The 51,077-nt window shown below is 69.8% G+C and carries 43 protein-coding genes, 2 tRNA genes and 1 other RNA gene (1 of these 46 running past the window's edge); 30 read left to right on the forward strand and 16 right to left on the reverse strand.

Annotated elements, in window-relative coordinates; translation table 11 throughout:
* Positions 1 to 571, forward strand: the 3' end of a protein-coding gene (locus NCG93_RS19060) for a M1 family metallopeptidase (RefSeq protein ID WP_194413295.1). The gene continues 734 nt to the left of window position 1, outside the view; 571 of the gene's 1,305 nt are visible here — the last part of the coding sequence; its start codon lies beyond the left edge, outside the window; it ends in the stop codon at positions 569 to 571.
* Here the strand turns inward: NCG93_RS19060 and NCG93_RS19065 are convergent.
* Both NCG93_RS19065 and NCG93_RS19070 read right to left on the reverse strand, forming a co-directional pair.
* Positions 525 to 1,145 carry a 4'-phosphopantetheinyl transferase family protein gene (locus tag NCG93_RS19065; protein ID WP_206687319.1) on the reverse strand — a complete coding sequence of 207 codons (621 nt, stop codon included), beginning with the start codon at positions 1,143 to 1,145 and terminating at the stop codon, positions 525 to 527. The genes NCG93_RS19060 and NCG93_RS19065 overlap by 47 nt on opposite strands.
* Positions 1,146 to 1,231: 86 nt before the next feature.
* Positions 1,232 to 1,384, reverse strand: coding sequence for a hypothetical protein (locus NCG93_RS19070; protein ID WP_194413296.1), 153 nt, complete (start codon positions 1,382 to 1,384; stop codon positions 1,232 to 1,234).
* Positions 1,385 to 1,543: 159 nt separating this feature from the next.
* Between NCG93_RS19070 and NCG93_RS19075 the strand changes: the two genes are divergently transcribed.
* Positions 1,544 to 1,759, forward strand: coding sequence for a three-helix bundle dimerization domain-containing protein (locus NCG93_RS19075; protein ID WP_194413297.1), 216 nt, complete (start codon positions 1,544 to 1,546; stop codon positions 1,757 to 1,759).
* Between the two features lie 251 nt (positions 1,760 to 2,010).
* On the opposite strand, the gene NCG93_RS19080 is transcribed toward NCG93_RS19075, so the two are convergent.
* Positions 2,011 to 3,303: a DUF1254 domain-containing protein gene (locus tag NCG93_RS19080; protein WP_194413298.1), complete on the reverse strand. Its 1,293-nt coding sequence runs from the start codon at positions 3,301 to 3,303 to the stop codon at positions 2,011 to 2,013.
* Positions 3,304 to 3,441: 138 nt separating this feature from the next.
* On the opposite strand from NCG93_RS19080, the gene bsh reads away from it, so the two are divergent.
* Positions 3,442 to 4,473: a choloylglycine hydrolase gene (bsh, locus tag NCG93_RS19085; protein ID WP_284444969.1), complete on the forward strand. Its 1,032-nt coding sequence runs from the start codon at positions 3,442 to 3,444 to the stop codon at positions 4,471 to 4,473.
* Positions 4,474 to 4,874: 401 nt separating this feature from the next.
* On the opposite strand, the gene NCG93_RS19090 is transcribed toward bsh, so the two are convergent.
* From NCG93_RS19090 to NCG93_RS19105, 4 genes are all read right to left on the reverse strand, one after another.
* A tRNA-Ser gene (locus tag NCG93_RS19090) sits at positions 4,875 to 4,962 on the reverse strand.
* A gap of 41 nt (positions 4,963 to 5,003) precedes the next feature.
* The gene (locus NCG93_RS19095; protein ID WP_194413299.1) at positions 5,004 to 7,286 is read right to left on the reverse strand and encodes a transglutaminase TgpA family protein; all 2,283 of its coding nucleotides are present in this window, start codon (positions 7,284 to 7,286) and stop codon (positions 5,004 to 5,006) included.
* Positions 7,273 to 8,532, reverse strand: coding sequence for a DUF58 domain-containing protein (locus tag NCG93_RS19100; protein WP_194413300.1), 1,260 nt, complete (start codon positions 8,530 to 8,532; stop codon positions 7,273 to 7,275). Before NCG93_RS19100 ends, NCG93_RS19095 begins: the two co-directional genes overlap by 14 nt.
* A gap of 7 nt (positions 8,533 to 8,539) precedes the next feature.
* Positions 8,540 to 9,562: an AAA family ATPase gene (locus tag NCG93_RS19105; protein WP_194413301.1), complete on the reverse strand. Its 1,023-nt coding sequence runs from the start codon at positions 9,560 to 9,562 to the stop codon at positions 8,540 to 8,542.
* A gap of 209 nt (positions 9,563 to 9,771) precedes the next feature.
* On the opposite strand from NCG93_RS19105, the gene ffs reads away from it, so the two are divergent.
* Positions 9,772 to 9,868: signal recognition particle sRNA small type (gene ffs / locus NCG93_RS19110), an RNA gene on the forward strand.
* A gap of 110 nt (positions 9,869 to 9,978) precedes the next feature.
* Here the strand turns inward: ffs and NCG93_RS19115 are convergent.
* Positions 9,979 to 10,650 carry an NUDIX domain-containing protein gene (locus tag NCG93_RS19115; protein WP_194413302.1) on the reverse strand — a complete coding sequence of 224 codons (672 nt, stop codon included), beginning with the start codon at positions 10,648 to 10,650 and terminating at the stop codon, positions 9,979 to 9,981.
* Between the two features lie 79 nt (positions 10,651 to 10,729).
* Between NCG93_RS19115 and pta the strand changes: the two genes are divergently transcribed.
* The 7 genes from pta to NCG93_RS19150 all read left to right on the forward strand — a co-directional run bounded on the left by pta (position 10,730) and on the right by NCG93_RS19150 (position 21,628).
* Positions 10,730 to 12,874 carry a phosphate acetyltransferase gene (pta, locus tag NCG93_RS19120; RefSeq protein WP_194413303.1) on the forward strand — a complete coding sequence of 715 codons (2,145 nt, stop codon included), beginning with the start codon at positions 10,730 to 10,732 and terminating at the stop codon, positions 12,872 to 12,874.
* A gap of 115 nt (positions 12,875 to 12,989) precedes the next feature.
* A complete protein-coding gene (locus NCG93_RS19125) occupies positions 12,990 to 14,225 on the forward strand; it encodes an acetate/propionate family kinase (RefSeq protein ID WP_194413797.1) in 1,236 nt (411 codons plus the stop codon).
* Positions 14,226 to 14,364: 139 nt separating this feature from the next.
* A complete protein-coding gene (locus tag NCG93_RS19130) occupies positions 14,365 to 15,096 on the forward strand; it encodes an HAD family hydrolase (protein ID WP_194413304.1) in 732 nt (243 codons plus the stop codon).
* Entirely contained in the window at positions 15,093 to 17,618 is a 2,526-nt protein-coding gene (locus NCG93_RS19135; RefSeq protein ID WP_194413305.1) for a glycoside hydrolase family 65 protein, read from the forward strand. Before NCG93_RS19130 ends, NCG93_RS19135 begins: the two co-directional genes overlap by 4 nt.
* Positions 17,619 to 17,673: 55 nt before the next feature.
* Positions 17,674 to 19,968 (forward strand): DNA polymerase III subunit gamma and tau, encoded by a 2,295-nt coding sequence (locus tag NCG93_RS19140; protein WP_194413306.1) that lies wholly within the window; start codon positions 17,674 to 17,676, stop codon positions 19,966 to 19,968.
* A gap of 3 nt (positions 19,969 to 19,971) precedes the next feature.
* Positions 19,972 to 20,565 carry a recombination mediator RecR gene (recR, locus tag NCG93_RS19145; protein ID WP_194413307.1) on the forward strand — a complete coding sequence of 198 codons (594 nt, stop codon included), beginning with the start codon at positions 19,972 to 19,974 and terminating at the stop codon, positions 20,563 to 20,565.
* Between the two features lie 133 nt (positions 20,566 to 20,698).
* Entirely contained in the window at positions 20,699 to 21,628 is a 930-nt protein-coding gene (locus NCG93_RS19150) for a DMT family transporter (RefSeq protein ID WP_194413308.1), read from the forward strand.
* Between the two features lie 74 nt (positions 21,629 to 21,702).
* On the opposite strand, the gene NCG93_RS19155 is transcribed toward NCG93_RS19150, so the two are convergent.
* Positions 21,703 to 22,191 (reverse strand): hypothetical protein, encoded by a 489-nt coding sequence (locus tag NCG93_RS19155; protein WP_194413309.1) that lies wholly within the window; start codon positions 22,189 to 22,191, stop codon positions 21,703 to 21,705.
* 131 nt (positions 22,192 to 22,322) lie between these two features.
* Between NCG93_RS19155 and NCG93_RS19160 the strand changes: the two genes are divergently transcribed.
* From NCG93_RS19160 to NCG93_RS19185, 6 genes are all read left to right on the forward strand, one after another.
* Positions 22,323 to 23,609 (forward strand): aspartate kinase, encoded by a 1,287-nt coding sequence (locus NCG93_RS19160; protein WP_194413310.1) that lies wholly within the window; start codon positions 22,323 to 22,325, stop codon positions 23,607 to 23,609.
* A gap of 5 nt (positions 23,610 to 23,614) precedes the next feature.
* Positions 23,615 to 24,130, forward strand: a complete 516-nt coding sequence (locus tag NCG93_RS19165) for a GNAT family N-acetyltransferase (protein ID WP_194413311.1) — start codon at positions 23,615 to 23,617, stop codon at positions 24,128 to 24,130.
* 166 nt (positions 24,131 to 24,296) lie between these two features.
* Positions 24,297 to 25,385, forward strand: a complete 1,089-nt coding sequence (locus tag NCG93_RS19170) for an aspartate-semialdehyde dehydrogenase (protein ID WP_194413312.1) — start codon at positions 24,297 to 24,299, stop codon at positions 25,383 to 25,385.
* A gap of 166 nt (positions 25,386 to 25,551) precedes the next feature.
* Positions 25,552 to 27,051 carry a malate:quinone oxidoreductase gene (locus NCG93_RS19175; protein WP_206687536.1) on the forward strand — a complete coding sequence of 500 codons (1,500 nt, stop codon included), beginning with the start codon at positions 25,552 to 25,554 and terminating at the stop codon, positions 27,049 to 27,051.
* A gap of 6 nt (positions 27,052 to 27,057) precedes the next feature.
* Complete coding sequence (locus NCG93_RS19180) at positions 27,058 to 27,495, forward strand: pyrimidine dimer DNA glycosylase/endonuclease V (protein WP_194413314.1); 438 nt, start codon at positions 27,058 to 27,060, stop codon at positions 27,493 to 27,495.
* Positions 27,496 to 27,565: 70 nt separating this feature from the next.
* Positions 27,566 to 28,213, forward strand: coding sequence for a thymidine kinase (locus NCG93_RS19185; protein WP_194413315.1), 648 nt, complete (start codon positions 27,566 to 27,568; stop codon positions 28,211 to 28,213).
* Positions 28,214 to 28,231: 18 nt separating this feature from the next.
* Here NCG93_RS19185 and NCG93_RS19190 read toward each other — a convergent pair whose 3' ends face one another.
* Positions 28,232 to 29,062: a DUF1295 domain-containing protein gene (locus NCG93_RS19190; protein WP_194413316.1), complete on the reverse strand. Its 831-nt coding sequence runs from the start codon at positions 29,060 to 29,062 to the stop codon at positions 28,232 to 28,234.
* A gap of 139 nt (positions 29,063 to 29,201) precedes the next feature.
* Between NCG93_RS19190 and NCG93_RS19195 the strand changes: the two genes are divergently transcribed.
* Together NCG93_RS19195 and NCG93_RS19200 are read left to right on the forward strand one after the other, a co-directional pair.
* Positions 29,202 to 29,978 (forward strand): FadR/GntR family transcriptional regulator, encoded by a 777-nt coding sequence (locus NCG93_RS19195; RefSeq protein ID WP_194413317.1) that lies wholly within the window; start codon positions 29,202 to 29,204, stop codon positions 29,976 to 29,978.
* A gap of 11 nt (positions 29,979 to 29,989) precedes the next feature.
* Positions 29,990 to 31,387 carry an alpha-hydroxy acid oxidase gene (locus NCG93_RS19200; RefSeq protein ID WP_194413318.1) on the forward strand — a complete coding sequence of 466 codons (1,398 nt, stop codon included), beginning with the start codon at positions 29,990 to 29,992 and terminating at the stop codon, positions 31,385 to 31,387.
* Between the two features lie 79 nt (positions 31,388 to 31,466).
* On the opposite strand, the gene NCG93_RS19205 is transcribed toward NCG93_RS19200, so the two are convergent.
* From NCG93_RS19205 to NCG93_RS19225, 5 genes are all read right to left on the reverse strand, one after another.
* The gene (locus NCG93_RS19205) at positions 31,467 to 32,243 is read right to left on the reverse strand and encodes an HAD-IIB family hydrolase (RefSeq protein WP_194413319.1); all 777 of its coding nucleotides are present in this window, start codon (positions 32,241 to 32,243) and stop codon (positions 31,467 to 31,469) included.
* A 54-nt stretch (positions 32,244 to 32,297) separates the two neighbouring features.
* Positions 32,298 to 32,371: transfer RNA gene (locus tag NCG93_RS19210), tRNA-Pro, on the reverse strand.
* Between the two features lie 17 nt (positions 32,372 to 32,388).
* On the reverse strand, positions 32,389 to 33,984 hold the full coding sequence (locus tag NCG93_RS19215) for a hypothetical protein (protein WP_194413320.1): 1,596 nt from the start codon (positions 33,982 to 33,984) through the stop codon (positions 32,389 to 32,391).
* A gap of 95 nt (positions 33,985 to 34,079) precedes the next feature.
* The gene (locus NCG93_RS19220) at positions 34,080 to 35,012 is read right to left on the reverse strand and encodes a metallophosphoesterase (protein ID WP_194413321.1); all 933 of its coding nucleotides are present in this window, start codon (positions 35,010 to 35,012) and stop codon (positions 34,080 to 34,082) included.
* Positions 35,012 to 37,810 carry a transglycosylase domain-containing protein gene (locus NCG93_RS19225; RefSeq protein WP_194413322.1) on the reverse strand — a complete coding sequence of 933 codons (2,799 nt, stop codon included), beginning with the start codon at positions 37,808 to 37,810 and terminating at the stop codon, positions 35,012 to 35,014. The genes NCG93_RS19220 and NCG93_RS19225 overlap by 1 nt, the downstream gene beginning before the upstream one ends.
* A gap of 109 nt (positions 37,811 to 37,919) precedes the next feature.
* Between NCG93_RS19225 and sp36 the strand changes: the two genes are divergently transcribed.
* Together sp36 and NCG93_RS19235 are read left to right on the forward strand one after the other, a co-directional pair.
* The gene (sp36, locus tag NCG93_RS19230) at positions 37,920 to 38,135 is read left to right on the forward strand and encodes a Sp36 family protein (RefSeq protein WP_194413323.1); all 216 of its coding nucleotides are present in this window, start codon (positions 37,920 to 37,922) and stop codon (positions 38,133 to 38,135) included.
* 2 nt (positions 38,136 to 38,137) lie between these two features.
* Positions 38,138 to 38,605, forward strand: a complete 468-nt coding sequence (locus tag NCG93_RS19235; protein ID WP_194413324.1) for a RidA family protein — start codon at positions 38,138 to 38,140, stop codon at positions 38,603 to 38,605.
* 69 nt (positions 38,606 to 38,674) lie between these two features.
* Here NCG93_RS19235 and acs read toward each other — a convergent pair whose 3' ends face one another.
* On the reverse strand, positions 38,675 to 40,669 hold the full coding sequence (gene acs / locus NCG93_RS19240) for an acetate--CoA ligase (protein ID WP_194413325.1): 1,995 nt from the start codon (positions 40,667 to 40,669) through the stop codon (positions 38,675 to 38,677).
* 420 nt (positions 40,670 to 41,089) lie between these two features.
* On the opposite strand from acs, the gene NCG93_RS19245 reads away from it, so the two are divergent.
* The 9 genes from NCG93_RS19245 (at position 41,090) to NCG93_RS19285 (ending at position 51,054) form a co-directional block, all read left to right on the forward strand.
* Positions 41,090 to 42,538 carry a TadA family conjugal transfer-associated ATPase gene (locus NCG93_RS19245; RefSeq protein ID WP_308212200.1) on the forward strand — a complete coding sequence of 483 codons (1,449 nt, stop codon included), beginning with the start codon at positions 41,090 to 41,092 and terminating at the stop codon, positions 42,536 to 42,538.
* A gap of 80 nt (positions 42,539 to 42,618) precedes the next feature.
* Positions 42,619 to 43,587 (forward strand): type II secretion system F family protein, encoded by a 969-nt coding sequence (locus NCG93_RS19250; protein WP_194413798.1) that lies wholly within the window; start codon positions 42,619 to 42,621, stop codon positions 43,585 to 43,587.
* Between the two features lie 111 nt (positions 43,588 to 43,698).
* Positions 43,699 to 43,941 (forward strand): DUF4244 domain-containing protein, encoded by a 243-nt coding sequence (locus NCG93_RS19255; protein WP_241741604.1) that lies wholly within the window; start codon positions 43,699 to 43,701, stop codon positions 43,939 to 43,941.
* Complete coding sequence (locus tag NCG93_RS19260; RefSeq protein WP_194413328.1) at positions 43,938 to 44,297, forward strand: TadE family type IV pilus minor pilin; 360 nt, start codon at positions 43,938 to 43,940, stop codon at positions 44,295 to 44,297. The genes NCG93_RS19255 and NCG93_RS19260 overlap by 4 nt, the downstream gene beginning before the upstream one ends.
* A 139-nt stretch (positions 44,298 to 44,436) precedes the next feature.
* Complete coding sequence (locus NCG93_RS19265) at positions 44,437 to 44,754, forward strand: Rv3654c family TadE-like protein (protein WP_241741605.1); 318 nt, start codon at positions 44,437 to 44,439, stop codon at positions 44,752 to 44,754.
* Positions 44,755 to 44,821: 67 nt separating this feature from the next.
* Positions 44,822 to 47,548 (forward strand): type I DNA topoisomerase, encoded by a 2,727-nt coding sequence (gene topA, locus NCG93_RS19270; RefSeq protein ID WP_194413329.1) that lies wholly within the window; start codon positions 44,822 to 44,824, stop codon positions 47,546 to 47,548.
* A 62-nt stretch (positions 47,549 to 47,610) separates the two neighbouring features.
* On the forward strand, positions 47,611 to 48,222 hold the full coding sequence (gene tmk, locus NCG93_RS19275) for a dTMP kinase (protein ID WP_194413801.1): 612 nt from the start codon (positions 47,611 to 47,613) through the stop codon (positions 48,220 to 48,222).
* Between the two features lie 43 nt (positions 48,223 to 48,265).
* Positions 48,266 to 49,465, forward strand: coding sequence for a DNA polymerase III subunit delta' (locus NCG93_RS19280; RefSeq protein WP_241741606.1), 1,200 nt, complete (start codon positions 48,266 to 48,268; stop codon positions 49,463 to 49,465).
* Between the two features lie 56 nt (positions 49,466 to 49,521).
* Positions 49,522 to 51,054, forward strand: a complete 1,533-nt coding sequence (locus NCG93_RS19285; protein WP_194413803.1) for an alpha/beta hydrolase — start codon at positions 49,522 to 49,524, stop codon at positions 51,052 to 51,054.
* Positions 51,055 to 51,077: the final 23 nt, after the last annotated feature.

Genomic DNA, 51,077 nt, shown 5'->3' on the forward strand with positions numbered 1-51,077 from the left:
CCCGTATCCTCAGGACGCCTGCACCCTCGTGGTGACTCCCGACGAACTCGAGATTCCGCTCGAGGCCCAGGGGATGGCGGTCTTCGGCGCCAACCATCTCGATCCGGCATCGGAGCGCCTCGTGGCGCACGAACTGGCGCATCAGTGGTTCGGCAACAGTGTCGGCGTCGCACGGTGGCAGGACATCTGGCTCAACGAGGGTTTCGCCTGCTACGCCGAGTGGATGTGGTCCGAGGCATCGGGCCGCCAGACCGTTCATGAGAAGGCGGCACGACACCATGCCCGGCTCGCCGGGCTCGATCAGGATCTGGTGCTGGCCGCTCCCGGTCCCGCGCTGATGTTCGACGACCGCGTCTACAAGCGTGGCGCACTGACCCTGTATGCGCTGCGACGTCACATGGGGGACGGCGCCTTCGCCGCGCTCCTGCGCGAGTGGGCGACCGCGGGCTCCGGCGATTCGGTGACGACCGCGGACTTCCGCGCTCTGGCCGTACGGCTCGCGGGCGCAGACATCGACGTGCTGCTCACGGCGTGGCTGGATCGAGCGGAACTGCCCCCGATGCCTCGCTGAATGCAGCACTGATGACGAGGCCCCGTGGGCCGTGGATGTCCCATCCCGCGATGATCGGCCCGCCCGGGACGACGGCCCGCCAGCCCAGGTCGCCGGCCAGTTCGACCGTCACGGTGCCCGGGTCGACGCGGAGGCCGCGCCCATCCGCCTTGAGGGCAGCCTCCACCCGCACCCAGTCTTGCAATCGAACGCTTTCTCGACCACCGAGGATTCCGTTCAACCCCGCGGCGTCCCTCACCGCGTCCGTCTCGACTTCGGCGTCGATCGCGAATGTGCCAGGACCGTGAGAGGCGACCGCCGCGACGGCGATGCCGCTCGCGTAGGCGACGGCAGGACGGGCCGAGGCATCCGTCGTCCGAACCGGACCATGCGGTCCGCCGCAGCGCACACAGGGATTCGACAGTTCGGCGCCGGGCTCCAGCATCTCGCGCAGAAGATGCCACGCCACGTCGCGGCGTGCGACGCCATTCGGCACCACCTTCCACGCGAGCCGTAGCCGCGTAGGAGGTGTGCTCGCGAGTTCTCGCTCGAAACGCCCGCAGTCCGGCACGGCGAGAGGATAGGTGCCGCTCACGAAGGGCCCTCCGTCCACTGCCTGTTCTCCTGATCCCATTCTGACGGCACCACGAGACACGGAAGCTCCGCACGAGACACGGGAGCTCAGCGCTCGCGAGCCCGGTCCTCTTCGACATCCAGCTCATCGAAGCTGCTGTCGGCGTCGTGCTCTTCCTCGTCGAGGGACGTCGGAGCCTCCCACGCGTCGGCATCGAAGGCAGTCTCCGCGAGATCAGGATCGGGGATCAGATCGCTCATGCGAAGACGCTAGGCGCTCCGCTGTCCACTCTGAGTGAGCAGCTTCCGAACATGCTGTGACCACTTGGGTGACAGGATCGCCCGCTGTGCCACTCGGCGGGTCTCTGACAGGACACCGAGGCCCGGTACGATGCACCGACCCGCAACCGAGGAGGACGTGTGGCCGAAAAGCGAACCGACGAAAACAGCGCATTCCGCGAAATCCTGGAAAGGATGACGCAGAAGTACGCCGACTTCCCGGCGGAGCGGACCACCGAGATCGTCGATGCCGTCCGCGCGGAGTTGACCGATGCAAAGGTCCGCGACTTCGTCCCCGTACTCGCCGAGCGCGAGGTCAAGAAGCGCATCAAGCAGGAGCAACGGTCGGAAGTCTGAATCCCCGGCCGGCGCCACCGGAGCTGCCCCCAACAGTCGCGAGGCGGGGTGCGGTCGGCGCTGCCCGCAACTATCCTGAGCGGGCATTCTGGTGAGAACTCGACTCGGGCGTGTCGGAGAATCGCGTACGCGCCATTCGATGTGCGACACCGCTAGCGCCGGTTGCGACATGAGGCAGTCATGTCGCATCCGGCGAATCAGCATGGTCGAGATCCGCGGAATTGCGGGCCTCTCGGAGACAAAATGCGGGGTCAGCGTGGGGTGATGGCGGGGAGGCGGTATGTGCCTTCGGCGATCGCGGTGTCGCCGCCGTAGGCGCGGATGATGACGGTGAAAGGGCCTTCGGGGGCGGGCAGCCAGTTCGCGGCCTCGAGCGGGTCGGCCGGCCGGCCGTGCTGCACGTGGAGGGTGAGCGATCCGTCCTCGCCATAGTGGACGCCGGGGGTGCGGTCGCCGATGGAGTACCGGTCGATCTCGTTGGCGCTGAGCAGCCGCTGCGGGATCGTGTAGAGGGTCGCCGACCAGAAGAACCGGGCTTTGGGGAGCTGATCGGCGGTGAACGTGATCGTGTAGTCGGTGGCGCCGGTGATGTGGTTGCCGGCGGAGTCGACGAGCCAGCCGCCGTACCAGGCGATCGCCGGAGGAAGCCCGTAGAGTCCCTTCTTCGCACCGACGTTGCGGTTGTCGTACGCGCCCGCCATCTCCTCCCGGGTGCCGAACAGTCCGGTCGAGTTCGAAGCATGGGAGGCGACGTCGTCGAGGTGGGCGATGCCGTCGGCCAGGCCCTGTTCGAACGCCGCCCGTTGGTTGTCATCGAGGTCGCTGGTGCGGAACGCGCCACGACCATCGAGGCCGACCGATGCCATGCGATCCCTGATGTCGCGGTCTTCCTCCAGCGCGGGCGCGAACTGCAGGAGATAGTCGAGATAGTCGTAGAAGCGGATGTCGGTGGCCGCGGCCTCGTCCCAGGTCGGCCACGACAGCGGCTCGGCGGCGGGTGTCGGCGCGCCCAGGTGCTGCGACAGCGGGACGGCCGAATAGGAATGCTGAATGCGCCGCAGTTCATCGACGTCGCCATCGGTGAACGCGGTGCGCCCGAGGCAGCCGACGAAATCCGTGGAGGCGGTGATCACCCCGTCGAACTCCTCGGGCGTGCCGCCCGTCCATGACGGGCCGGCAAGGAGATAGCGGCCGGGACCGGTGCCGGTGGTGGCCGCGCTGACGTACCCCGCGTACACCGTGTAGAGGTCATGGAACGGGAGGATGTAGAACCGGTCGATCGCCGGCACCGTGATCACCCACGGCTCGGCCCGCAGATCGAACCAACCCCACGAGTACGGGGTGTCGTTGTTCGGCGTCACGATGTCGGTGTTCGCCGGGGTGAACGGCTCCGAATAGTGCCGGTAGCTCCCGAACCCCCCGGTGAAACGGGGATCCTGAGCATCGACGGCCTGCTCGTACAGCGTGCGATAGTTCTCGATCATCGCGTACCCGAAGGTGTACGCATCGCGGGCGATCAACCGGAGAGCTGCCGCATCAGTCATAACTCCGACGCTATCCGAGCACCATCGCGCACGTCAGCCTCCTCGCCCGATCGGGATCGAGTTGCGGGCGATTGATCTGACGGACGGTGGCGACCTCGCGCGCCACTCTCTGGCACGCAATTGACGATCCTGATAGGCATGACCCGGGAGGGGCTTCTCAGAATCCGATCGAATGAAACGGGAGAAAGCCGTATGTGCACCGGACTGAGCTACACGACGAAGGACCACTATTTTGGTCGGAATCTCGACCTGGAGTTCTCCTACAACGAGACCGTGACCGTCACGCCGCGGAACTTCCCGTTCGAGTTCCGAAGGGCGGCGACGCTCACGACGCACCACGCGATCGTAGGCATCGCGACGATCGCCGAGGGGTATCCGCTGTACTACGACGGGGCGAACGAAAAAGGACTGGGCATGGCGGGCCTGAACTTTCCGGACAACGCGGACTACAAGCCCGAAGCTTCCGACAAGACGAACATCACTCCCTTCGAGTTCATCCCATGGATCCTCGGGCAGTTCGAGACGGTCGAGGAAGTGAAGACGGCTCTCGCAGGCATCAGTCTGTTGAAGCTCTCATTCAGCAAGACTTTCCCCCTGTCTCCGCTGCACTGGATCATTGCGGACAAATCCCAGTCGATCATCGTCGAAAGCGTGAAAGAAGGACTACGCGTCTACGACAATCCGTTCGGAGTGCTCACGAACAACCCGACGTTCGATATCCAGCGCTTCAATCTCAACAACTACATGCACCTGTCCACGTATCCTCCTGAGAACCATTTCGCCAAGGGGGTACAGTTCGACACGTATAGCCGAGGAATGGGCGCCATCGGGCTTCCGGGCGACCTGTCGTCGGCGTCCCGCTTTGCAAAAGCGGTGTTCACGAGGATGAATTCCGTGGCGGGAGAGTCCGAATCAGAGTCGATCAGCCAGTTCTTCCAGATCCTCGGGTCCGTTGCGCAGCAACGCGGGTGCGTGCACGTCGGCGGCGAAGACGAATTCGAGATCACGATCTACTCGTCTTGTTGCAACACCGACCAGGGGATCTACTACTACACGACCTACGAGAATAGTCAGATCACCGCCGTCGACATGCACAGGGAAGATCTCGACGGAACCACCCTGGTCGACTACCCGTTGATCAAAGGCCAACAGATCCACAGGCAGAACTGAGCGGCCGCATTACCGACAGGCCCGCGACACCCCACCGCTGAGGCCTTGTCACGGCGGCTGCGCGGCGGGTATCTCCGCTGTGCAGCTGCGCGCAAGCGGGTCCCTATGCGGGCACCGCGCAGATGAGGGAGGTGCGCGCGCGTCCGATGGGGATCACTACCCGGGCAGTCAATTCGGGCGTCGTGCGCACTCTGGAGCTTGACCCCCTGGACCGAGTGGAGAGAGGTCGGCAGAGCTCGACGAACGGGACCTGGGATGCCCCGTTGGCGGGGCAATTTGGCGATGTCCTTTTTGCCCCGCGGTCCGCGGAATTCCGGGCCTCTCGGAGACAGAATGTGACGATAACTGTGCCAGGGGATCTGAATCGAGTCTCGATCCCTTGAAAACACTGGGGTCACAGGTGGCGGAGGATGGGGGATTCGAACCCCCGAGGGCTTGCACCCAACACGCTTTCCAAGCGTGCGCCATAGGCCACTAGGCGAATCCTCCAGGAGGCCCCGGAGGGCCGCCGACCATCCTACCCTGCTCGGCTACCGCGCCCGAACCGGCGCCGTCCCCGCGTACACGCTGCCGGGGCGGATGATGAGCGATCGCGGCGCGAGCAGCGCGAGGATCCGGCGCGACGGCGGCACCGACGCCAGCAGCGCGAGCCTCACGGAACCGGCGGCGTCGGCTGCGGCATCCCCCATCCACTGCGAGCGCGCGCCGGCACGCGAGTAACTCGCGCGCTCGATCGCGAGCACGACGGTGCTCATGTCGGATGCCGGTGCCCCGTGCTGCTCGACGAGCCGGCGTGCGAACGCGCGCGGCGTCTCGCTGGCCGGCACCGAGATGCCCACATCGATCGCCGCCTCCTGCACGGACTGCCACGCGGCCGCTGCGTCGCCGCTCCGGGCGGCAGCGTCCTGCTGGCGGCGGCGCAGCTCGCGGATGAGGAAGGGGAGGGCGAGGAGCACCAGCAGCGCCGCCACGACCCCGAAGATCGGGAGAGGATCGAGGCCGGTCTGTGAAGCCGCGCCGGCCGCGTTCTGCCGCTCTTCCTCGAGATCGATGCGGGCGCGGTCCCCGGGAGCCGTCGGGGTGGCGCTGGACTGGGGGGTGGCGGCATCCGGGTCCGTCGGCTGACCGGGCAGCGCCGCGTCGGACGAGAACGTCGTCGGCACACCGAGGCCCGATGTCGGCTCGAACGCGATCCAGCCGATGCCGTCGAAGTACACCTCCGGCCAGGCATGCAGCTGGGAGCTGTACACAGTGAACACCGGCTGGCCGTCGACGCTCTCCGTCGTCGGCGTTCCCGGCAGGTAGCCGACCACGATGCGCGACGGCATGTGCAGGGTGCGCGCCATCAGGGCGAAGGCCGATGCGAAGTGGATGCAGTAGCCCTCGCGCACCTCCAGGAACCGGGCGACCGCTTCGGCGCCGCTGCCGTCGAAGCCCTCCTCGACGGGCGCGTCCAGGGAGTACTTGAAGTCCCCGCCTCGGAACCAGCGCTGGAGGGCCGTGAGCCGGTCGTAGTCCGTCGCGGCATCCGCCGTCACCTGCAGCGCGAGCTCGCCGATGAGTGGAGGGATGTCGGTGGGCAGCTCGGTGGTCTCGTCGCGCACCTGCGACCCCACCGCCGTGGTGGAGCGCACCTGCTCGAGCGAGGGACGTGCCGGAGCGTACGCGACCTCGTAGGACTGCCCCTGGGTCGAGCCGGTCGTCGAGGCGACCGTGTGGTTGTAGGGGACAGCACCCCACAGCCCTGCATTGAGACCATTGAGGCGGACCGCCGGGTACGGCACCGGCGCCCAGGGCGAGTCGAGGTTGACCACCTGGACGTTGGCCGTGTAGTCCACGACCCGGATGTCCTCCTCGGTGTCGATCGCGCCGAAAGGGGTCTCGGCGGCGAGGGAGATCGTCTGGGCCCGGTCGGGCTCCCACACGCCGCCCTCGAAGCGCGACAGCGTCGTCGCGCGCAGATACGGCACGGAGGGGGCGTTCGTCCGCACCCGGAGCACCTCGGCGTCCTGCGGGCGGCGCAGATCGTCACCGAGCTGCAGCGTCGCGTCGATCCCGGGCCCCGGTCCGATGCCCGATCCGGCCCGGGCGCCCGGCTGCGGCAGCACCGGCGTGGCCACGACGGCCACGACGATCGCGATCGCGCCGATGCCGAGGGCGGTCGCCGGGACGCCGGCGGTGCGCTCCGCCTCGCGCTCCATCGGCTTCTCGCGCGAGCGCGTCTCGGACCGGATGAGGAAGAGGATCGTCATCGCGAGGAACACGAACCCGACCACGTCGACGTCGCTCGGTGCGGCGATCGCCGGGATCAGTGAGACCGCGACGATGCCGACGGAGGCGAGGAGCGGCATCCGTGCCGTCACCGCCACGTGGTCGACGATGATCGTGAGCAGTCCCATCGCGCCGACCACGACGAACGCCAACGACAGCGTCGGCTCGAGCGGCGCCGCCCCTACAGCGATCTGCTCCATCGCCGACCCGACCAGGAGCGGCACGGCGCGCAGCGTGTCGAGCGTCGGGATCACCCAGAGCAGGGCGGTGTCGCGCAGGAACACCAGGGTCATGAACACGACCCACACCGCCGCCTCGATCAAGGTGACGGCGACGGCGGGGAGCCGGTAGCGGCGGGCGCTGTAGCCGGCCGCGAGCACCATCGTCGCGAGCAGCAGCGCGCCGATGAGCCACCAGCCGGGATCGATGACGCGCACCACCGGCAGGAGTGCCGCCAGCAGCGCCGCGAGGATCGAGATCGTCAGCAGGCGCTCGCCGCCGCGGCCGCGGGCGATGCGGGCAGCGGCCTCAGCCGAAGACATGGTGCACCCCGCGACCGATGGCATTCCCCCATGCGACGCCGAGGTCGCGATCGGGCCCGATGGAGGCGACATGCCAGCCGTGGTCGGCCGCGATGTCGAGCGCCTCGCCGATGGGGGCCGCGGCGAGCAGCAGAGGAAGCGTGCTGTGATGCGAGACGGGTCCGACCGCCACGGCATCGGCGGGGTCGAGCCGGCCGACGATCACCACGACCGGCCCGGTCGACACGCCGGCGAACAGCCGCGGAAGGCGGGGGAGCGCGTCGTCGCGGTGCGCGGTCACGGTGGCGAACTGCACCAGCATCGCGTCGACGGCGGTCATGTCGCCGCCGTCGATGCGGTCGGCGAGCACCGTGCCCTCGGAGTCGAGCACCTCGACGGCATAGCCGTCATGGACGAGCCGGGCGACCGCCGAGACGCACGCCGAGACGCCGGCTTCGAAACCGGCGTCCGCGCCGGGCGCGCGCAGGGCATCGGCCGACCAGCGCAGAGCCGCCCGATCGAGCACGACCGTCGCCTCGGGGGTGGACTCCTGCTCCTCCTGGCGCACCATCAGCTCGTCGCGGTGCGCAGTCGCGCGCCAGTGGATGCGGCGCATCGAGTCGCCCGAGGCGTACGGGCGCGCGACGAGGTTGTCGGCGCCTTGACCGAGCTGGTCGGTCGTGGTGTGCAGCAAGCCGCCGGTGGCGCCCGCATAGTCGATGAGCGGCGGCAGGTCCACGACGGCCGGTGCGACGGTGACCGGCGTCCTCTGGCCGAACACGACGGTGCGGCCGGCGAGCCCGAACGGGTCCGACGTGCGCACCGTGAGCGGGCCGATCGAGTGGACGCCGCGTCGTGCGCCGGTGAGGGTGTACGCGAGCAGGATGCTGCGCACGCCGCCGCGCTCGCCGCCGCGCAGTCCCGAGCCGAGCGCCGGGAAGGGGCCTTCGGCCTTGCCGCGGAGCCCCTGCGGCAGGGCGTCCCGCCACGTGCCAGGTGCGGTCGGCAGCGCGGTGCGGACCTCCACGCGCACCGAGACCTTCGACTCGCTGCCGACGGACGCGACGTCGGGTACGAGCGAGCGCGTGACGACGTCGGTGCGGCGGCCCACGTACAGCGAGGCGACGCTCGCCGCGACGACGGCGAGCAGCAGGATGCCGTAGTACATGAGCTCGACCAGTCCGGCCTCGTTCGCGACGATGAACCCGGCGATCGCGAGGACCACCGCGCCGGTTCCCCGGGCGGTCAGCGGCCACACGCGTCTCATGATCAGCTCACTGACGGGCGGCGATCGGCACCCGCACGTTGGCGGCGATGCGCTCGAGGATGGTCGCGATGGCGTCGGCCGCACTGCCGCCGCGTGCGCCACCCGCGGCGCGCGTGGGGATGAGGCGGTGCGCGAAGACGGCGGCCAGGAGCGCGGTGATGTCATCGGGGATGACGAAGCCGCGACCGTCGAGGGCGGCCCAGACCTTCGCCGCGCGCACGAGCTGCAGTGTGGCGCGTGGACTGGCGCCCAGCCGCAGATCGCTGTGCGTGCGGGTGGCCTGTGCGAGCGCCACGGCGTAGTCCTCGATCGCCGGTGCGACGTGCACCGCCCGGGCCCACGCGACGAGCCCCGAGACCTCGTCGGCCGAGACCACGGGTGCGAGAACGTCGAGCGGGTTGGCGGCGTCGCGCTGGCGCAGCATGAGCGCCTCGGAGCGGGCGTCCGGATAGCCCATCGAGATGCGCATCATGAAGCGGTCGCGCTGGGCCTCGGGAAGGGCGTAGGTGCCCTCCATCTCGAGGGGGTTCTGGGTCGCGACGACGAGGAACGGCTCGGGCACGTAGTGCGTCCGGCCGTCGACGGTCACCTGGCGCTCCTCCATGGCCTCCAGCAGTGCCGACTGGGTCTTGGGGGAGGAGCGGTTGATCTCGTCCGCGATGACGATGTTCGCGAAGATGGCGCCGGGCTTGAACTCGAACTCACGATCGACCGGGTTGAACACGCTGACCCCGGTCACATCTCCCGGCAGCAGATCCGGCGTGAACTGGATGCGGCGGACCGTCGCGTCCACGGAGGTCGCCAGGGCCCGCGCGAGCATGGTCTTGCCGACGCCGGGCACGTCCTCGATGAGCAGATGCCCCTCCGCGAGCAGGCATACCAGCGCACTGCGCACCGCGTCGGGCTTCCCGTCGATGACCGTGCCGACCGCGTGCAGGATCGCGTCCGTGATGCGGGCGAATCCCTCGGCCGTGAGCGCGCCGGCGCGTGCCTCCGGTCCCCTCCGGGCATCCGTCGCGGTGTCGACCATCAAGGCCTCCTCTTCCGCCCGTGAGCGGGCGGGTGGGCGGGTGTCTGCAGGCGTCCTCGCCCACGCCTCGATCCTATCCACGGGGCGCGTGCAGCGGCACTGGGAGAACGCTGGATGCCGCGGCCCGGCGAGCGTCGCCACGACGACCGTCCCGGCTCGCTCGAGCAGTGGTGTGTGACATCACCCCTGCGCGGAGCGGTTAGACTGTCGGAAGCTCTCCGCGAGGCGGCATCCAGGCCAACTCCCCCAGGACGGAAACGTAGCAAGGGTAACCAGGCTCTGCCGGGTTCGCGGAGAGTCTTAATTTTCCCCGGCGCTTCGACGAGCTCAGCGACCGGATCGGTCTCAGTGACCGGATCGGGCTCAGCGACCGGATCGGGCTCAGCGACCGGATCGGGCTCAGCGTCCGGATGGGCTCAGGGGCCGGCGGCGAAGGGGCCGTCGAGCACCGCCCACTGCAGCAGCATGATGGTCTTCGCGTCCTGGATCCGGCCATCGCGCACCATCGCCAGCGCCTCGTCGATCCCGATCTCGAGCAGCTCGATGTGCTCGCCCTCCTCCTGGAGGCCGCCCCGGTCGCCGGTGCGCGTCGAGCCGTCGTAGCGGGCGGCGAAGAAGTGCAGCCGCTCGGTGACCGAGCCGGGGCTCATGTAGACGTCCCAGACGTGCTCGAGCTCGCCCACCTCGACGCCCGTCTCCTCGGCCGCCTCCCTCCGGATCGCCGTCGCCGGATCGTCGTCGTCGAGAAGCCCCGCCGCCGTCTCGATGAGCATGCCGTCCGGATGGTCGTTGACGTAGACGGGATAGCGGAACTGGCGCGTCAGGAGCACCGTTCGCCGCTCGGGGTCGTACAGCAGCACCGTGGCGCCGTTGCCGCGGTCGTAGGTCTCCCGCTGCTGCGTCTCCCACCGGCCGGACGGGTCGCGATACTCCAGAGTGGTCCGCCGCAGCACGTGCCACGCGGCGGCCAGCACCTCGACATCCGTCACGCGGACGTCCGGGTTGCGCTGCAGGTCGCGTCCGGTCCGATCGAGGCCGGTGCGGCCGCGGTGGTCGGGGACGTCGATTCCGGGCCGCGGTTCAGGCATGCCTCGAGCGTAATCGGGCTGCGCCGTGGTCCGGCTCGAGGCCTGCCGCGGCATCCGACTCCGCCCGTAGGCTGGGGTCGTGGCCCAGAGCATCTACATCACGTCGGCCGAAGGCCACTCCGGAAAGTCGACCGTCGCGCTCGGCGTGCTGGATGCGCTGAGCCACGCGACGGCGCGCGTCGGGGTTTTCCGGGCGATCGCGCGGTCGACCGTCGAGCGGGACTACGTGCTCGAGATGCTGCTCGACCACGACGGCGTCGACCTGCCGTACGACGACTGCATCGGGGTCACGTATGACGACGTGCGGACGGATCCGGATGCCGCGCTCGCGACGATCGTCGAGCGCTACAAGGCCGTCGAGGCCCAGTGCGACGCCGTCGTCATCGTGGGCAGCGACTACACGGACGTCGGCAGCCCGGCGGAGCTCGCCTATAACGCGCGCATCGCGGCGAACCTCGGCGCGCCGGTGCTCCTCGTGCTGGGCGGCCGTTCGGCGCAGAACCAGACGCAGCCCGAGCAGCTCGGCTCGTCCCTCGCCCGCACCGCCGCGGAGATGGGCCAGATCGCCGATCTCGCGCTGGCGGAGCTGCGCCACGGCCGGGCCAAGCTGTTCGCCGTGGTCGCCAACCGCGCCGAAGCAGGCAGCGCCGCCGAGACCATCGCCGCGATCCGCCGGTCCGTCCAGGCGCACCTCGGTGAGCCCACCCTTCCGGCCTCGCCGGTGCCGGTGTGGGCCATCCCCGAGGATCGCCACCTGGTCGCGCCGTCGATCCGCGGGATCATGCGCTCGGTCGACGGCGAGCTGCTCGCGGGCGACCCCGACCTGCTCACCCGGGAAGCGCTGGCGGTCGTCGTCGCCGGCATGTCGATGGTGAACGTGCTGCCCCGACTTCTCGACGGCGCCGTCGTCGTCATCCCGGCCGACCGCTCCGAGGTGCTGCTGGCGACACTGCTCGCCCACGCGTCAGGCACCTTCCCCTCGATCTCGGGGGTCGTGCTCAACGGCGGCTTCGAGCTGCCCGAGCCGGTGACCCGGCTGATCGACGGGCTCGGATCCACGCTGCCCATCATCACCACCGACCTGGGGACCTACGAGACCGCCGCCCGCATCATGGGCACCCGCGGACGCCTTGCCGCCGACTCGCAGCGCCGCTACGACACCGCCCTGGCGCTCTTCGAGCAGAGCGTCGACACCGACGAGCTGCTCGTGTCCTTCGGCCTGGCCCGCGCGACCGTCGTGACACCGCTCATGTTCGAGTTCCAGCTCATCGAGCGGGCTCGGGCCCAGCGCAAGCGCATCGTGCTTCCCGAGGGCGACGACGACCGCGTGCTGCGGGCCGCCGCGACGGTGCTCAAGCGCGGCATCGCCGAGCTGGTGATCCTCGGCGAGCCGTTCGAGGTGAGGGCGCGGGCGATCGAGCTCGGCATCGACATCCAGGGCGCGGAGGTGCTGTCGCCCCTCGACGCGGTGCACGTGCACAGGTTCGCCGAGGAGTACGCGCGGCTGCGCGCGCACAAGGGCGTCACCGTCGGGCAGGCGGCCGACACGGTCACCGACGTCTCGTACTTCGGGACGATGATGGTGCACCTCGGCCTCGCCGACGGCATGGTGTCGGGTGCGGCTCACACCACCGCGCACACGATCCGCCCCGCGTTCGAGATCATCAAGACCAGTCCCGGCGTCTCGGTCGTCTCGAGTGTCTTCCTGATGGCGCTCGCCGACCGCGTGCTCGTCTACGGCGACTGCGCCGTCATCCCCGATCCCACCAGCGAGCAGCTGGCCGACATCGCCATCTCGTCGGCGGCGACCGCCGCGCAGTTCGGCATCGATCCTCGCGTGGCGATGCTCTCGTACTCGACGGGCGAGTCGGGGTCGGGTGCCGATGTCGAGAAGGTGCGGGATGCCACGGCCCTCGTCCGCTCGCGGGCACCGGGGCTGCTCGTGGAGGGGCCGATCCAGTACGACGCGGCGGCCGACGCCGCCGTGGCTGCCGCGAAGATGCCCGGGTCGGAGGTCGCCGGGCGGGCGACCGTGTTCGTCTTCCCCGACCTCAACACCGGCAACAACACCTACAAGGCCGTGCAGCGCTCCGCCGGCGCCGTGGCGATCGGGCCGGTGCTGCAGGGGCTCAACAAGCCGATCAACGACCTGTCGCGCGGCGCACTCGTGGACGACATCATCAACACCATCGCGATCACCGCGATCCAGGCGCAGGAGGCGTGATGCCACTCTCGGTCGTCGAGCGCGCGAAGCGAGGCGAAGCGCGGCAGCGTCTCGAGCACGTTTCGTCTCGCTCGTTCCTCGCTCGCTCGATGACCGGAATCGGGGCGTGACCCGCATGACCCCTGTGCTCGTCATCAACAGCGGTTCGTCGTCGTTCAAGTACCAGCTGCTCGACATGGACACCGAGCGCACCCTCGCCTCGGGACTCGTCGAGCGCATCGGCGAGCCGGTCGGTGTCGCCCGCCACACCGTGCACGCGGCGGCGCTCGCCGCGGCGGACGGACCGGCTCCCGCCGTGCTCGACGCCACGCGCACGCGCGAGCTTCCGATCCCCGACCACACCGCGGGCTTCGCCGTCATGCTCGACGCGTTCGCCGCGCACGGTCCGTCGCTGGCCGAGACGCCGCCCGTCGCGGTCGGCCACCGGGTGGTCCACGGCGGTGCCCGGTTCTTCGAGCCCACGCTCGTCACCCCGCTCGTCGAGATCAACATCGACGAGCTCTCGCTGCTCGCCCCGCTGCACAATCCGGCGAACCTCGCCGGGATCGTGGCCGCCCGCGCCGCGTTCCCCGAGGTGCCGCACGTCGCCGTCTTCGACACCGCCTTCCACCAGACCCTGTCTCCGGCGGCGTACACCTACGCGATCGACGCCGAGGTCGCGGCATCCCACCGCATCCGCCGGTACGGGTTCCACGGCACGTCGCACAAATTCGTCAGCGAGGCGGCCGCGGCCTTTCTCGGCCGCCCCCTCGGCGAACTGAAGCAGATCGTCTTCCATCTCGGCAACGGCGCATCGGTCACCGCGATCGACGGTGGCCGGTCTATCGACACGTCGATGGGCTTCACGCCGCTCGAGGGCCTGGTCATGGGCACGCGGTCGGGCGACATCGATCCGGCGGTGCTCTTCCAGCTCCAGCGACGCGCCGGCATGAGCGTCGACGATCTCGACGACCTTCTGAACAAGCGCAGCGGACTGCTCGGACTCGCCGGCTCGAACGACCTCCGCGACATCCGATCGGCGATCGAGCGGGGCGAGCCGCGAGCGATCCTCGCCTTCGAGGTGTACGTCCACCGGCTGCGCGCCTACGCCGGCGCCTACCTCGCTCAGCTCGGCGGCGCCGACGTCATCTCCTTCACCGCCGGCGTCGGCGAGAACGCTCCGGGTGTGCGTGCGGGGGCGCTCGAGACGCTCGGATTCGCGGGCGTCGAGATCGATCACGCGCGCAACGAGAGTGCCGAGCGAGGCATCCGGATCATCTCGACGGATGCCTCGGCCGTGACGGTGCTCGTCGTCCCGACCGATGAGGAGCTCGAGATCGCGCGCCAGACCCTGAGCGTCGCGCGCCCGTAACCTCAGCGGGGTGTCGAGCGGGCGCCGGACCGCATTACGCTTGCTGGACGGCACGCTCGCCCAAACGCCTCGCTGAGAAGGCACCGCCGAAAGGCGCCAGGGAGTGCCGAGCACACCCGCACCCGCTCCCGGAGGTTCTGTGGCCCACGACGCCCTGCCCGATCTGACCGCGTTCGACGCCGTGCTCTTCGATCTGGACGGCGTCCTGACGCCGACGGCCGAGGTGCACATGCATGCGTGGCAGAGCATGTTCGAGGAGCTCTTCGCCGCGTGGGACATCACGCCGCCGTACACCGAGCGCGACTACTTCGACCACCTCGACGGCAAGAAGCGCTACGACGGCGTGGCGAGCCTGCTCCGCTCGCGCGATGTGGAGGTGCCCTGGGGCGACCCGTCCGACCCCCCGTCGGCCGACACGGTCTGCGGCATCGGCAACCGCAAGAACGCCGTCTTCGAGAGGGTGCTGCGTGCCGAGGGCATCGCGGCGTACCCCGGATCGCTGCGCCTGCTGGACGTCCTCGCCGCCGCAGGCACACCCGTCGCGGTGGTGTCGAGCTCCAAGAACGCGGAGGAGGTGCTGGCGGCAGCCGGCATCCGGGACCGCTTCCCTGTCGTGATGGACGGCGTCATCGCCGAACGCGACCACCTCGCCTCGAAGCCGGCACCGGATGTCTTCGTCGAGGCGGCACGGATGCTGGAGGCCGATCCCGCGCGCTGCGCCGCGGTGGAGGACGCCATCAGCGGTGTGCGCTCGGCGGCCGCGGGCGGCTTCGGACTCGTCGTCGGCGTGGACCGCGGCGTCGGAGTGCAGGATCTCATCGACGCCGGCGCCCACATCGTGGTTCAGGACCTGGAGGAATTCGTACGATGATCGACCGCGACCGCTTCCCCGTCGACGAATGGCGGCTGATCGAGTCGTCGTACGACCTCGACGACGCCGGCGTCACCGAGACGCTCTTCGCCGTCGGAAACGGCTATCTCGGCCTGCGCGGCAACCACCCGGAAGGGCGGTTCGCTCACGAGCAGGGCACGTTCATCAACGGGTTCCATGAGACGTTCCCCATCCGCCACGCCGAGCAGGCGTACGGGTTCGCCGAGGTGGGGCAGGCGATCGTCAACGCGCCCGACGCGAAGGTGATGCGCGTCTACGTGGACGACGAGCCGCTGTCGCTCGACGTGGCCGACGTCCGCGAGTACGAGCGGGTGCTCGACATGCGCGACGGCGTCCTCCGCCGGCACGTGCGGTGGACCACGCCGTCGGGCAAGGACGTCAAGATCGACATGGAGCGGCTGGTGTCGTTCGAGGAGAAGCACCTCGCGCTGATCAGCATCGAGGTCACGGTGCTCAACGCCGATGCTCCCGTCACGGTCACCTGCCAGATCATCAACCGACAGGACGGCGAGGACGTCTACGGCGGAACCCCCACGGCACCGCGGAAGGCGGGATTCGACCCGCGCAAGACCGAGAAGCTGAACGAGCGCGTGCTGCAGCCGCAGGAGTACTGGCAGGACAAGCTGCGCTCGGCGCTGTCGTACCGCGCCACCGACTCGGGAATGACCGTCGCCGTCGTCGCCGACCACCTGGTCGACACCGAGAACGAGTACAGCTCCCGCACCCTCATCGAGCCCGACATCGCCAAGAACGTGTTCCGCGTGCAGGCCAAGGCGGGTGTGCCGGTGCGCATCACGAAGCTCGTGAGCTACCACACCTCGCGTGGCGTGCCCGCGCGCGAGCTCGTCGACCGGTGCCGTCGCACGCTCGATCGCGCGCTCGCGGTGGGCGTGGACGCGATCCGGGACGATCAGCGCACCTGGCTGGACGGCTTCTGGGAGCGCTCGGACGTGCGCATCGGCGGGCACCCGGACCTGCAGCAGGCCACGCGCTGGTGCCTGTTCCAGCTCGCACAGGCCACGGCCCGCGCCGACGGCCAGGGCGTGCCGGCGAAGGGCGTCACCGGCTCGGGGTACTCCGGGCACTACTTCTGGGACACCGAGATCTACGTCCTCCCGTTCCTGGCCTATACGACGCCGCTCTGGGCGCGCAACGCGCTGCGCATGCGCTACCTCATGCTGCCGGCCGCTCGCCGCCGCGCGTTCCAGCTGAACGAGGCCGGTGCGCTCTTCCCGTGGCGCACGATCAACGGCGAAGAGGCATCCGCCTACTACGCCGCCGGCACGGCGCAGTACCACATCAACGCCGACGTCAGCTATGCGATGGCGAAGTATGTGCGCGCGACCGGCGATGACGAGTTCCTCTACCGCGAGGGCGTCGACATCGCCGTGGAGACCGCACGACTATGGGCGACCCTCGGCTTCTGGCGCTCGAACGACGGGGTGGTCGACGGCGAGGGCGACACGTTCCACATCCACGGCGTCACCGGGCCGGACGAGTACACCACCGTCGTCAACGACAACCTCTTCACCAACGTGATGGCCCGCTTCAACCTGCGCTTCGCCGCGCGCACGGTGCGCGAGATGGCCGAGGTCGACGGCGAGGTCTATCGCCAGATGGTCGACCGTCTCGCGCTGGAGCCCGGTGAGCCCGAGGCCTGGGAGCGAGCCGCGGAGGCCATGCACATCCCGTTCAGCCCGGGTCTCGGCATCCATCCGCAGGATCACGTGTTCCTGGAGCGCGAGATCTGGGACCTGGAGAACACGCCGCCCGACAAGCGGCCGCTGCTGCTGCACTTCCACCCGTTGGTGATCTACCGCTACCAGGTGCTCAAGCAGGCAGATGTCGTGCTGGCCCTGTTCCTGCAGGGCAACCACTTCTCGGATGAGGACAAGCTCGCCGACTTCGAGTACTACGACCCGCTGACCACGGGCGACTCGACGCTGTCGGCGGTCGTGCAGGCGATCCTCGCGGCGGAGGTCGGCTACCAGGACCTGGCGCTCGAGTACTTCAGGGAGTCGATCTTCGTCGACCTCGGCGACCTGCACCACAACGCCGCCGACGGCGTGCACGTGGCATCCGCCGGCGGCGTGTGGACGGCACTCGTCTCGGGCTTCGGCGGCATGCGCGACCACTTCGGCGAGCTGTCGTTCGATCCGCGTCTGCCCGCTGCGTGGCCCTCGCTCGAATTCGTCCTCCACTGGCACGGCACCCGACTCGTGGTCACCGTGACCCGCGACGAGCTGCGGGTGAGCGCCACCGACGGCGACCCCGTCGGCTTCAGCGTGCGGGGCGTCGGCTACGTCGTCGGTCCCGGCGAGGAGGTCGTCGCGCGCCTGGATGGGCAGGGTCCCGTCATCGCGGGCCGACCGTCGCTGCGCGAGCTGGGCGACGCCCGCCGCGAGGACGGCTCGCTGCTGTCGGCCTCCGTGCCCACCGTCACCTCGACGATTCCCATCATCGTGGGCGCGGCCGATGTCGAGCACGGCGCCGACGCGTGACCGAGGGCGCCCGGCGACCCGGCGCGATGTCGGCGCCACGCCGTAGGCTGGGGGAGTGACCACCGCCCTCTATCGCCGCTATCGGCCTGAGTCGTTCGGCGAGATGATCGGGCAGTCGCAGGTCACCGAACCTCTGATGACGGCGCTGCGCAGCGATCGCGTCGGGCATGCCTATCTGTTCTCCGGTCCGCGCGGGTGCGGCAAGACGACGTCGGCGCGCATCCTGGCGCGATGCCTGAACTGCGCGCAGGGGCCGACCGACACACCCTGCGGCACCTGCGACAGCTGCATCGAGCTCGGGCGCGGTGGTGGTGGCTCGCTCGACGTCGTCGAGATCGATGCTGCGAGCCACAACGGCGTCGACGACGCGCGCGACCTGCGCGAGCGTGCCGTGTTCGCCCCCGCCCGCGACCGCTTCAAGATCTTCATCCTCGACGAGGCCCACATGGTCACGCCGCAGGGCTTCAACGCCCTGCTCAAGCTCGTCGAAGAGCCGCCCGACCACGTCAAGTTCATCTTCGCGACGACCGAGCCCGAGAAGGTCATCGGCACGATCCGCTCGCGCACGCACCACTACCCGTTCCGCCTCGTGCCGCCGGCCGCGATGCTCGAGTACGTCGAGCAGCTCTGCGGGCAGGAGGGCGTCGAGGTCGAGAAGGGCGTGCTGCCGCTTGTCGTGCGGGCGGGAGGCGGCTCGCCACGAGACACGCTGTCGCTGCTCGATCAGCTCATCGCCGGGTCCGAAGACGCCAAGGTCACCTACGCCCGCGCCGTCGCGCTGCTCGGGTACACCCACGCCGAACTGCTCGACGAGGTGGTCGACGCCTTCGCCGCCTCAGACGCAGCCGCCGCCTTCGCGGCGGTCGACCGCGTCGTGCAGACCGGGCAGGACCCGCGTCGCTTCGTCGACGATCTGCTCGAGCGCCTGCGCGACCTCATCGTCGTGTCGGCGACCGGTCAGGGCGCCGCAGCGGTACTGCGCGGCATCTCCGCCGAGGACCTCGCCCGCATGCAGGGTCAGGCCGATGCCTTCGGGCCGTCGCGACTGTCGCACATCGCGGATCTCGTCATCGCCACCCTCGACGACATGACCGGTGCCACCTCGCCCCGGCTCCAGCTCGAGCTCATGGTCGCACGCGTGCTGGCGCGAGGCGCGGGCGGCGCCGCTGTGCCGGCACCCGCCGCTGCTGCCGTGCCCGCCGCTGCCGCTTCGCCGGCGTCGCCCAGCACGGCGGCGCCGGGTGCACCGGCGCCCGCGGCTGCCTCCGGCGATCGCGCAGCTTCGGGGTCGGCGCCCGCTGCGGCAGGCGCACCCGCGGCTCCCGCGCCGGCCGCCGCCGTCGAGGCTCCTCCGGTTCCCACCGGACCGGTCACCCTCGAGCGGTTGCAGCAGGCCTGGCCGCAGGTGCTCGGTCGCCTGGAGGACGTCAGCCGCTCGTCGTGGATGCTCGCCTCAGGCGCGCGTACCGCGGCGCTCGACGGCGACGTGCTCACGCTCGCGTTCTCGAGCCAGAGCGACGTCGCGAAGTTCAAGCAGCTCGCCGCCGGCAAGGGCCCGAGCGAGGACCTGCGGCAGGCGATCCTGGCCGTGCTCGGCATCCGCGTGAAGTACATCGCCCGCCACGACGCGGGCGGTGGCTCGGGCGGCCCGGCGGCATCCGGTCCGGCGAGCCCCGCGCCCGCGGCTCCCGGACGCGAGGCCCCGCCCCGCGCCGCCGCACCGGAAAGCGCACCGGAGACGGCCTCAGCGGAGATGGCACCCGCTCCGCGCGTGCCGGCGTCCGCGCCCGCCGCCCCGGCCGCAGGGCGACCGTCCAGTTCGCCCGCACCCCGTGCCGCGGCATCCGCTCCCGCCCCCCGCGGATCGGCAGCGGCGCCCGCACCCCGCGCCTCGGCATCCGGCGGTCCATCGACCATGTCGGCTGCGGCCGCTCCGGTGACCGACTGGGCCGTCGCGACGATCCCGTCCGACGATGACGCTCCGCCGCCCGACCCGGGTCCGGCCGCGCTACCCACCGAGACACCCGGCCAGTTCGCGGTCGACGACGAGCCGGAAGACGCGGCGACGTCGGTCGCACGCGTCGCGACGCTCGCGCCCCCGCGGGAAGGAGACGTGCTTCCTCCCGCCGAGGTCGTGCCCTCCATCGAACCGGATGACGACGAGCTCGAGGACGAGCCGGATGCCGTCGCCGATGTCCCGGTGCCGCCGACAGTCGCCCCGCCGCTGGCTCCGGTGGTGACCACGCGCAACGGCGGAGTGCAGCGCTACGGCGAGGCGGTGGTGCGTCAGGTGCTCGGCGCCACCTTCGTGCGCGAGGAACCCTACGAGCCGCCGACGAGGTTCAACTAGCCCATGTACGACGGCATCGTCCAAGATCTCATCGACGAATTCGGCCGCCTCCCCGGGATCGGCCCCAAGTCGGCGCAGCGCATCGCATTCCACATCCTGCAGACGCCCAACTTCGACGTGTCGCACCTCGCCGAGCTCCTCAGCGTCGTGCGCGAACGGGTTCGTTTCTGCGAGGTCTGCGGCAACGTCTCCGAGCAGGAGCGCTGCTCGATCTGCCGCGACCCGCGCCGCAACCAGACGCTGGTGTGCGTCGTGGAGGACGCCAAGGACGTCGCTGCGATCGAGCGCACCCGCGAGTTCCGCGGCCTCTACCACGTGCTGGGCGGCGCGATCAGCCCGATCGCCGGCATCGGTCCGGACGATCTGCGCATCACCCAGCTCATGCAGCGGCTCGCCGACGGCACCGTGCAGGAGGTCATCCTGGCCACGAATCCCAACCTCGAGGGCGAGGCCACGGCGACGTACCTCAGCCGGCTGCTGCACACGCTCGAGATCTCGGTGACACGCCTGGCCTCCGGCCTCCCGGTCGGCGGTGACCTGGAATACGCCGACGAGGTGACTCTGGGCCGTGCCTTCGAGGGACGACGCTCGGTCTGACTCGGCGGATGTCGGAACTCCGCCGTAGATTGGCGGTCGGCCGCCTCGCGGCGAGGTGCCGATTCGCGGATGCTGAATCCTGAGGCTGCCTCGATCTGTGCCGCGGCTGTCATCCGTCGACGGAAAGAACCACATGAACTCCTCGCAGCGCTTCGACACGCGTGCGTGGCTGCTGTTCGCTGCGATGGCGGTGCTGTGGGGCATCCCGTACCTGTTCATCAGCATCGCGGTCGAGTCGTACTCTCCCGCCGCGGTGGTGGCAGGCCGGACGCTCCTCGGCGCGCTGATCCTCCTGCCGTTCGCCCTCAAGCAGAAGGCGCTGCGTCCGGCGTTCGCGAAGATCGGATGGGTGCTGCTGTTCGGCGCCATCGAGATGGCCGGGCCCTTCCTGCTGCTCGGTCATGCCGAGCAGACGCTGCCGTCGGGCCTCACCGGCCTCCTCGTCGCGACGGTCCCGCTGTTCGCCGCGATCATCGCGTTCGGCGGCGGCGACCGCTCGGTCCTGAGCCCGGCGCGCAGCATCGGACTCTTCGTCGGCTTCGTCGGCGTCTTCGTGATCGTGGCCGGCCCCGGCCTCGCCATCGAGGGCGGCGGCGGCCTCATCGCCGTCGGCGAGGTGCTCCTGGTCGCATTGCTCTACGCCATCGCACCGTTCGTCATCGCGACGAAGCTGCGCGATGTGCCGTCGCTCGGCTCGATCACCCTGGCTCTGCTCGCGGTGGGGATCTTCTACACGCCGATCGCGTTCCTGACCCAGCACGAGGTCCCGACGGTCGAGGGAACCGTGTCGCTGGTTGCGCTTGCGGTGCTGTGCACGGCGCTGGCGTTCATCACGTTCTTCGCGCTGATCGCGCGCGTCGGCCCGGTGAGGGCGCCGCTGTTCACATACGTCAACCCGGTCGTGGCGATCGTGCTGGGCACGCTGATCCTCGGCGAGCCGTTGACGGTCGGCCTGCTGATCGGTTTCCCCCTGGTCGTGCTGGGGTGCTGGCTCGCGGCGACAGGCGGCCGCCTGCGCGCGGACAAGTCTGGCGCCGACTTTCCGCCCGTGCCGTCTGGCTGAGCGAGCGACTCACGACCTGCTACGCGCGGCGGCGAACCCGGCGTGACCGCCTGGCGGTGGCATCCGTCGCGGCGTCAGCGGAGCACCTCGACGAGCGCGACCCACGACACGACGATGGCCGACACGATGGCCAGCAGTGTTGCTGCCGCGGCGATCGTCAGGCCTACCGGCTGCCCGAGGAGGAGGGTCACCGATGCGGCCGCGTAGGCGATGATCGGCGCGAATCCCAGCACCGTCTTGAGCAGGCGCCCGACATGCTCGGGATCGGGGTCTCTCACGATGACGAGGGTCGCGTGCACCTGGAAGATCGCAGCCACGAACGTGGACACGCCGATCACGACGCCGTACCAGAGCACGCTGACGTCGGGAACGAGACCGACGCCCGTGACGATGATGGCGAGAACCAGCGCCGCGATCGCCGCGGCGAGGCGCGCGGTCAGGGTGTTCGATTTGATGATCTCGGCGATGTTGACGCTCGAGGCGACGATGACGAGGCCGGCCAGGGCAGCCGTCGCGCCGACCATGGCGACGTTGAACTCCGACCACACCTCGATCTGCTCCATGCTCGGATGCTAGTGCCGGGACACATGGCGGGAGGCGCATGAGAGCGTCCGTAAGATGGAGCGTCGGGTGAAGTGCAGAAGCTCTGGTGCGGCATCCGTTCTCGCCCCCTGACATACGCGTGGAGTTCGATGTGGCGCTGATCGTCCAGAAGTACGGCGGATCGTCGGTCGCCGATGCCGAGAGCATCAAGCGCGTCGCCAAGCGCATCGTCGACACGCGCCGTGCCGGCCACGATGTCGTGGTGGCCGTGAGCGCGATGGGCGACACGACCGACGAGCTGCTCGACCTCGCCGGACAGGTGGCGCCGATCCCCGCCCCGCGGGAGCTCGACATGCTGCTCTCGAGCGGTGAGCGCATCTCGATGGCGCTGCTCGCCATGGCGATCCACTCGATGGGCTTCGAAGCGCGCTCGTTCACCGGCAGCCAGGCGGGCATGATCACGACCGCCGACCACGGCTCGGCGCGCATCGTCGACGTCACGCCGATCCGTCTGCGCGAAGCGCTCGATGAGGGCGCGATCGTCATCGTCGCCGGCTTCCAGGGTTTCAATCGCGACACCCGCGACATCACCACGCTCGGTCGCGGCGGCTCCGACACCACCGCGGTGGCCTTGGCCGCCGCGCTGGATGCTGACGTCTGCGAGATCTACAGCGACGTCGACGGCATCTTCACCGCCGACCCGCGCGTGGTGCCGAAGGCCCAGAAGCTGAACGTCGTCTCGGCGGAGGAGATGCTCGAGCTCGCCGCCAACGGCGCGAAGGTGCTGTACATCCGCGCCGTCGAGTATGCGCGCCGTCACCGCGTGCTGATCCACGCCCGCTCCACGTTCAGCTCGAGCGTGGGGACCTATGTGCTCGGCCCCGGAATGAGCGTCCCCGAGGGCGAAGAGGGAGAAGAGATGGAAGAGCCGATCGTCGCAGGGGTCGCCACCGACCTCGGACAGGCCAAGATCACCGTCATCGGCGTGCCGGATGTGCCGGGCAAGGCGGCCGAGATCTTCAAGGTCATCGCGAAGTCCGGTGCCAACGTCGACATGATCGTGCAGAACGTGTCGGCCGCCGCGACCGGCCGCACCGACATCTCGTTCACCCTCCCGAAGACCGACGCCGCGACAGCGCTCAAGGCGCTCGTCGGCGACCAGTCCGACATCGGCTTCGAGAACCTGGTCCACGACGACCAGATCGGGAAGCTGTCGGTCGTCGGTGCCGGCATGCGCACGCACTCGGGCGTCTCCGCCACCCTGTTCGAGGCGCTGAGCGTCGCGGGCATCAACATCGAGATGATCTCCACCTCCGAGATCCGCATCTCCGTGGTGGTGCGCGGCGACGACCTCGCCGAGGCCGCCCGCGTCGTGCACACGGCCTACGGCCTCGACGGCGACATCGAAGCCACCGTCCACGCCGGCACCGGCCGCTGACCCGCGTGGTGTCGGGCCTCGAGCTTCCCGTCGACCTCTCGACGCGGGCCGGCGTCGTCACCCTGCGTGTCGCGGGCACCGACGATCTGGACGCCCTCATGGCGCTCCTGTCGGACGACCCGATCAGCGCCGCGCGCGGCGACACCGGCCTCGAGCAGAATCGGCCGGCGTACGCACGGGCCCTCGAGCGGATCGCCGCCGACCCGGCCAACGCGCAACTCGTCGCGGTCTCGCGGGACCGGATCGTGGGCACGATGCAGCTGACCGTGATCCCGGGGCTCGCGCGTGCCGGCGCGGACCGTCTGCAGGTCGAGACCGTGCGTGTCGCGAGCGACTGCCGCTCCTCAGGGATCGGGGCGGCGATGATGCGCTGGGTCGCAGACGTCGCCGCACCCGCGCTGGGCGCCACCCTCATCCAGCTCACCTCCGACGCCGCGCGTGTCGACGCACACCGCTTCTATGAGCGCCTGGGCTACACGCCCTCGCACGTCGGCTTCAAGCTGCGCGCGCCCTCGGCCTGATCGCACGCACGCGAGCGAGCGGATGCCGCGGCCCGCGGCATCCGTCCACGACAGATGTAACGGCGGGCCGAGGCGCCGGCGCGCGGCGGTAGAATCGCCGAAACCCGCGCGTCCGACGGTGCCCGCGCGTCCGCTTCACGCTCGTACCCACGCTGAGGACTCACCCATGACCCGCATCTCCGATTCAGGACTCTCCGTCGCCGTCGTCGGCGCCACCGGCCAGGTCGGCGGCGCGATGATCGACATTCTCGAGGAGCGCGGGTTCCCGGTGCGCGAGATCCGCGCCTTCGCGACGGCCCGCTCGGCCGGATCCGACGTCATCTTCCAGGGCAAGGCCGTCACCGTGGAGGATGTCGCCACCGCCGAGCTCGACGGCATCGACATCGCCCTCTTCTCGGCCGGCGCCACCGGCAGCCGTGCGCACGCGCCGCGCTTCGCCGAGGCGGGCGCCGTCGTCATCGACAACTCCAGCGCGTGGCGCATGGACCCCGACGTGCCGCTCGTCGTGAGCGAGGTCAACCCGCACGCGATCGCCGAGGCGCGCAAGGGCATCATCGCGAACCCCAACTGCACCACGATGGCCGCGATGCCGATTCTGAAGGTCCTCGACGCCGAGGCCGGTCTCGAGCGACTCATCATCAGCACGTACCAGGCTGTCAGCGGCTCGGGGCTCGCGGGCGTCCAGGAGCTCCTGGGTCAGCTCGAGGGCGTCTTCGCACAGGGCGACGTCGAGCGTCTCGCCCGCGACGGCGCGGCCCTCGACTTCCCGCAGCCCGAGAAGTACATCGCCCCGATCGCGTTCGACGTCATCCCGTTCGCCGGGAACCTCGTCGACGACGGGCTCAACGAGACTGACGAGGAGAAGAAGCTCCGCAACGAGAGCCGCAAGATCCTCGAGCTGCCCGAGCTCCGCGTCGCCGGCACGTGTGTGCGCGTGCCCGTCCTCACCGGCCACTCGCTGTCGGTCAACGTGGAGTTCGCGCGCGACATCACGCCCGACCGGGCGCGCGAGGTGCTCGCCTCGGCGCCGGGTGTGAAGCTCGAGGAGGTTCCCACGCCGCTGCAGGCCGCCGGCACCGACCCGAGCTATGTCGGCCGCATCCGCGCGGACCAGTCCGCGCCCGAGGGCAAGGGCCTCGTGCTGTTCATCTCGAACGACAACCTGCGCAAGGGCGCCGCGCTCAACGCGGTGCAGATCGCGGAGCTCATCGCGGCCCGGTCCCTGAGCCTGTCGAACGACGGCGTCACCGCCTGACCTTCACCTCCACGACTCCAAGGGAGCGGATGCCGCGGCCGCGGCATCCGCTCCCTTGTCGTTTCGGCAAGAACCCCGAGACTTTCCGGGGAGGAGCCGTCGCCCGGTCAGGGGTGCTTTCGGGCGGAACTAGAATCATCTGGTGACCGAAACGCCCTCCGACGCCCTGCCCAGCCCTGACGACAGCGATCTCCCCACGGGGACGGTCGACGTTCTGCTGATCGGCGGCGGCATCATGAGCGCGACGCTGGGCACGCTGCTGCAGCAGCTGCAGCCCGACCTCAAGATCGCTGTGTTCGAACGGCTGAGCGATGTCGCTCAGGAGAGCTCGAACCCCTGGAACAACGCCGGCACCGGCCACGCGGCGCTCTGCGAGCTGAACTACATGCCCGAGGGCAAGGACGGCACGGTCGACCCCGCCAAGGCGATCTCGATCAACGAGCAGTTCCAGCAGAGCCGCCAGCTGTGGTCGTCGCTCGTCGAAGCCGGCGTGCTCGACGCCCCGTCGACGTTCATCAACTCCACCCCGCACATGACCTTCGTGCGCGGCGAGAAGGATGTCGCCTACCTCAAGAAGCGCTACGAGGCGCTGAAGGACGAGCCGCTCTTCGCGGGCATCGAGTACAGCGAGGATTCCCGGGTCATCAACCAGTGGGCACCGCTGCTGATGCAGAAGCGCCGCAAGGGCGAGCCGTTCGCCGCCACCCGGATGCCGGCGGGCACCGACGTCGACTTCGGCGCGCTGACCCACCAGCTCATCGACCGGCTCGCCGAGAACGGCGCCGACGTGCGTCTCAACACCGAGGTGCGCGGCCTGAAGCGCCTGCCCGATGGCACCTGGCGCGTCAAGTACCGTCGCACCGTCGGCCGCACGCCCGGCGAGATCCGCGCGAAGTTCGTCTTCGTCGGCGCCGGCGGCTGGGCGCTCAAGCTGCTGCAGCGGTCGGGCATCCCCGAGATCGCCGGCTATGGCGTCTTCCCGATCGGCGGGCAGTTCCTGAAGACCTCCAACCCGGCGGTCGTGGCCCAGCACAAGGCGAAGGTGTACTCGCAGGCATCGGTGGGCGCCCCGCCGATGTCGGTGCCGCATCTCGACACCCGTGTCGTCGACGGCGAGGCGTCCCTGCTCTTCGGCCCGTTCGCGACCTTCAGCCCGAAGTTCCTCAAGACCGGCTCGTGGTTCGACATCGTGGGCCAGGTGCGCCCCCACAACCTGGGCCCGATGCTCAAGGTCGCGTGGGACAACCCCAGCCTCATCACCTACCTCGTCGGCGAGCTGCTGAAGAACCACGCCAAGAAGGTCGACAGCCTGCGCGTCTTCATGCCGACGGCCAAGGACGAGGACTGGCACATCATCCAGGCCGGCCAGCGGGCCCAGGTGATGAAGAAAGACCCGGAGAAGGGCGGCGTGCTGCAGTTCGGGACCGAGGTCGTCACCGGAGCGGACGGTACGATCGCAGGTCTCCTGGGTGCCTCGCCGGGCGCATCGACCGCCGTGTCGATCATGCTGGGTCTCCTCAAGACGTGCTTCCCCGACCGCATCGACGCGTGGGAGCCGCGTTTGCGCGAGCTGATCCCGACGTACGGCGACACGCTCAACGCGCGTCCCGAGGTCGCGCAGGAGCTGCTCGGCGACACGGCGGAGGCGCTCGCGCTCACCGCGTAGTCCGCCATGAGGCTGTGGTCGCTGCATCCGTCGATCCTCGACCGAGCAGCTCTGGTGGCGTGCTGGCGTGAGGGCCTCCTCGCTCAGGCGGTGCTCGCGGGCAGCACGCGCGGCTACACCCGGCACCCTCAGCTCGAGCGGTTCCGGGCGGTCGACGAGCCGCTCGACGCGATCGGCCACTACCTCAGCGGCCTGCGAACGGAGGCGGCAGCGCGCGGCTACTCGTTCGACGGCTCGCGCGTGCTGCGACCGGATGCCGCGGCCCCCGGCATCCCCGTCACCTCCGGCCAGCTGGGCTTCGAGCTGTCCCACCTGCGCGCCAAGGCGTCCCTCCGCGACCCGGAGTGGCTGCCGCGGGTTCCCGAGGTCGCCAGGCCGGCGCCGAGCTTCGCCGAGCGCCCGGGCGCCATCGAGTCATGGGAGCGCGGAGTGGTCACCTCCTAGATTGGTCCCGCTGGTCGCGCGGGCGGCGACTGCGGCAGGTGGTGCCGCCGCCACCGACTACGCTCGATCCGTGGCCAAGCTCTACTTCCGCTATGGGGCGATGAACTCCGGCAAGTCGACGTCGCTCCTTCAGGCCGCGTACAACTACGAGGAACGCGGGCAGCACGTCCTGCTCGCCAAGCCCATGGTCGACACCAAGGGCGCCGACCAGATCGACAGTCGCCTCGGCGTCAAGCGCACGGTCGACTTCCTCGTCGGTCCGGACGACGATATCCGGGCCCTGTTCGCCGAGCATCGCGCGCGGGTGAGGGCGGATGCCGCGGCCACGCTGGTCCCGGAATCCGAGGAGCACGAGGTCGACGTCGCGTGCTTCCTCATCGACGAGGCGCAGTTCCTGACGCGCGAGCAGGTGGACGACCTGCTGCGCATCGTCGTGTTCGATGGCGTGCCGGTGCTGGCCTACGGCATCCGCACCGACTTCCAGACGCAGGCGTTCCCCGGCTCGGCGCGGTTGCTCGAGCTCGCTCACAGCCTCGAAGAACTCAAGACGATCTGCCGCTGCGGTCGCAAAGCTCTTTTCAACGCTCGTCTCGTCGGCGGCCGGTTCGTGTTCGACGGTGACCAGGTCGCCATCGACGAGCTCAGCGCGGACCGCGTCACCTACGAGTCGCTGTGCGCCGAGGACTACCTGCGTGCGTCGGGCGGGCGCCTGGAATGACGCCAGGGCGGCCGGCGCTCAGGCGGTCTCGGGGGCGCGTCCGCGACGGCGGGGGAGCGGCACCAGCATCGACGTCGCGCGCTGGTAGTCGCGGTAGGCCGGGTACTTCGCGGCCGAGATCGACTCGGTGAAGATCGTCGAGCCGATGAAGAGCACCGTGAGCAGCGCCGGCCCCGCGATCGTCCAGTTGAGCCAGCTCCCGCCGTCGGCGACGAGCGCCACCGCTCCGAGCGCGTAGAACGCCCACCACTGCGCCTGCTCGAAGAAGAAGTTCGGGTGGCGGCTGTAGGCGAACAGGCCCCTCGTCAGGAATCCCGGCTCGAGGGTGCCGCCGGCCGCTCTCTTGGCCTGGTGGAAGGCCCACTGCTGCTGATCGGCCACGGTCTCGCCCACCAGGAATGCCGCGAAGATCACCGAGAACGCGGCATCCCATCCGTTGAACGGCGTCGGGTGCTGCCATGCGATGTAGGCGGGCAGCGTGATGAGCACCAGCAGGGCGCTCTGGAACCCGACGATGAAGAGCAGATTGAACACCTGGAACTGCCACCGCTTCATACGGCCGCGCAGGACCGCCCAGCGGTAGTCCTCCATGCCGGTGTAGCCGCCCTTGCGCGCGAAGTTGAAGGTGAGCCGCACGCCCCACGCCGTCACCAGCACAGCCATCACGACGAGCCTCGTGGCGTCGACGCCGGCGGCGATGGCGGCCCCGGCGAAGATCCACACGTAGATCACCGGCACGACCGACCAGATCCGATCGATCCACGACGTCTCGTTGGTGATGAGGGAGGTGATCCAGCAGAACGCGGCGGCGACGCCCGCGACGATGAGGACGAGGGGGAGGGGTTCCATGGGGTCAGGGTATCGCCCCCCGGGGCGACATCGCGCGTCACCCGGCTTGTCTGTGGTAGGACCACACGTTATCGTGGTCTGACCACACCATGCACTTCATAGAGGAGGGGATGCGGATCCGACATCGACGAGGAGATCCGTGGCAGGGACCCCGACTTCGCCGGCGCTCGCGCCGGCCCGCGCCTGGCGCGTCGTGCTCGAGAAGATCGAGACCGACCTGCTCGACGGCACGCTGCGCCCCGGCGACCGGCTCGCGCCCGAACGCGAACTCGCAACGACCCTCGGGGTTGGCCGTTCCAGCGTGCGCGAAGCCCTGCGGGTGCTCGAGGTGATGGGTCTCATCCGCACCGGCACGGGCTCGGGACCGACCTCGGGTGCCATCATCATCGCCACGCCGGAAGGCGGCATGTCCGCCCTCCTGCGACTGCAGGTCGCCGCGCAGGGGTTTCCCTTCGACGACGTGGTCGCCACCCGCCTCGTGCTCGAATCCGCCGTCGTCGATGCTGTCGCGACCGATCCTGCCCTGTCGACGGCGCGCGCTCGCGAGGTGCTGGAGGCGATGGACGCCGCCGATCTCACGGCACCGGAGTTCCTCGCGCTCGATGCGCAGCTGCACCTGGCCCTCGCCGAGGCATCGGGCAACGTCGTGATCGCCGCCATGATGGCGGGACTCCGCACCGCGATCGAGTCGTACGTTCAGGCGGGCGCCGCCGGCATCGCCGAATGGGATGCCGCCGCCGACCGCCTGCGCCGCGAGCACCACGCGATCCTCGACGCCGTCGACGCGGGCGATGCCGCTCGCGCCCGCACCCTCGTCCATGACCACATCGTCGGCTACTACTCGTCGGCGGGCCTCGCCCGCTCTGCGCCCGCCGACTCCGTCCCCGGATCCGCCGCGACGGATCCGACCTCCTGAAAGGCACTCCCATGGTCCAGCGCCAGCTCCCCAAGCCTGCAGAGCTGCTCGAGCTCATGCAGTTCAAGAAGCCCGAACTCGACGGCCGCAAGCGCCGGCTCGAGGCGGCGCTCACGATCCACGACCTGCGCACGATCGCCAAGCGCCGCACGCCCAAGGCGGCCTTCGACTACACCGACGGCGCCGCCGAGGGCGAGTTCTCGCTCGCCCGCGCGCGCCAGGCATTCGAAGACGTGGAGTTCCACCCCGACATCCTGCGTCCGGCTGAGCACGTGGACATGTCGACCGAGATCCTCGGCGGTCCGTCGGCTCTGCCCTTCGGCATCGCGCCGACCGGCTTCACGCGCCTGATGCAGACCGAGGGCGAGACCGCCGGTGCGGGCGCGGCCGGTGCCGCCGGCATCCCGTTCACGCTGTCGACGCTCGGAACGACGTCGATCGAGGACGTGAAGAAGGCGAACCCGCACGGACGCAACTGGTTCCAGCTGTACGTCATGCGCGATCGCGAGATCTCGTACGCGCTGGCCCGTCGCGCCGCGGCCGCCGGGTTCGACACGCTCCAGTTCACCGTCGACACCCCCGTCGCCGGCGCCCGCCTGCGCGACAAGCGCAACGGCTTCTCGATCCCGCCGCAGCTGACGCTGGGCACGATCATCAACGCCATCCCGCGGCCCTGGTGGTGGTACGACTTCCTCACCACGCCGAAGCTCGAGTTCGCCTCGCTGTCGACCACGGGCGGCACCGTCGGCGAGCTGCTCGACGCCGCGATGGACCCGACGATCAGCTACGACGATCTCGCGATCATCCGCGACATCTGGCCGGGCAAGATCGTCGTCAAGGGCGTGCAGAACGTCGCCGATTCGAAGCGTCTCATCGACGCCGGCGTCGACGGCATCATCCTGTCGAACCACGGCGGACGCCAGCTCGACCGCGCGCCGATCCCGTTCCGGCTGCTGCCCGAGGTGGTGCGCGAGGTCGGCAAGGACGCCACCGTCATGGTCGATACCGGCATCATGAACGGTGCCGACATCGTGGCGTCGATCGCGCTGGGCGCGAAGTTCACCCTGATCGGCCGCGCATACCTCTACGGCCTCATGGCGGGTGGGCGGCAAGGCGTCGACCGCACGATCGCCATCCTCCGCAGCGAGATCGAGCGCACCATGAAGCTGCTGGGCGTCTCCACCCTCGCCGAGCTCGAGCCGCGCCACGTGACCCAGCTCACGCGGCTGCTGCCCCTCGCGGGCGCACCGGCCGAGGCCGTCGGCGGTGGCGCGCCGCGCGTGCGCGTGGCGTCCGGTGCCGCGGCGCGGGCTCCGAGGGCGACGGCGAACGGCAAGGCGGATGCCGCCGCATCCCGCCCTGCGAAGACCACCGCGTCGAAGAGCGCCGCCTCCCGCCCTCAAGCGTGAGCGCAGAGCGCCGGATGCGCGAAAGGGTAGATTTCCGTCTTGTTCAGAGCGGATATCTACCCTTTCGCGATCCCGGGCGTCAGACGCGGACGGCGAGCGTGGGGATCAGCTGCTCGAGGTGGGCGGCGGTGTCTTCCCAGCCCTCGACCGCGTGGCAGCGCACGCCCATCGCGAGGACGGGATAGTCGTTGCCTTCGGGGTCGAGCCGGTCGCCGACGAACAGCATGTCGTCGAGTGCGATGCCGGTCTGCTCGGCGAGCTGACGCATGCCGTAGGCCTTGTCGATGCCCTGCTCGGTGATGTCGATGGAGGTGGAGCCGCCGGAGCGCACCTCGAGATCAGGGATCAGCGCCGCGACAGCCGCGCGCAAGGCGTTCTTCTTCTCGCCGGTCGGGTCCCAGGCCATCTTCGTCGCGACCGGCGCCTGCTGACCCAGCGCGGAGAACGTGATCTGCGAACCGCGGTCCTCCAGGATGTCGCCCCAGGTCTCGGACTCCCAGAGCCCGAGACGCCGGGCCTCGGCCTCCACGGCGGCGAGTGCACGCGACTTCTCGTCCTCGGTCAGCGAACGCTTGTAGACGGTGTCCACACCGTCTTCTGTCAAGCGGTAGTACTGGGTGCCGCAGGTCGGCAGCAGGTGTATCCGCGAACGGACAGCGGCCGAGGCATCCGGCAGACGGTCCACGACCTGCGACGTGAACTGGGCCAGCTGTCCGCCGGAGATGATCGCGACCTCCACCCGCTCCGCCAGCGCGATGAGCAGCTCACCGATGCGCGGGTCGATCCGGCTCTTCGAGGGAGCGAGGGTGTCGTCGAGGTCGAACGCGACGAGAAGGGGCGGGTTGCTGTCAGCCATGGAGTCCGTCCTTTCATACGAGAGGCTCCGCCTTCCGGCGGAGCCTCTCTGCTGTCGGGGTGACAGGATTTGAACCTGCGGCCTCTTCGTCCCGAACGAAGCGCGCTACCAAGCTGCGCCACACCCCGTTGACAACCCCATGAGTCTACCTGATCGTGGGCCGTGCTCCGAACCGGGGACGCCGTGACGCGACGATCGCGATGCCGATACTGAGCAGGCCGATGGCGAGCGCTGCAGGGGCGCGGACGTCGCCGGCGTTCATTCCGGTCGCCGCCAGAGCGCGCTCCGGCGTGGCGGCGGGCGCGTCTTCGACGGGGGGAGCAGGGCTCTCCGTCGACGGTGCGGGCAGAGGAGTCGGCGTCGCAGGAGGAGGTGCGACGACGGCGACCTGCGACGGTTCGCCGAAGCGCTCCGTCCAGGCGAAGTCCGGCCCGGTGTGGGCGGCTACCGGACCGACCTGGTCTGCCGCAGTCACGCTCCAGACGGCCGTGTAGAAGCCGGGAGCAGTCATCTCCCACGGCGATGCGACGGTGTACGCCATGGTCGGACCGGCCAGAGCGTCGGTGGTCACCCGGAGGCTGCCCACGACGGATGCCTCGGTCGGCACCTCCGCGCCGGGCACAGGCTCCGCATCGGTGCGGTAGACCACGGCGACCGCGGTCACGGGCAGGTACGACCCGTCTTCGGCACGCGGCCAGGAACCGTCTTCAGCGGAGAATGTCACTTCGTCGATGTACGGACCACCGGCCGTCACTCGCACCGGAACCCGGGTCGAGATGCGGGGGGAGAACGGCGGAACGCGGGGGGCAGCGTCTGCGCCGACGATCTCGAACTCGAGGGGGGCGGCGGGACCGGCCGTCTGCTGGCCGCCGGGTGTGGTGTAGTGGCGCACCGCAGCCGGGAGGCCGGTGCGGAACCGGCCTGTGCCGCTGACCGTGTACGCCCGTCCTTCCGCGGGTGGGACGGCGCGGATCGCGTACTCGGTTCCCGCCGAGGCGTTGTCGAGTGTCGGCGAACCCGAGCCGGCGAAGACGGCGTTCACGAGAGTCACTGTTCCGGCCGCGGCGCCGGTCGCCTCGACGCGCACGGTGCCGCTGCGGTGGTCCGCGGCATCCGTCGAGAACACGAGGCGACCGGTCGGGGAGCTGGTGTTCGACGCGGCACGCGTGGCTTCGTCGTAGTAGGCGACGGCGCGCTCCTGCACGGCGCGGTCGTGCTGCGGTGCGAGCGCGGAGAGCGTCCAATGGATGGCCCCGGCGAGGGAGTCGCCCGGGTATCCGAAGGCGTGCAGGGTCTCGTCGCGATTCGCGATCGCCTTGACCGCCCAGGCCACGGCCGCCGCCTGAACCGGATCCTCAGTCTGCCCGTAGGTCGAGATCAGCAGGTTGATCCCCGCCAGCTGCTGCGGAGACAGTCCGGCGGCCGAACCGCTGATACCGTGATCGGTGCTCGGTCCGGTAGGGGCCGGGGCACCCGGTGTGATGCAGTACGTGTGGACGCCGCCGATGAGCATGGAACCGTGCCAGCCGTATGCCGAGATGGGTGCCCACGTGCCGAATCCGACGCCGCGCTCCGCCGCACCGGCATGAGGAGGCGCCATGACATCGATGATGAGCAGCACGATCAGCAACGGCAGGAGCAGCAGGTACGCGGAAGCTGGGAGCCGCGCGAACAGCAAGCGCAGGATCGGGGACGCGGGCTCCGACGAGAGCTCGAGCGGCTTTCGGTGATTCTTCGACACACGTCGAGACTGCGGGCTCGGCGACCCGTTCCAGCCCGGGTCGTACGCATCTGTGGATGACCCGCGGTCCTGCGCTTCTGGGGAGGAGCTGGCCCCTACGCCCGCGGAACGAGCGTCAAGAGCGATGCCTCAGGCCGGCACGCGAAGCGCACGGGCGCGTAGATCGAGTGACCGAGACCGGCGCTCACGTTCAGTGGCACAGTGCGCGCGTCGTGTGTCCAGGTGCTGAGGCCGCGCGCCTGCTTGAGCGGGATGTCGCAGTTGGCCACGAGTGCGCCGAACCCGGGCACCCGCACCTGACCCCCGTGGGTGTGGCCGGCGAAGACCGCGTCGGCGCCGAGATCGACGAAATCGTCGAGCACCCGCCGGTAGGGGGCATGGGTCACGCCGATGGTGAGGTCTGCCGGCTCATCGCGGCGCAACTCCGACAGCAGCCCCGGGAGCACCTCGAGCTCGTCCCACTCGCGATGGGCATCGCTGACGCCGAATGCGGCGATGCGCCGGCCGGCGGCATCCATCATTCCGACGCGGTTGTTCAGGTCGAGCCAGCCCAGCTCGTCCATGAGGTAGTCGTCGAGCGCCTGCGTGTCGAGGGGCTCGGACGTGTGCTTCACCTTGGACGGCCCGGTGAAGTACTTCAACGGGTTCCGCGGCGACGGAGCGGTGTGGTCGTTCGAACCATGCACGAAGACGCCAGGGATGCCGCGCAGCGGGTCGAATGCCGCGCGCAGGCCGCGGAGGCCTTCGGGGTGACCCATGTTGTCGCCGGTGTTCACCACGAGGTCGGGCTTGAGTTCGGCGAGGGCGGCGATCCACTGCTGCTTGCGGTGCTGCCACGGCGCCATGTGAGCGTCGGACAGGTGGAGGACCCGGATCGGCGCGGCGCCGGCCGGAAGCACCGCGACGTCGTGGAAGCGGACCGTGAAGAGGTAGCGCTCGATCCCGATGCCCCATATGGCGGCGCCGGCACCGATCGCCCCCACCGTGCCGAGCACGGTGAGGGCGGTGCGGGTTGCTGTCGGCGGCACTAGCCGTTGCCGCCGCCGTTGCCGGGGCCCCGGCCGCCACCGCCGCAGTCCGCGGCGCTGTAGTCGATGACGATCGACGTGTTGCGGTTCACGAGCGAGTTCGCAGCGGGGTTCGTCGCGGTCGCCTTCGTCTGGGCGCCCAGGGCGGCATCGGCGGTGCACGTGCCGTCGCCCACATTGCCGAAGCCGGCCGCGCGGAGCGCCTTCTTGGCGTCATCCAGCGAGCGCCCGGTCACATCGGGGACTGTGAGGCCCTGGCCGTTGCTCGGGCTGATCGTGACGGTGCTTCCTCCCGCGACGTTCCCGGGACCGGGGTTCTGCGCACCCACAACACCCTCGGGCTGATCCGAATCCACGGGCGCTCCTACCGCGACCTCGAAGCCCGCGTCGGTCAGAGTCTGCGTCGCCTGCTCGATCGTCTGCCCGACGACGTTCGGGAGCGGCGCGAGCTGGACCTTGATCAGTTCGTTGTCGGGATCGGCGAACGCTCCGCCCGGGTGCGTCTGGTCGACGGTGCGCTGAATGGCCTTCGAAATTGCGAAACGGATGTTGTTGAGACCCGCCTTGAAGACATCGCCGTTGCCGTCGGCATTGCCGGCCCACGTCGCCGTCGTGACGCTCGTGCTCGACTGCACGAGCCATGTCTGCTTCGCTTCGTGCGTACCGGTCTTGCCGATCGTGACGGTGCCGTCGCCCGGGTTGCCCTGGCTCCCGCTGCCACCGCCCTGCATGACACCCTTGAGGGCGTAGGCGGCGGTCGCGGCGACGTTCGGTGCGATGACCTGTGTGCACGTGCGCTGTGGCTTGGCGATCTCGTTCCCCTCGGCATCGGTGACCCGGTCGATCGCTTGCGGCTGGCAGTAGACTCCGTTGTTCGCCACGGTGGCGTATGCCGCAGCCATCGCCATCGGTGACATCGCGTTAGAGCCGATGATCGAGCCGAGGCCGTTCATCTTCACCTCTGAACCATCCGCGAGGGTGGCGCCCATGCGAGTTGCGACGTTCCTGATGTCGCAGAGGTCGAGCTTCTCGGCCATGGCGAAGAAGCCGGTGTTGAGTGAGTCCTTCGTGAATCGCATGGGATTGCCCATGTATCCCTTGTTGTTCCCGAAGTTCTTGATGAGTACGTTGCCCTGGTTGACCCAGTCGCCGTCGCACGACTTGAGCCGCTTGAACACATGGAGTGTTCCGTTCAGCGGCTCGTTGACGGAGTGACCCTTCTCAAGCCAGTCGATGAGCGTGAAGAGCTTGAACGTCGATCCGGCCTCGAACCCCCCGGACGTTCCGAACTTCCTGTCACCCGCGAAGACCAGGGAGGAGTAGGTCCGGTCGTCCTTCACCGCCGCGTCTTCGCTGAACTGGGTGTTCTGCGTGATCGACAGGATCCGTCCGGTGCTTGCTTCGAGGCTCACCGTGGCAGCTCCGAACCGACCGCCGTTCGGGTTCTCCTTCGTCGGCGGCAGTGTCGGGTTCGCGGGTGCGTTCTTCGACATGGCCTCTCTCGCGCTGTCCTGGATGCGCGGATCGAGGGTGGTGTACACGTTGAGACCACCGCGCTGCAGCAGCGCCCGACGGTCTTCGTCCGTCTCACCGAACGCGGGATCGTGCAGAATGACGTCCTTCACGTACTGACAGAAGTACTCCGCCCCGACGGCGTTGACGCACCCTGTCTTGGGAGGCGTCACAGCGGGAGTGATCGGCCACACCGCGGCCTCGACGTACTGCTCGCGGGTGATCTTCCCATCGTCGAGCAGACGGCTCAGCACGTAGAGCTGGCGCACCTTCGTGGACGTATAGCCGTCGGCGGCAGCGAGCTTCTGCTCTTCGGTGATGTCGCCGGATTTCACCAGGGCGTCGAGAACGCCGAGCTTGGCACCCTCATCGATCACACCGTCGGGCGCCTTGTTGAACCGGGTCCCGTCTGCCGTGACGATGGAGCCCTCGGGCTTGTCGATCCGATAGCTGTTGGGGTTCTGCACCATGCCGGCGAGCGTCGCGGCCTGGGCGACCGTCAGATTCGCCGCCGTGGTGCTGAAGTACTGGCGGGCAGCCGACTCGATGCCGTACGTGATCCCGCCGAAGTTCGCGATGTTGAGGTACCCGAGCAGGATGTCGTTCTTCGAGTACTTCTGCTCCAGCGAGATCGCGTAGCGCATCTCCTGCAGCTTGCGGGTGTACCCCTCCGACCCCTCGGCCGTCGTGGCGTCCGTCCAGCAGTTGAGCAGCGCCTGATCGCGGCTGACCTTGACCTTCGGTGTGCCGTCCTCATTGAGAACGGGCTCGCCGGCGTCGTCGGTCTCGTACTCCGTCGTGGCGTTCTGCTCGCACTTCTGGATGAGCACGTTCTTCACGTACTGCTGGCTGATCGAGGATCCACCCTGCGTCTCGCTGGCGCCACCAGCGTTCGAGAGGAGCGCTCGGGTGGTGCCGATGAGGTCGATTCCGCCGTGCTGGTAGTAGCGCGGGTCCTCGCTGGAGAGGAGCGCGTCGTACATCACCGGGTTGATCTGATCGAAGTTGACTGGTGTGCGGTCCTGCTCGAGGAACTTCGTCAGCAACACGGGCTGGCCGGTGGCCGGATCGGTGGCGTAGAAGTTGCTCGGCACCATGAGCTTGTCGATCTCGAGCGAGCTCGGCAGGTTGTCGAACATCGTGATCGCACGCTCGGCCGCAGTGCTCGTGATGGCGACCGCGGGGGTGACGGTCGCTGCGATGAGGACACCGGCTGCGGCGCTGAGGCCGACGAGCCCGGCGAGGCCGCCGAGCACACCTGTGGCCGTGCGTTTGGTATCAGGCATAGGCTTGATCGTAGGGGAGATACCTGGGCGATTCCCTCAGAGACGTGCGCCCGCCGAGGTGTTTCCCAGCCTTCACCCTCCGCCCTTTCCGCTTATCCGAGGAGTCGCGATGACGACGTGGGAGTACCTCACCACGCCCCTGCTGATCCACAACACCGCCGCGATCCTCAACAACTGGGGCAAGCAGGGCTGGGAGCTCGTCCAGGTCGTGCCTGGTCCCGAAGGCGGCCTTGTCGCCTACTTCAAGCGTCCCGTCGGCGGAGGCCAGCTGAACGCGGGACTGGATGCCGCGGCCCAGGCCGCCCAGCAGTTCGAGGGGGCGTGACCATGAGCGTCAGCCATCGTCTCGCCGAACTCGGCATCACCCTTCCCGGTGTCGTGCCGCCGGTCGCCGCCTACGTGCCCGCGAAAGCTCACGGCGACCTCGTGTACACCGCCGGCCAGCTGCCGATGATCTCCGGTTCGCTCCCCGCGGCCGGCAAGGTCGGAGAAGGCGAGGGTCTCGTGCCCGCGGCCGACGCCAAGGGCTATGCCCGTCAGAGCGCCCTCAACGCGCTCGCCGCGGCAGCAGCGGCCGTCGGCGGCGTCGACCGGCTCACCGGCGTGGTCAAGGTCACCGGATTCGTGGCATCCGTTCCCGACTTCACCGGCCAGCCGGGCGTGATCAACGGCGCGAGCGAGGTGCTCGGCGAGATCTTCGGCGACGCCGGCACCCACGCCCGCTCGGCCGTCGGCGTGCCCGTGCTGCCGTTGGACGCCCCTGTCGAGGTCGAGGTCGTCTTCAGCTTCGAGTGAACCCGGCGTTCACGAACGAACAGAGCGGATGCCGCAGCCCGGTGCTGCCGCATCCGCTCTGTTCTTCGGCTACTTGATCTGGGCCGAGATCACCGACATGACCGCGGTGTCAGCGAGGGTCGTGGTGTCGCCGACTTCGCGACCCTCGGCGACGTCGCGCAGCAGGCGGCGCATGATCTTGCCGGAGCGCGTCTTGGGCAGCTCGCCCACGATGTAGACGTCGCGGGGACGCGCGATCGGCCCGATCTGCTCGCCGACCCACTGCCGGAGGGTCTGGCCGAGGCCTTCCACGTCGTGCTCGTCGAGGTAGGACTGCTTGATGATGACGAACGCCACGACGGCCTGGCCGGTGGTCTCGTCGGACGCGCCCACCACCGCCGCCTCGGCGACGGCGTCGTTGCCCACCAGGGCCGATTCGATCTCGGTGGTCGACAGGCGGTGTCCCGACACGTTCATGACGTCGTCGACCCGGCCCAGCAGCCAGACGTCGCCGTCGTCGTCGAGACGGGCGCCGTCGCCCGCGAAGTAGTACCCCTGCTTCTGGAACTTCTCCCAATACGTCTCGACGAAGCGATCGGGGTCGCCCCAGATTCCCCGCAGCATCGACGGCCACGGCTCGGTCACGACCAGCAGTCCGCCGTTGCCGTTGCCGACGTGGGATCCGTCCTCGTCGACGACGTCGATCGAGATACCGGGCAACGGCACCTGCGCCGAGCCGGGCTTCGTCTCGGTGACGCCGGGGAGGGCAGACACCATGATGGCGCCGGTCTCGGTCTGCCACCAGGTGTCGACGATCGGCGCGGTCTTGCCGCCGATGATCTTGCGGTACCACATCCACGCCTCAGGGTTGATGGGCTCGCCCACTGAGCCGAGCAGCCGCAGCGACGACAGGTCGAACTGCTTCGGGATCGCGCGTCCGAGCTTCATGAAGGAGCGGATCGCGGTCGGCGCCGTGTAGAGCACCGTGACCCCGTACTTCTGCACGATCTCCCACCAGCGACCGGGGTGCGGGGCATCCGGAGTCCCCTCGTACAGCACCTGCGTAGCGCCGTTCGCGAGCGGACCGTAGGTGACGTAGGTGTGGCCGGTGACCCAGCCGATGTCAGCGGTGCACCAGTACACGTCGGTCTCGGGGTGGATGTCGTGGACGACCTTGTTCGTGAAGGCCGATTGCGTGAGGTAGCCGCCGGAGGTGTGGAGGATGCCCTTGGGCTTTCCGGTGGTGCCCGAGGTGTACAGGATGAAGAGGGGGTTCTCTGCGGGGAAGGCCTGCGCCTCGTGCTCGGCGGACGCGGCCGGAACCACATCGTGCCACCAGAGGTCGCGGCCGTCGGCCCAGTCGACATCGTTGTCGCCGCGCTTGACGACCAGCACGTGCTCGACCGTCTCCTGCTCGCCGGTTCCCCGATCGCCGAGGGCGAGGTCGACGGCGGGCTTGAGCGGTGAGACCTTGCCCTTGCGGTAGCCGCCGTCGGCCGTGATCACGAGCTTGGCGCCGGCATCGTCGATGCGGGCGCGCAGGCTGTCGGCCGAGAAGCCGCCGAAGACGACGGAGTGGATGGCGCCGATGCGCGCGACCGCCAGCATCGAGGCGACCGCCTCCGGGATCATCGGCAGGTAGATCGCGACGCGGTCGCCCTGACCGATGCCGAGTCCCTCGAGGACGTTGGCGAGTCGCTTGACCTCGTCGGTGAGCTCGGCGTACGTGACGCGGCGCTCGTCGCCGGGCTCGCCTTCCCACAGCAGCGCGACCCGGTCGCCGTTGCCGGCCTCGACGTGGCGGTCGAGGCAGTTGTAGGCGACATTGAGCTCACCGTCGGCGAACCACTGCGCGAACGGCGGGTTCGACCAGTCCAGCACCTCGGTGAACGGCGTGTGCCAGTGGAGGTCGCGGGCCTGGTCGGCCCAGAAGCCCAGCCGGTCGGCCTTCGCCTGCTCGTAGAGCTCGGCGGTGGCCACGGCGTTGCCGGCGAACTCGGCGGTCGGGGCGAACCGTCGATCTTCGGTCAGGAGGTGGTCGATCTGGCTGCTGCCGGGATGCGTGACCGGGGAATGTTCGCTCATGGGAGCGCGCTCCTTTGCGGGCTGGAGGGAGCCGACGATTGTCGGCGAGTCTGCCAGGAAATGTACTCAGGGCGGCCGGAACCGGCTACCCCCGATAGTGGGTAGCGGCGGCAATGTTGGACTCGACCGATATATCAGTGAGAATCCTCTCCTTTTCGTTTTGTCAGGACCCCTACCTGCCATATGCTGACCGTTGGCCGAACATCGATTCTGGCATTGCGGCGCCCGACGTCACCCCCCGAATTCGGGCCCGCGCTTGGCGGCATCCCATTCCCCCCATGGGATGCCGCCACTCTTTTCTGGGAGCGGTCCCGACGCGATCGTGACGTCGGTTCCTCCCCAACGCTCGTGTCGCGCCGCCTCTCCACGGATCATCCGGTTGGCCCGCCCGTCCGGAAGCGGCGCTTCTAGCGTCGGAGCATGTCCGCGCCCTTCATCGCTCGTCCTCGTTCCCGCGTCGCCGGTCCCGTTGCGACGAAGGACGCGTGGGATGCCGCGATCCGCGGGTCGTCGTCGCCGACGAACGTCGACGCGCCGTCGTCGGCGGGCTCCGCGGCCGGGCGGGTCGAGGTGGCGGGGGAGAGCCGCTGGGATGCCGCTGCCCGCTCGCTCCCGGATCGCCGGAGGGGCGCGACCGTTGCGGCATCCGCGGGGCGGGCGGTGGCCGGCCCGGCGGCCACAGCGCTCGCCGCCCCGGCGGGTCCCGGAGTGGCCGCGGGGCGGCGATCCACGGCCGCCTGGGTCCCGCCCCGGCGTCCAGAGACTTCGGACGTGCGGGCCCCCGGCACGTCGGAAGCGCGGTCCGCCGATTCATCCATGGCGTCGGCAGCCGGGCGGCAGGTGGCGGAGCCGGGTTCCGGTTCCGCCTTCGCCGAGCGATCGCCGGTGCGCCACGATCGACCGCGGCTGCCGCGACGGCCGCTGGAGGAACGGCATCCGGCCCTGGCGCCCTTCGTGACGTATCTCGCCGACCCCGACGTCACCGACCTGTTCGTGAACGGTTCCGCCGGGCTCTTCGTCGATCGCGGCGCCGGCGTCGTGGCGGCTCGCGAGTGGCGGGCCACAGAAGAAGAGGTACGCGACCTCGCCGTCGCTCTCATCGGTGCGGGCGGACGCCACATCGACGACGCATCGCCCTGCGTCGACGTGCGACTGGAGGGCGGCATCCGCGTCCACGCCGTGCTGCCGCCCATCGCACCGGAAGGAACACTGCTCTCGATTCGCATCCCGCGCCTCGACGTCGCGACGCTCGACGATCTGCAACGCACCGGCATGTTCGGCGAGCACGTGCGGCGCCGGCTCGACGAGGCGATCGCCGGACGCGTGAACCTTCTCGTCTCGGGCGCAGCCGGTGCGGGGAAGACGACCCTCCTCGCCGCGTTGCTCGCAGAAGCTCCCGCAGACGAGCGGATCGTCACGATCGAGGACGTGGCCGAGCTGCGCATCGCGCATCCGCACCACGTGCGGCTCGAGGCGCGGCAACCCAACATCGAGGGGAGTGGCGGCATCGGCCTGGCGCGACTCGTCCGCGAGGCCCTCCGGATGCGTCCCGACCGGCTCGTGGTCGGCGAGTGTCGGGGCGACGAGGTGCGGGAGCTGCTGTCAGCGCTCAACACCGGTCACGACGGCGGGGCCGGCACGGTCCATGCGAACGGACTGGGGGATGTGCCCGCCCGGCTCGAGGCGCTGGGTGCGCTCGCGGGGCTCGATGATCGCGCCCTCGCGCGTCAGGCGGCGAGCGCGATCGGACTCGTGCTGCACGTCGAGCGATGCGCCGACGGCACGCGTCGCATCGCGGCCGCCGGTCGGCCGGTGGTCGGCGGCGACGGCCGCCTCGCGATCGAGGAGGCGCGATGGGACACCGACTGACCGAGCGTCGCGGATCGGTCGCCGCACCGACGCCGGTGCGCGACGCCGGTGCGCGGGGCCGTCGCGCCCTGCCTGGTCCGATGGGGCGGTTCCGGCTTGCCCGGCGGGGCGACCCGTCCGCCGCCGATGCGGCCGAGACCGTGCTGCGTCTCGCCGTGCTGCTGCAAGCCGGGGTCGCGCCGGCACGCGCATGGCAGCACCTCGCCCGCACGGGCGATCCGGCAGCGGTGCGCGTCGCATCGTCGATCGACTGCGGGATGCCGCTGCCCCAGGCCATCGCGACCGCAGGGCCGGGCGCGTGGCGCGAGGTGGGTGCCGCGTGTCAGGTCGCACTCGTCGTCGGTGCACCGCTCGCCGAGTGCCTGCGAGGTCTGGCCGTCGCGCTGCGGGACGCGCACGAGGCCGCCGACGATGTGCGAGTCGCCCTTGCCGAACCCGCCGGTACCGCCCGCCTCATGAGCTGGCTGCCGCTGGTGGCGGTGGGGCTGGGTGCGGCGCTGGGCTTCGACACGTTCGGGACGCTCTTCACGAACCCGCTAGGGCTCGCGTGTCTTGCCGGCGGTGCTCTCCTCATGGTGGCAGCACAGCGCTGGACGACCCGATTGGTGCGCGGCGCTCGCGCCTCGGACGACGTGCCGGGCCTCGATGCCGAGCTGATCGCGATCGCACTCAGCGGCGGGGTCTCGATAGACCGCGCACGAGCCGTCGTGCGCGAGGCCCTGGCGCTGCGCGACACCGGCTCGACACCCCATCGGTCGACGGCGGGCGGGGGAGTGCGGGGGGAACCCGCCGCCCTCGAGAGCCAGAGCGAGCAGCTGGATGCCCTGCTCACTCTCTCCCGTACGGCCGGCGTGCCCGCAGTAGAGCTGCTTCGGGCCTCGGCGGCCCACGCGCGCCACCGGGCGCGGGTCGACGGACGTCTGCGGGTCGCCCGGCTCTCCACGCGTCTGCTCGTTCCGCTCGGCGTCTGCACCCTGCCCGCCTTCCTCCTCCTCGGAGTCGCGCCGATGATGCTGAGCGTCATGTCGACGATGTCGGTCTCCCTGTGACGAGCTCGACGCGCCCGTACTCGCGGGTCCCGACGTGCCGCTCCCTCGGGCGCCGGTGAGACCCGCGACCCAGACCGTGCCCGCACACCCTTCCATCGAACGGAGAACCCCATGTCCTTCCCTCGGACCACCACGACGGTGCCGCGTCACACGCGTCGCCGCGCCGAGCGCCTGTTCCGCCCGCAGGGCGCCGCTCGCGCCTTCGCCGACGACGCCGGTGCCGCGACTGCGGAATACGCCATCGCGACGATGGCGGCGGTGGCGTTCGCCGGCCTGCTGGTCGTGATCATGCGCAGCGACGAGGTGCGCGGCATCCTCACGGATCTCGTGCGTCGCGCGCTCACGGTGGCATGATCCGTCCGCGGCTCGGCGACGTGCGGCGCCTCCGGCCCGATGCGGAGCGGGGTGCGGTCGTCGCCGAGTTCGCGGTCGCGCTGCCGGCGCTGCTGATGGTGCTCGTCCTCGGGGTCGGGGCGCTCGCCGGAGCGGCACGACAGGTGCGGCTGCAGGATGCGGTGGCGGATGCCGCGCGCCTGAGCGCGCGCGGCGAGTCCGACGAGCGGGCGCGCGAGGCCGTGGCGGCGGCGGTGGCAGGCGCGTCCGTGGAGATCGGTCCGCGCGGCGACCTGGTCTGCGTGAGCGCCTCGGCAGCGGCCCTGTTCGGGTTGCGCATCGCAGCGACGGGGTGCGCTCTCGGAGGTGGTCTGTGAGCCCGCGTTCGACCGCAACGGAAGCCAGACCCCGGAGAAGTACCGGACAGCGGGTCGGCGTGCCGCGCCGGAGCCGCATCCGAGAGCTGGCCGCCGCCGGACACCGCGGGCGCCGCCTGCGACACGCCGGTGGTGGCTGATGCCGGCAACCATGGCCATGGCGGGCATCGTGACATCGGCGGCGCTCCTCACTTCAGGGCTCGCGATGGCGGGGAGCGCCGCTGTCGCGGGACAGCGTTTGGCCTCGGCCGCGGACGCCGGCGCGCTGGCGGCCGCAGACGCCGCATCCGGCGCGGTCACCGGCATCCCCTGCGACCGCGCGGCCGAGGTCGCCGGCACGTTCGGAGCCGTCGTCGCAGCCTGTGATCTCGACGAACTGGTCGCGACGATCACGGTCTCGCTGCGCGTGGGACCGGTCACCGCGCGGGCTTCGGCGCGTGCGGGGCCGCCGCCCTGATCCGCGCTCACAGCGCCCGCACCGATAAGCGGCGTGTATGGTTTGCGTCGAAGAAAGGACGCCCCCGTTGGCAGAAGGCAAGAAGCTCGTCATCGTCGAGTCACCGACGAAGATGAGGTCGATCCAGGGGTACCTCGGCGATGGCTACGAGGTGCTCAGCTCGGTCGGCCATATCCGCGATCTCGCGGACAAGAGGGACATCCCGGCCGATAAGAAGCAGGCGTACGGGAAGTACTCGATCGACATCGACAACGGCTTCGACCCCTATTACGTCGAGAGCGAGCGTGGCAAGAAGACCGTCGCCGAGCTCAAGCGTGCGCTGAAGGGGGCGGACGAGCTCCTGCTCGCCACCGATGAAGATCGCGAAGGCGAAGCCATCGCATGGCACCTGCTGCAGACGTTGAAGCCCAAGGTCCCCGTCAAGCGCATGGTGTTCCACGAGATCACCAAAGACGCCATCCAGGCCGCCGTCGGCAACACGCGCGAACTAGATCTCGCGCTCGTCGACGCGCAGGAGACCCGCCGCATCCTCGACCGCCTCTACGGCTGGGACGTCAGCCCTGTGCTCTGGTTCAAGGTGCAGCAGGGCACCTCCGCCGGGCGGGTCCAGTCGGCTGCCACACGGATGGTCGTCGACCGCGAGCGCGAACGCATGGCGTTCGTCTCGGCGTCGTACTGGGACATCGAGGCGCTCGCCGCGCCGAACCGCCCGCAGGGCCTCGACGAGTCCTTCTCGACGCGCCTGGCGCGCGTCGACGGTGCGGTGCTCGCTCGCGGTACCGACTTCGATGACAAGGGCCAGCTGAAGAAGGCCGTCGTCGTCCTCGACGAGGCGCAGGTGCGCGAGCTCGCCGCGGCCATCGAAGCGGCGGCCGAGGCATCCGTCACCGCCCTCGAGTCCCGGCCGGGAACACGCAGCCCCAAGCCGCCCTTCACGACGTCGACCCTCCAGCAGGAGGCCGGACGCAAGCTCTCGATGAGCGCCAAGCACGCGATGGGCGTGGCGCAGCGCCTCTACGAGAAGGGGTACATCACTTATATGCGCACCGACTCGACTGCGCTGTCGACGCAGGCCATCCAGGCCGCGCGCGAGCAGGCGGTCGCGATGTACGGTGCAGCATCGGTGCCGCTGAACCCGCGCACCTACCGCAACAACAGCAAGAACGCCCAGGAGGCGCACGAGGCGATCCGCCCCTCCGGCGAGACGTTCCGTACGCCCTCCGACGTGTCGAGCCAGCTCGACCGCGACGAGCTGCGCCTGTACGACCTCATCTGGAAGCGCACGATGGCCAGCCAGATGTCGGACGCGAAGTACGAGACCACCACGGTCACCCTCGAGGTCGCCGCCGGCGACCGGCGCGCCGAGTTCACGGCATCCGGAACCGTGTACACCTTCAAGGGCTTCCTGGAGGCCTACGAAGAGGGCCGCGACGAGAAGCGCAGCGACGCCGACAAGACGGACGACCAGGCGCTTCCCGCCATGGCCGTGGGCGATGTGTTGCGGCTGCGCGATGTGGAGCCCAAGGGGCACGCGACCAGCCCCAAGCCCCGCTACACCGAGGCGAGCCTCGTCAAGGCGCTCGAGGAGAAGGGCATCGGCCGCCCGTCGACCTTCGCGAGCATCATCGACGTGATCCTGAACCGCGGGTACGTCACCAAGCGCGGTCAGGCGCTGATCCCGAGCTGGCTCGCGTTCAGCGTCGTGCGGCTTCTCGAGCAGCACTTCGCCGACCTCGTCGACTACGACTTCACCGCGGCCCTGGAGGACGACCTCGACGCCATCGCCCGGGGCGAGCAGCGGCGCGAGGACTGGCTCAAGGACTTCTACTTCGGCTCCGGCGACCAGGTCGGTCTGCGCAACATCGTCGACAACCTCGGCGAGATCGACGCGCGCGCGCTCAACTCGACGCCCATCGGCGATGTGGCGACGCTGAGGTTCGGCAAGTACGGGCCGTACCTTGAGGTCCCGAACAAGGAGGACCCGGATGCCGAGCCCCGCCGGGTCAACATCCCCGAGGACCTCGCGCCCGACGAGCTGACTCCGGCCCGCGCGCAGGAGCTCATCGACGCTCCCGTCGCCGGCGACCGCGTGCTGGGGGAGAACCCGGCGAACGGCAAGCTCGTCGTCGTCAAGGACGGACGGTTCGGACCGTACGTGCAGGAGACCGACCCGCCCGCCGCGGAAGAGGTCGACGAGGAGACCGGGGAAGTGACTCCGGTCGCCGAGCCCGTCGAAGCTCCCGCCCCGAAGAAGCGCGGGGCGAAGAAGGAGGTCGCGCCGAAGCCGCGTACGGCGTCGCTGTTCAAGTCGATGTCGGTCGACACCATCGACCTCGACACGGCGCTGCAGCTGCTCGACCTCCCGCGCACGGTCGGCATCGATCCCGAGACCGAGGCGCCGATCACCGCGCAGAACGGCCGCTACGGGCCGTACCTCAAGAAGGGCACCGACTCGCGCACGCTGCAGAGCGAGCAGCAGATCTTCGACATCACGCTCGATGAGGCGCTGGCGATCTACGCGCAGCCCAAGTACGGCGCGCGTGGCGCGTCGTCGGCGCTGAAGGAGTTCGAGGCCGATCCCACCAGCGGCAAGCCGATCAAGCTCAAGGACGGCCGCTTCGGCCCGTACGTCACCGACGGCGAGACCAACGCCACGATCCCGCGCGGCGAGGAGGCGACCGAGGTCACGTTCGAGCGCGCGGTGCAGCTGCTCGCCGACAAGCGGGCGAAGGGTCCGGCCAAGCGACCGGCGCGACGCACGACGACGACGCGCAAGCCCGCGGCGAAGAAGTGACGGCGGACGCCGCGCCGAGCCCGGTTCCGGCAGCCGCAGCAGACCGGTCGCGAGCCACCGGACTGTTCATCACGTTCGAGGGCGGCGACGGGGTCGGCAAGACCACCCAGGCCGCGCTGTTGGAGGAATGGCTGACGGATGCCGGACGCACGGTCGTCCGCACCCGTGAGCCGGGCGGCACCGAGGTCGGCGTGCTCATCCGCGACATCGTCCTGCACCATCGCGGCGAGGTCGCGGCGCGCGCGGAGGCCCTGCTCTACGCCGCCGATCGCGCGCACCACGTCGAGACGCTCGTGCGGCCGGCCCTGCGCCGCGGTGAGGTCGTGATCCAGGACCGCTACCTGGACTCCTCGGTCGCCTACCAGGGCGCAGGGCGCGTTCTCGGCCGTGACGAGGTGCGCGACCTCTCGCTCTGGGCCACGGAGGGGCTGCTGCCCGACGTCACCGTGCTCCTGGACCTCGACCCCGCCGCGGCCCGCGCGCGGCTCGATGCCGACGACAAGCCCTTCGACCGCCTCGAGTCCGAGAAGGAGCACTTCCACGCGCGCGTGCGGGAGGAGTTCCTGGCGCTCGCCGCCGCCGAGCCGGCACGGTTCCTGGTCCTCGACGCGTCGCTGCCCGCCGACGAGCTCGCCGCCGCCGTGCGGGAGCGGGTGTCCGCCGTCCTCGCCTGAGGGTCGGCGCTGGTCGTCGGACGTCGCGGTTAGGCTGGGCGGGATGGATGCCTCGACACAGGCCGCACCGGCGGGCGAGCGTGAGACGGACGAAGCCGTGCCCGCTCCCGCGCTGCCGTGGGGCGATGTGTGGGGCCAGCCGGAGGCGGTCGCCGCACTGCGGGAGGCGGCATCCGATCCCGCGTCGATGACCCACGCGTGGCTCATCACCGGTCCTCCCGGATCGGGCCGTTCGACGCTGGCGCACGCGTTTGCGGCGGCGCTCATCGCCGAGCCGGGCGACGAGCGCGCGATGCAGCAGGTGCTCGCCGGCACCCACCCCGACCTCACCGCGCTGCGCACCGAGGGCGTGATCATCTCGATCAAGGACGCCCGCGCGCTCGTCGAGCGCTCCTACTTCTCGCCCTCGCTCGGCCGGTATCGCGTGATCGTGATGGAAGACGCCGACCGCATGGCCGAGCGCACCTCGAACGTGCTGCTGAAGGCCCTCGAAGAGCCGCCCGAGCGCACTGTATGGGTGCTGTGCGCGCCCAGCGACGCCGACCTGCTGCCCACGATCCGCTCGCGCGTGCGCACTCTGCGCCTGCGGGAGCCCGACATCGCCGACGTGGCGGATCTCATCGTGCGGCGCAGCGGCGTCGATCCCGTGGTCGCCGAGCAGTCCGCGCGACACGCACAGCGTCACATCGGCATGGCGCAGCGGCTGGCGACGGATGCCGCAGCCCGTGCACGCCGTGACGCCACGCTGCGGGGGGTGCTGGCTGTCCGCGGCGTGGGCGACGCGGTCGAGGTGGCGGGCGCGATCGTCGCCGCCGCGACCGACGATGCGAAGGCGCTCACAGCGGAACGCGACGAGGCCGAGCGGGCGTCGCTGCTGCGTACCCTGGGCATCGCCGAAGGGTCTGCGGTCCCGCCGGCGGTGCGCTCGCAGCTCTCGGCGCTCGAGGACGACCAGAAGCGCCGGGCCACCCGGAGCCTGCGCGACGGCATCGATCGCGTCCTCACCGACCTCGAGTCGATGTTCCGCGACGTGCTCATGCTGCAATTCGGCCGGGACGACGTCCTCATCAACCGCGAGCTCGCCCCCGAGCTGCGCGCGCTCGCCTCCGCATGGGCTCCCGAGCGCACACTCACGGTCGTCGACCGCATCGGCGTCACCCGTGAGAATCTCGAACTCAACGCCGCCCCCGCACTCGCCCTCGAGAGCATGCTCGTCACCGTGGCGAGCGGAAGGACCCCGTGAACACGACCAGCTCCCGCCGGCCCGGCTTCTCGCACGCCGGCCGGCCCGGCATCCGCATGAGGGCCGTTGCCGTCGTTGCGGGCCTCGTCGCGGCATCCGTCGCTCTGAGCGGCTGTCTCTACGGCATGATCCCCGACGCCGCACCCCGCCCCACCACGAGCAAGTCGGCCGACACGACGGGTGTGCCGGCCGAGCTGCTGCCGTACTACGAGCAGACGCTGGACTGGAGCTCCTGCAACGGCGATTTCGACTGCGCGACCGTCACAGCGCCGCTGGACTGGTCCGACCCGTCGAAGGGCGAGATCGAGCTGGCCATGATCCGCAGTCGCGCCGAGGGCGGCGGCGAGCCGATCGGCTCCCTGCTGACCAACCCCGGGGGACCGGGATCGAGCGGTGTGGCGCTGGTGCGAGACTCCGTGTCGTTCGCGGTGAGCGACCCGGTGCGCCAGCAGTACGACGTGATCGGCTTCGACCCCCGCGGCGTCGGCGAGTCCACCGCGGTGAGCTGCTACGACGCGAGCGACATGGACGCCTACCTGTTCGACATCCCTCAGAACGAACGGGGATCGGATGCCTGGACCGCCGAGCTGCAGGCCAAGAACCAGGCGTTCGGCGAGGCGTGCGAGGCGAACAGCGACGGCATCCTCCCGTACATCACGACGGAGAACGCCGCTCGCGACATGGACATGATGCGCGCCGTCCTGGGCGACGAGCAGCTGAACTACCTCGGCTACTCGTACGGCACGTTCCTCGGTGCGACGTACGCCAAGCTCTTCCCCGAGAGGGTCGGTCGTCTGGTCCTCGACGGCGCGATCGATCCGTCGATCCCCGGATTGGACGTCGGCATCACGCAGGGCGTCGGATTCGAGTCGGCGCTGCGCGCGTACATGGCCGACTGCCTGACCGATGACGAGTGCCCGTTCCGCGGCACCGTCGACGAGGCGATGGCGGACCTCGGCACGCTGCTGGCGAGCGTCGACCGGGATCCCATCCCCAACGCGGACGGACGCATGCTCGGCGCCGACTCGTTGATGACGACGATCGTCTCGGCCCTGTACTCGCAGGACAGCTGGAGCTATCTGACGATGGCCCTCACCGACGTCCTGCAGGGGAACGCCGACATCGCGTTCCAGCTCGCCGACTTCTACTACAACCGGCAGGACGGCACCTACCTCGACAACTCGACCGAGGCCTTCCGCGCGTACAACTGCATGGACTATCCGGTCGACGCGACCGAGCAGGAGCAGGCGGATGCCGAGGCGCTGCTCGCCGCCGAAGCGCCGACGGTCGCGCCGTACTGGAGCGGACCCGACCCCTGCGAGGTGTGGCCGTACCCGGCGACGGGCGTGCGCGAGCGCATCACGGCCGAGGGGGCTGCGCCGATCGTCGTCGTGGGCACGACGAACGATCCGGCCACCCCGTACGAGTGGTCGGTGTCGCTCGCCGACCAGCTCTCCTCCGGCGTGCTCGTGACCCGTGTCGGCGAGGGCCACACCGGCTACAACAAGGGCAACACGTGCGTCGACTCCGCCATCGAGACGTACCTGCTCGAGGGCACGCCGCCCGAGAACGGCCTGCGCTGCGAGTGAGTCCCGACGCATGAGAGAAGCGG

It is taken from the genome of Microbacterium yannicii (assembly GCF_024055635.1).
Classification (GTDB): Bacteria; Actinomycetota; Actinomycetes; order Actinomycetales; family Microbacteriaceae; genus Microbacterium; species Microbacterium yannicii.

Excerpts from the sequence above, each read along its gene's own strand:
- NCG93_RS19070 (WP_194413296.1), bottom strand. The coding sequence starts at position 1,384 with ATGAGCGATCTGATCCCCGATCCTGATCTCGCGGAGACTGCCTTCGAT.
- NCG93_RS19080 (WP_194413298.1), bottom strand. The coding sequence starts at position 3,303 with ATGACTGATGCGGCAGCTCTCCGGTTGATCGCCCGCGATGCGTACACC.
- bsh (WP_284444969.1), top strand. The coding sequence starts at position 3,442 with ATGACCCGGGAGGGGCTTCTCAGAATCCGATCGAATGAAACGGGAGAA.
- NCG93_RS19095 (WP_194413299.1), bottom strand. The coding sequence starts at position 7,286 with ATGTCTTCGGCTGAGGCCGCTGCCCGCATCGCCCGCGGCCGCGGCGGC.
- NCG93_RS19100 (WP_194413300.1), bottom strand. The coding sequence starts at position 8,532 with ATGAGACGCGTGTGGCCGCTGACCGCCCGGGGAACCGGCGCGGTGGTC.
- NCG93_RS19105 (WP_194413301.1), bottom strand. The coding sequence starts at position 9,562 with ATGGTCGACACCGCGACGGATGCCCGGAGGGGACCGGAGGCACGCGCC.
- NCG93_RS19115 (WP_194413302.1), bottom strand. The coding sequence starts at position 10,650 with ATGCCTGAACCGCGGCCCGGAATCGACGTCCCCGACCACCGCGGCCGC.
- NCG93_RS19125 (WP_194413797.1), top strand. The coding sequence starts at position 12,990 with ATGACCCCTGTGCTCGTCATCAACAGCGGTTCGTCGTCGTTCAAGTAC.
- NCG93_RS19135 (WP_194413305.1), top strand. The coding sequence starts at position 15,093 with ATGATCGACCGCGACCGCTTCCCCGTCGACGAATGGCGGCTGATCGAG.
- recR (WP_194413307.1), top strand. The coding sequence starts at position 19,972 with ATGTACGACGGCATCGTCCAAGATCTCATCGACGAATTCGGCCGCCTC.
- NCG93_RS19150 (WP_194413308.1), top strand. The coding sequence starts at position 20,699 with ATGAACTCCTCGCAGCGCTTCGACACGCGTGCGTGGCTGCTGTTCGCT.
- NCG93_RS19155 (WP_194413309.1), bottom strand. The coding sequence starts at position 22,191 with ATGGAGCAGATCGAGGTGTGGTCGGAGTTCAACGTCGCCATGGTCGGC.
- NCG93_RS19170 (WP_194413312.1), top strand. The coding sequence starts at position 24,297 with ATGACCCGCATCTCCGATTCAGGACTCTCCGTCGCCGTCGTCGGCGCC.
- NCG93_RS19180 (WP_194413314.1), top strand. The coding sequence starts at position 27,058 with ATGAGGCTGTGGTCGCTGCATCCGTCGATCCTCGACCGAGCAGCTCTG.
- NCG93_RS19190 (WP_194413316.1), bottom strand. The coding sequence starts at position 29,062 with ATGGAACCCCTCCCCCTCGTCCTCATCGTCGCGGGCGTCGCCGCCGCG.
- NCG93_RS19200 (WP_194413318.1), top strand. The coding sequence starts at position 29,990 with ATGGTCCAGCGCCAGCTCCCCAAGCCTGCAGAGCTGCTCGAGCTCATG.
- NCG93_RS19205 (WP_194413319.1), bottom strand. The coding sequence starts at position 32,243 with ATGGCTGACAGCAACCCGCCCCTTCTCGTCGCGTTCGACCTCGACGAC.
- NCG93_RS19225 (WP_194413322.1), bottom strand. The coding sequence starts at position 37,810 with ATGCCTGATACCAAACGCACGGCCACAGGTGTGCTCGGCGGCCTCGCC.
- sp36 (WP_194413323.1), top strand. The coding sequence starts at position 37,920 with ATGACGACGTGGGAGTACCTCACCACGCCCCTGCTGATCCACAACACC.
- NCG93_RS19235 (WP_194413324.1), top strand. The coding sequence starts at position 38,138 with ATGAGCGTCAGCCATCGTCTCGCCGAACTCGGCATCACCCTTCCCGGT.
- acs (WP_194413325.1), bottom strand. The coding sequence starts at position 40,669 with ATGAGCGAACATTCCCCGGTCACGCATCCCGGCAGCAGCCAGATCGAC.
- NCG93_RS19245 (WP_308212200.1), top strand. The coding sequence starts at position 41,090 with ATGTCCGCGCCCTTCATCGCTCGTCCTCGTTCCCGCGTCGCCGGTCCC.
- NCG93_RS19250 (WP_194413798.1), top strand. The coding sequence starts at position 42,619 with ATGGGGCGGTTCCGGCTTGCCCGGCGGGGCGACCCGTCCGCCGCCGAT.
- NCG93_RS19255 (WP_241741604.1), top strand. The coding sequence starts at position 43,699 with ATGTCCTTCCCTCGGACCACCACGACGGTGCCGCGTCACACGCGTCGC.
- NCG93_RS19260 (WP_194413328.1), top strand. The coding sequence starts at position 43,938 with ATGATCCGTCCGCGGCTCGGCGACGTGCGGCGCCTCCGGCCCGATGCG.
- NCG93_RS19265 (WP_241741605.1), top strand. The coding sequence starts at position 44,437 with ATGCCGGCAACCATGGCCATGGCGGGCATCGTGACATCGGCGGCGCTC.
- NCG93_RS19280 (WP_241741606.1), top strand. The coding sequence starts at position 48,266 with ATGGATGCCTCGACACAGGCCGCACCGGCGGGCGAGCGTGAGACGGAC.
- NCG93_RS19285 (WP_194413803.1), top strand. The coding sequence starts at position 49,522 with ATGAGGGCCGTTGCCGTCGTTGCGGGCCTCGTCGCGGCATCCGTCGCT.